This window comes from Pseudoalteromonas sp. S3785 (assembly GCF_005887365.1).
Classification (GTDB): domain Bacteria; phylum Pseudomonadota; class Gammaproteobacteria; order Enterobacterales; family Alteromonadaceae; genus Pseudoalteromonas.
Genome location: NZ_PNCT01000090.1, coordinates 1 through 57671 on the forward strand (window position 1 = coordinate 1; position 57671 = coordinate 57671).

55 protein-coding genes, 1 tRNA gene and 1 pseudogene (1 of these 57 running past the window's edge) are annotated in these 57671 nt (G+C 41.4%); 24 read left to right on the forward strand and 33 right to left on the reverse strand.

From position 1 onward, the window contains the following. Positions 1-74: 74 nt before the first annotated feature. Both CWC17_RS17730 and CWC17_RS19400 read right to left on the reverse strand, forming a co-directional pair. Positions 75-165: transfer RNA gene (locus tag CWC17_RS17730), tRNA-Ser, on the reverse strand. Between the two features lie 220 nt (positions 166-385). Beyond that, a complete protein-coding gene (locus CWC17_RS19400; protein ID WP_004589025.1) occupies positions 386-526 on the reverse strand; it encodes a hypothetical protein in 141 nt (46 codons plus the stop codon). 327 nt (positions 527-853) lie between these two features. Between CWC17_RS19400 and CWC17_RS17735 the strand changes: the two genes are divergently transcribed. Then, entirely contained in the window at positions 854-1726 is an 873-nt protein-coding gene (locus tag CWC17_RS17735) for a diacylglycerol/lipid kinase family protein (RefSeq protein WP_138614383.1), read from the forward strand. 36 nt (positions 1727-1762) lie between these two features. Here CWC17_RS17735 and CWC17_RS17740 read toward each other — a convergent pair whose 3' ends face one another. Then, positions 1763-2692, reverse strand: a complete 930-nt coding sequence (locus CWC17_RS17740) for a DMT family transporter (RefSeq protein ID WP_138542540.1) — start codon at positions 2690-2692, stop codon at positions 1763-1765. 104 nt (positions 2693-2796) lie between these two features. Here CWC17_RS17740 and CWC17_RS17745 point away from each other — a divergent pair, with 104 nt between their 5' ends. Next, on the forward strand, positions 2797-4239 hold the full coding sequence (locus CWC17_RS17745; RefSeq protein ID WP_138614385.1) for an aminotransferase-like domain-containing protein: 1443 nt from the start codon (positions 2797-2799) through the stop codon (positions 4237-4239). A gap of 59 nt (positions 4240-4298) precedes the next feature. On the opposite strand, the gene CWC17_RS17750 is transcribed toward CWC17_RS17745, so the two are convergent. After that, complete coding sequence (locus CWC17_RS17750) at positions 4299-5093, reverse strand: YggN family protein (protein ID WP_138614387.1); 795 nt, start codon at positions 5091-5093, stop codon at positions 4299-4301. A 380-nt stretch (positions 5094-5473) separates the two neighbouring features. Here CWC17_RS17750 and CWC17_RS17755 point away from each other — a divergent pair, with 380 nt between their 5' ends. Further along, complete coding sequence (locus tag CWC17_RS17755; RefSeq protein ID WP_004589020.1) at positions 5474-5659, forward strand: PA3496 family putative envelope integrity protein; 186 nt, start codon at positions 5474-5476, stop codon at positions 5657-5659. 109 nt (positions 5660-5768) lie between these two features. Here the strand turns inward: CWC17_RS17755 and CWC17_RS17760 are convergent, their stop codons facing one another. The 3 genes from CWC17_RS17760 to CWC17_RS17770 form a co-directional block, all read right to left on the reverse strand. Then, a complete protein-coding gene (locus CWC17_RS17760) occupies positions 5769-6260 on the reverse strand; it encodes a glutathione peroxidase (protein ID WP_138614389.1) in 492 nt (163 codons plus the stop codon). A gap of 479 nt (positions 6261-6739) precedes the next feature. Next, positions 6740-7039 carry an AzlD domain-containing protein gene (locus tag CWC17_RS17765; RefSeq protein WP_055015848.1) on the reverse strand — a complete coding sequence of 100 codons (300 nt, stop codon included), beginning with the start codon at positions 7037-7039 and terminating at the stop codon, positions 6740-6742. Continuing rightward, positions 7036-7740, reverse strand: a complete 705-nt coding sequence (locus CWC17_RS17770; protein ID WP_138614391.1) for an AzlC family ABC transporter permease — start codon at positions 7738-7740, stop codon at positions 7036-7038. Before CWC17_RS17770 ends, CWC17_RS17765 begins: the two co-directional genes overlap by 4 nt. A 149-nt stretch (positions 7741-7889) precedes the next feature. On the opposite strand from CWC17_RS17770, the gene CWC17_RS17775 reads away from it, so the two are divergent. Next, entirely contained in the window at positions 7890-8552 is a 663-nt protein-coding gene (locus tag CWC17_RS17775) for a cytochrome b/b6 domain-containing protein (RefSeq protein WP_138614393.1), read from the forward strand. Between the two features lie 63 nt (positions 8553-8615). On the opposite strand, the gene CWC17_RS17780 is transcribed toward CWC17_RS17775, so the two are convergent. Beyond that, a complete protein-coding gene (locus tag CWC17_RS17780; RefSeq protein ID WP_055015851.1) occupies positions 8616-9068 on the reverse strand; it encodes a c-type cytochrome in 453 nt (150 codons plus the stop codon). A gap of 213 nt (positions 9069-9281) precedes the next feature. Here CWC17_RS17780 and CWC17_RS17785 point away from each other — a divergent pair, with 213 nt between their 5' ends. Together CWC17_RS17785 and CWC17_RS17790 are read left to right on the forward strand one after the other, a co-directional pair. Next, positions 9282-11615, forward strand: a complete 2334-nt coding sequence (locus tag CWC17_RS17785) for a S8 family serine peptidase (protein WP_138540565.1) — start codon at positions 9282-9284, stop codon at positions 11613-11615. An 11-nt stretch (positions 11616-11626) separates the two neighbouring features. Continuing rightward, positions 11627-12160 (forward strand): serine protease external chaperone, encoded by a 534-nt coding sequence (locus CWC17_RS17790; RefSeq protein WP_138614395.1) that lies wholly within the window; start codon positions 11627-11629, stop codon positions 12158-12160. 51 nt (positions 12161-12211) lie between these two features. Here the strand turns inward: CWC17_RS17790 and CWC17_RS17795 are convergent, their stop codons facing one another. Continuing rightward, positions 12212-12676, reverse strand: coding sequence for a DUF2721 domain-containing protein (locus CWC17_RS17795; protein ID WP_055015854.1), 465 nt, complete (start codon positions 12674-12676; stop codon positions 12212-12214). Positions 12677-12914: 238 nt separating this feature from the next. Between CWC17_RS17795 and CWC17_RS17800 the strand changes: the two genes are divergently transcribed. Further along, positions 12915-16622 carry a S8 family serine peptidase gene (locus tag CWC17_RS17800; RefSeq protein WP_138540563.1) on the forward strand — a complete coding sequence of 1236 codons (3708 nt, stop codon included), beginning with the start codon at positions 12915-12917 and terminating at the stop codon, positions 16620-16622. A gap of 133 nt (positions 16623-16755) precedes the next feature. Beyond that, positions 16756-18942: a S9 family peptidase gene (locus CWC17_RS17805; protein ID WP_138614397.1), complete on the forward strand. Its 2187-nt coding sequence runs from the start codon at positions 16756-16758 to the stop codon at positions 18940-18942. Positions 18943-19000: 58 nt separating this feature from the next. Here the strand turns inward: CWC17_RS17805 and CWC17_RS17810 are convergent, their stop codons facing one another. From CWC17_RS17810 to CWC17_RS17825, 4 genes are all read right to left on the reverse strand, one after another. Further along, positions 19001-20488 carry a sensor histidine kinase gene (locus CWC17_RS17810; protein ID WP_138614399.1) on the reverse strand — a complete coding sequence of 496 codons (1488 nt, stop codon included), beginning with the start codon at positions 20486-20488 and terminating at the stop codon, positions 19001-19003. A gap of 5 nt (positions 20489-20493) precedes the next feature. Beyond that, the gene (locus CWC17_RS17815) at positions 20494-21219 is read right to left on the reverse strand and encodes a response regulator transcription factor (protein WP_138540560.1); all 726 of its coding nucleotides are present in this window, start codon (positions 21217-21219) and stop codon (positions 20494-20496) included. A gap of 62 nt (positions 21220-21281) precedes the next feature. Next, on the reverse strand, positions 21282-22016 hold the full coding sequence (locus CWC17_RS17820) for a spondin domain-containing protein (RefSeq protein WP_138540559.1): 735 nt from the start codon (positions 22014-22016) through the stop codon (positions 21282-21284). A gap of 11 nt (positions 22017-22027) precedes the next feature. After that, the gene (locus CWC17_RS17825; protein WP_138540558.1) at positions 22028-22729 is read right to left on the reverse strand and encodes a spondin domain-containing protein; all 702 of its coding nucleotides are present in this window, start codon (positions 22727-22729) and stop codon (positions 22028-22030) included. Positions 22730-22909: 180 nt separating this feature from the next. On the opposite strand from CWC17_RS17825, the gene CWC17_RS17830 reads away from it, so the two are divergent. Together CWC17_RS17830 and CWC17_RS17835 are read left to right on the forward strand one after the other, a co-directional pair. Further along, entirely contained in the window at positions 22910-23275 is a 366-nt protein-coding gene (locus tag CWC17_RS17830; RefSeq protein ID WP_055019953.1) for a DUF4870 domain-containing protein, read from the forward strand. Positions 23276-23330: 55 nt separating this feature from the next. Continuing rightward, a complete protein-coding gene (locus CWC17_RS17835) occupies positions 23331-23765 on the forward strand; it encodes a YqaA family protein (protein ID WP_138614401.1) in 435 nt (144 codons plus the stop codon). A gap of 2 nt (positions 23766-23767) precedes the next feature. Here the strand turns inward: CWC17_RS17835 and folX are convergent, their stop codons facing one another. The 7 genes from folX to ycaO form a co-directional block, all read right to left on the reverse strand. Next, positions 23768-24124, reverse strand: coding sequence for a dihydroneopterin triphosphate 2'-epimerase (folX, locus tag CWC17_RS17840; RefSeq protein ID WP_055015862.1), 357 nt, complete (start codon positions 24122-24124; stop codon positions 23768-23770). A 2-nt stretch (positions 24125-24126) separates the two neighbouring features. After that, on the reverse strand, positions 24127-24681 hold the full coding sequence (folE, locus tag CWC17_RS17845; RefSeq protein ID WP_055015863.1) for a GTP cyclohydrolase I FolE: 555 nt from the start codon (positions 24679-24681) through the stop codon (positions 24127-24129). A gap of 25 nt (positions 24682-24706) precedes the next feature. Continuing rightward, positions 24707-25426 (reverse strand): dihydromonapterin reductase, encoded by a 720-nt coding sequence (folM, locus tag CWC17_RS17850; RefSeq protein ID WP_138614403.1) that lies wholly within the window; start codon positions 25424-25426, stop codon positions 24707-24709. 117 nt (positions 25427-25543) lie between these two features. Continuing rightward, positions 25544-26380: an NAD(+) synthase gene (gene nadE, locus CWC17_RS17855; protein ID WP_138614405.1), complete on the reverse strand. Its 837-nt coding sequence runs from the start codon at positions 26378-26380 to the stop codon at positions 25544-25546. Between the two features lie 69 nt (positions 26381-26449). Further along, complete coding sequence (locus CWC17_RS17860) at positions 26450-27076, reverse strand: YceH family protein (RefSeq protein ID WP_138614407.1); 627 nt, start codon at positions 27074-27076, stop codon at positions 26450-26452. A 41-nt stretch (positions 27077-27117) separates the two neighbouring features. Next, entirely contained in the window at positions 27118-30480 is a 3363-nt protein-coding gene (locus CWC17_RS17865) for an ATP-binding protein (protein WP_138614409.1), read from the reverse strand. Positions 30481-30594: 114 nt separating this feature from the next. Beyond that, on the reverse strand, positions 30595-32355 hold the full coding sequence (gene ycaO, locus CWC17_RS17870; RefSeq protein WP_138614411.1) for a 30S ribosomal protein S12 methylthiotransferase accessory factor YcaO: 1761 nt from the start codon (positions 32353-32355) through the stop codon (positions 30595-30597). A 146-nt stretch (positions 32356-32501) separates the two neighbouring features. Here ycaO and CWC17_RS17875 point away from each other — a divergent pair, with 146 nt between their 5' ends. The 4 genes from CWC17_RS17875 (at position 32502) to CWC17_RS17890 (ending at position 37632) form a co-directional block, all read left to right on the forward strand. Further along, complete coding sequence (locus CWC17_RS17875) at positions 32502-34787, forward strand: penicillin acylase family protein (RefSeq protein ID WP_138614413.1); 2286 nt, start codon at positions 32502-32504, stop codon at positions 34785-34787. Positions 34788-34845: 58 nt separating this feature from the next. Continuing rightward, on the forward strand, positions 34846-35694 hold the full coding sequence (locus tag CWC17_RS17880; RefSeq protein WP_138614415.1) for an MBL fold metallo-hydrolase: 849 nt from the start codon (positions 34846-34848) through the stop codon (positions 35692-35694). An 88-nt stretch (positions 35695-35782) separates the two neighbouring features. After that, on the forward strand, positions 35783-37315 hold the full coding sequence (locus tag CWC17_RS17885; protein ID WP_055015871.1) for a bifunctional GNAT family N-acetyltransferase/carbon-nitrogen hydrolase family protein: 1533 nt from the start codon (positions 35783-35785) through the stop codon (positions 37313-37315). After that, positions 37315-37632, forward strand: coding sequence for a DMT family transporter (locus CWC17_RS17890; protein WP_055015872.1), 318 nt, complete (start codon positions 37315-37317; stop codon positions 37630-37632). The genes CWC17_RS17885 and CWC17_RS17890 overlap by 1 nt, the downstream gene beginning before the upstream one ends. 82 nt (positions 37633-37714) lie before the next feature. Here the strand turns inward: CWC17_RS17890 and CWC17_RS17895 are convergent, their stop codons facing one another. After that, on the reverse strand, positions 37715-38593 hold the full coding sequence (locus tag CWC17_RS17895; protein ID WP_171042109.1) for an EamA family transporter: 879 nt from the start codon (positions 38591-38593) through the stop codon (positions 37715-37717). 255 nt (positions 38594-38848) lie between these two features. Here CWC17_RS17895 and CWC17_RS17900 point away from each other — a divergent pair. Continuing rightward, a pseudogene (locus CWC17_RS17900) lies at positions 38849-39233 on the forward strand (MAPEG family protein). Positions 39234-39306: 73 nt separating this feature from the next. Here the strand turns inward: CWC17_RS17900 and CWC17_RS17905 are convergent. The 3 genes from CWC17_RS17905 to CWC17_RS17915 all read right to left on the reverse strand — a co-directional run bounded on the left by CWC17_RS17905 (position 39307) and on the right by CWC17_RS17915 (position 41697). Continuing rightward, complete coding sequence (locus tag CWC17_RS17905; protein WP_138614417.1) at positions 39307-40518, reverse strand: TonB family protein; 1212 nt, start codon at positions 40516-40518, stop codon at positions 39307-39309. Positions 40519-40527: 9 nt separating this feature from the next. Next, on the reverse strand, positions 40528-40902 hold the full coding sequence (locus CWC17_RS17910; protein ID WP_138614419.1) for a BlaI/MecI/CopY family transcriptional regulator: 375 nt from the start codon (positions 40900-40902) through the stop codon (positions 40528-40530). A 102-nt stretch (positions 40903-41004) separates the two neighbouring features. After that, the gene (locus CWC17_RS17915; protein WP_138614421.1) at positions 41005-41697 is read right to left on the reverse strand and encodes a pseudouridine synthase; all 693 of its coding nucleotides are present in this window, start codon (positions 41695-41697) and stop codon (positions 41005-41007) included. Positions 41698-41787: 90 nt separating this feature from the next. Between CWC17_RS17915 and CWC17_RS17920 the strand changes: the two genes are divergently transcribed. Together CWC17_RS17920 and CWC17_RS17925 are read left to right on the forward strand one after the other, a co-directional pair. After that, positions 41788-42093 (forward strand): DUF6482 family protein, encoded by a 306-nt coding sequence (locus tag CWC17_RS17920; protein ID WP_138614423.1) that lies wholly within the window; start codon positions 41788-41790, stop codon positions 42091-42093. A 41-nt stretch (positions 42094-42134) separates the two neighbouring features. Beyond that, positions 42135-42542: a GNAT family N-acetyltransferase gene (locus CWC17_RS17925; protein ID WP_138614425.1), complete on the forward strand. Its 408-nt coding sequence runs from the start codon at positions 42135-42137 to the stop codon at positions 42540-42542. Between the two features lie 14 nt (positions 42543-42556). Here CWC17_RS17925 and CWC17_RS17930 read toward each other — a convergent pair whose 3' ends face one another. The 9 genes from CWC17_RS17930 to lptM all read right to left on the reverse strand — a co-directional run bounded on the left by CWC17_RS17930 (position 42557) and on the right by lptM (position 49997). Then, a complete protein-coding gene (locus CWC17_RS17930) occupies positions 42557-42913 on the reverse strand; it encodes a HopJ type III effector protein (RefSeq protein WP_055019962.1) in 357 nt (118 codons plus the stop codon). A gap of 37 nt (positions 42914-42950) precedes the next feature. Continuing rightward, a complete protein-coding gene (locus CWC17_RS17935; protein WP_138614427.1) occupies positions 42951-44252 on the reverse strand; it encodes a hypothetical protein in 1302 nt (433 codons plus the stop codon). 24 nt (positions 44253-44276) lie between these two features. After that, on the reverse strand, positions 44277-45377 hold the full coding sequence (locus tag CWC17_RS17940; protein ID WP_138614429.1) for a retroviral-like aspartic protease family protein: 1101 nt from the start codon (positions 45375-45377) through the stop codon (positions 44277-44279). A 12-nt stretch (positions 45378-45389) separates the two neighbouring features. After that, positions 45390-46097, reverse strand: a complete 708-nt coding sequence (locus CWC17_RS17945) for an HAD-IA family hydrolase (RefSeq protein ID WP_138614431.1) — start codon at positions 46095-46097, stop codon at positions 45390-45392. Between the two features lie 10 nt (positions 46098-46107). Next, complete coding sequence (locus CWC17_RS17950; protein ID WP_138614433.1) at positions 46108-47052, reverse strand: tyrosine recombinase XerC; 945 nt, start codon at positions 47050-47052, stop codon at positions 46108-46110. Continuing rightward, entirely contained in the window at positions 47049-47660 is a 612-nt protein-coding gene (locus tag CWC17_RS17955; RefSeq protein ID WP_138614435.1) for a DUF484 family protein, read from the reverse strand. Before CWC17_RS17955 ends, CWC17_RS17950 begins: the two co-directional genes overlap by 4 nt. After that, positions 47657-48487 carry a diaminopimelate epimerase gene (dapF, locus tag CWC17_RS17960; RefSeq protein WP_004588980.1) on the reverse strand — a complete coding sequence of 277 codons (831 nt, stop codon included), beginning with the start codon at positions 48485-48487 and terminating at the stop codon, positions 47657-47659. Before dapF ends, CWC17_RS17955 begins: the two co-directional genes overlap by 4 nt. 64 nt (positions 48488-48551) lie before the next feature. Then, the gene (gene lysA, locus CWC17_RS17965) at positions 48552-49805 is read right to left on the reverse strand and encodes a diaminopimelate decarboxylase (RefSeq protein WP_055018208.1); all 1254 of its coding nucleotides are present in this window, start codon (positions 49803-49805) and stop codon (positions 48552-48554) included. Then, complete coding sequence (gene lptM, locus CWC17_RS17970) at positions 49806-49997, reverse strand: LPS translocon maturation chaperone LptM (protein ID WP_138540541.1); 192 nt, start codon at positions 49995-49997, stop codon at positions 49806-49808. It lies immediately after the preceding gene. Between the two features lie 148 nt (positions 49998-50145). Here lptM and cyaY point away from each other — a divergent pair, with 148 nt between their 5' ends. The 7 genes in view from cyaY to CWC17_RS18005 are tightly spaced (at most 46 nt apart) and all read left to right on the forward strand, a layout consistent with a single transcriptional unit that may run on beyond the window. Further along, entirely contained in the window at positions 50146-50469 is a 324-nt protein-coding gene (gene cyaY / locus CWC17_RS17975) for an iron donor protein CyaY (RefSeq protein ID WP_055015887.1), read from the forward strand. Continuing rightward, positions 50466-51122, forward strand: a complete 657-nt coding sequence (locus CWC17_RS17980) for an alpha/beta hydrolase (RefSeq protein WP_138614463.1) — start codon at positions 50466-50468, stop codon at positions 51120-51122. Before cyaY ends, CWC17_RS17980 begins: the two co-directional genes overlap by 4 nt. 21 nt (positions 51123-51143) lie before the next feature. Beyond that, positions 51144-52088 carry a DUF2914 domain-containing protein gene (locus CWC17_RS17985; protein ID WP_138614437.1) on the forward strand — a complete coding sequence of 315 codons (945 nt, stop codon included), beginning with the start codon at positions 51144-51146 and terminating at the stop codon, positions 52086-52088. 35 nt (positions 52089-52123) lie between these two features. After that, positions 52124-53062 carry a hydroxymethylbilane synthase gene (hemC, locus tag CWC17_RS17990; protein WP_138540539.1) on the forward strand — a complete coding sequence of 313 codons (939 nt, stop codon included), beginning with the start codon at positions 52124-52126 and terminating at the stop codon, positions 53060-53062. After that, on the forward strand, positions 53063-54892 hold the full coding sequence (locus CWC17_RS17995) for a uroporphyrinogen-III synthase (RefSeq protein ID WP_138614439.1): 1830 nt from the start codon (positions 53063-53065) through the stop codon (positions 54890-54892). Then, positions 54889-55998, forward strand: coding sequence for a heme biosynthesis HemY N-terminal domain-containing protein (locus tag CWC17_RS18000; protein ID WP_138540537.1), 1110 nt, complete (start codon positions 54889-54891; stop codon positions 55996-55998). Before CWC17_RS17995 ends, CWC17_RS18000 begins: the two co-directional genes overlap by 4 nt. Positions 55999-56044: 46 nt before the next feature. After that, positions 56045-57671, forward strand: partial view of a CHASE domain-containing protein gene (locus CWC17_RS18005; protein ID WP_138614441.1) — the 5' portion only. 1064 nt of this gene lie beyond the right edge of the window; 1627 of the gene's 2691 nt are visible here — the first part of the coding sequence; the start codon lies at positions 56045-56047; its stop codon lies beyond the right edge, outside the window.

The following is a 57671-nucleotide window of genomic DNA, read 5'->3' on the forward strand; positions in this document are numbered from 1 at the left end:
CGGCCACTCGGACACCTCTCCAACGCATAACAGATTGTATTAACGGTAGTTTATTCATACCATTAATTAAATAGTGGTGGAGAGATAGGGATTTGAACCCTAGATAGGCTACAAACCTATGCCGGTTTTCAAGACCGGTGCATTCGACCACTCTGCCATCTCTCCGTGACGCAGAATAATACTTAGGTGATACCGTCGTGTAAATAGCAAATAAACTGTTTGCTTAAAAAGTAGACGTAATTGCGGTTTTTTTTGTAAATAGAGGGAAATTAGAAGGATTTAAACTAAAAATTAAAGGGTGGCAGTAAACTAAGGGAGCTAAAGAAGTGCTTTCAATAGTGGTTAGTTGTTTACTGCCCCTGCTTAATAAGCATAACAAGGTTGATTATTTGTATTGCGCGGCACTGTTTAATGCTAATTTTTTGCCCATACGGTTTAATTTAGCAAGCATTTTAGCTTTACGGTTAGTTGGTTTTACGCCAACGTGGGCTGCTGCATTTTGGTTTAGGGTGTTTATTGGGTTCATGTCTTTGCTCCAAGGTGTATGTGTTTAAATCGCGAGCATTTTGACTCTTTTTTGTTTAAAAATACAACAATATAAACTAAGGCTTAGCTATTAGTTATTTTTATCTGAAATTGTTTTGTTTTGTTTTTATTTGAAGCTAATAAGAGGCGGGTTTGCATAGTTATTTAACTGCGGTGTTTAAGTTAAAGGTTGTTTTATAAGTATTTTTTGTTTTTATAAAATTTTGTAATAAATTTTTACTCACTATTGTGGTTAATTATTCAGATAAATTAATTTTAACTTAATTTTTGTTTATGCTGGCGTGCCGACTAAAAGGGGATAAATTACTTGCAGTTGTTAATAATAGTTAAACCGAGCGTAAAAAAAGCGGTGTTAGAACACCTCGATTGGCTTAAAAAAACATGTGAGAAGAAAAATATTCTTTATATTACGGTCAAAACAACAGGTAATTATGAGTATGACTTAGCAAGCATTAAAGCGAATGCACAAAAAAGCCAAATAGCAGTGGCTATTGGTGGCGACGGTACGCTTAACTTGGCACTTAATGGCGTGATTAACAGTACATGCAGTTTGGCAATATTACCTTGTGGTACGGGTAACGATTTTGCGCGAAGCTTTCATTGCACGGCTAAACAGTGGCAAAACGCTATTTTTAATGCCCCTACACACTTAATTGATATAGGTAAAATTAATACCCGTTACTTTATTAATGTGGCTGGTGTTGGTTTTGATGCTCATGTAATTAAGCAGTTAGGTCATTTACAAAGCATGCCTGCTTGGCGCTATAAGTGGACGAGTTTTAAGTCGCTCTTTACTTATAGAGCAAGCACACTACAGGGAGTATTTTTAAATAAACAAAGTGAGTACCCAAATTTAATAACTGTATTTGCGAACTCTCAGTATTTTGGCGGCGGAATTAAAATAGCACCTAGAGCTGAAATTGATGATGGCCTGCTTGATTGCTACCAAATGCAAGCGAGTAGTGTTGTTAATCACTTATTTAGCTTTATTAAACTTCTTTTTAAGCGCCATCACACTTTAAAAAGGCTCACTTATAGCCAATTAAAAGAAGCGTATATTACAACTAAAAATTTACTCGTTGAGGCGGATGGCGAGCTGGTAGGCGTCACGCCCGCGGTTATTGCTATACATAAGCAGGCCATTAATTTTCATATACCAATAAAAAAGCGCCTACAGTAAAGTAGGCGCTTTTGTGTTAGTGCGTTAAAAACGCCTCTAACTGGGGACGGAACCATTTTTAGCAACGCAGCGGCTTGCTAAAAAGGCGTTAATTCTTTTTGTGGGGGTAAGTACAATTGCATTACCCAGTAGTACTAAACTAAAACCGGCAAAGGTGTTTGCATGCCATTCAAAGCCTTCAAAAAAGCTACTTAATGTGACAGCCACCAACGGAAACAAAACGATGGCGTAACTTGCTTTTTCGGGGCCAATGTTTTTTAACAAAGCAAAATAGCAGCCAAACGCAATCACAGTGCCAAAAACTGATAAATACAACAGCGACAGCCAATAGCTGGTAGGGGCACTAAAACTGACCGTTATACCATTTATTAATACATAAATGGCTAAACCAACTGCGCTATATAACATGCCCCATGCGTTACCCTGCAATACACCTATTTGCCGATTAGAATTGCGTACACTGATCATATTGCCCAATGAAGCCACAAAGGTGCCCCCAAGGGCAAGTAGTAACCCGACCAACGCCCCATTACTCAAGTCGAATTGCTGTAAATGCGGCCAAAATAGACAAATAATACCTATCACACCGATTAGCGCGCCGCAGTAAATTCGTTTGGCTATAGGTTTTGCAAAAAATAAACGGGTGTTGATTATGTTCATTATTAATAGCATCGAAAAAGCAATAGAGGCCATTGCCGAAGAGAGGTAGTTTTGAGCCCAATACAAAAGCAAATAATTTAAGCCAAAGTTGCAAATGGCCAATAAAGCAAAAAAACCATGATCGACTAATGAAAATCGCATATTAGGCTTTTTGTAGGCCACAAATAGCCACATACATACAGCTGCTATGGCAAAGCGATAAAGCAAAGAAAGCTCCACAGCGATATCGCCTAGCTGAAATGAAATCGCCAGCCAGGTAGAGCCCCAAATTAACACTGTTGTGAGATATAGCGCTGCGCTTTTCATGGCACACCTCTAAAAAACTGATTGAGTGGTTATTTTAAGGTCTATCTGTATACTTACCATATACAGAAAAGTATAAATGTAACCTCTACAGATTTGAGCGAGATATGCAGCCAACAGCCAGTAAGCAAAAAGCCGAGTTTTTATATCAACAAGTTATTGAGCTAATCAAGGATATGCAAACGCAGAAGGTATTATTACCAGGGGAAAAACTTCCATCACTTCGTAAAATGGCCAATAACTTAAATATTAGCGTTCCAACTGTTAAGCAAGCGTATCAAGCGTTAGAAGATCAAGGAGTAGTAGAGGCGCGTGAAAAATCGGGCTACTTTTTAACGGTGCTTAATACGGTTTACAGTTTACCTAAGCGCGTAAAATTAAGCCGTGAACCTGTCACTGTAAATAAACAAGCGTTAATAGAGCAAGTATATAGTGCTATTCATCAGCCTAATATCATAGCTTTTGGTATCGCCAATCCCGTTGCTGCTGCCCCTACCGATAAAGCACTTGCGAGAAATATGCGCCGAGTTATGACAATTGCTGGACCGAGTGTTATAAATTATGGCCCTCTTGATGGTTTTGCTGCGCTTAAAAAGCAATTAGTGCATAGATACTTAGGCTTTGGTATTGGCGTAAATATAGATGAACTGGTGATCACCAATGGTGCGCAAGAGGCGCTGGCTATCGCACTTAAGTGTGTTACTAAGCCCGGCGATGTAGTGGCTATTGAAACCCCGTGCTATCACGGCATTATTGAATTAATAGAGAGCTTAGGCTTAAAAGCGCTTGAAATCCCGCTATGCCCCGACAACGGTATTTGGCTTAATGACCTAGCTCAAGCGCTTGAGCAACATGATATAAAAGCATGCTTATTTTCGACCGCAATCAATAATCCGGTTGGCAGCTTTATGAGCGATGAAAGCCGTAAGCAAATGGTGGATTTAATAGAGTCACATAATGTTGTTCTTATAGAAGATGATGTGTACGGCGATTTGCACTTTACTGCCAAGCGCGGCACGCCCGCTTTAGCGTATTCAAAAAAGGGGCTTGTGATCAGCTGCGCCTCGTTTTCAAAAACGGCGGCACCCAGTTATCGAGTAGGTTGGTTAATAGCAGGCAAGTTTGCTGGTCAAGCGCGCCGGCATAAGCGTGCATTAAGTTGCTCTGCCTCACTTATAAATCAGTGGACGCTTTCTGAGTTTATAGCCAGTGGTGAGTATGACCGTAATTTAAAAGTACTTAGGCAGCGCTTACGTAATAACAAAGAGCGCATGCGGTGGTGCTTATTAAACGCAATGCCCAAAAATACACGTATTAGTGACCCTAAAGGTGGGTGTGTTATTTGGCTTGATTTAGGCCAAGGGGTAGACAGTCAAAAGTTATTTTTACTGGCTTTAGAAGCTGGTATTAGCATAACCCCTGGTCTTATTTTTTCAGCAAGTAATAAATATAAAAGCTGTATTAGGTTAAGCTACGGGGTGCAGTGGAGCGAAAAAATTGAACAGGCTATTACCACGTTAGGTGCGCTGGCTCACACGCTAAAAGAATGAAAAAAGCAGCACCTAATATACAAGTGCTGCTAAAGGGATGTTAAATACGGCTTTGCGTATTAGTTTTGTTTAATGGTAAATAACTCGTAACCTTTTAGTTGCGGTAACTGCGCTACTAATTGCTCTTCTTGCTGTGCTATGTTGGCAAAGCCGTCGCATAAAGAGTTAGCACGCTTTTCAAGTGCACTGGCATGCAGCTCTACTTTTTCTTCTATTTGCGCGCCCATATTTTCCATGCGTTGTTCAAATGCATCCATATCACCACCCGAACCAAGTAGCTCAGAGCCTAAAGCAACTAAAATACTGCCCATTGATTGCATAACGGCAGACTCAACCACGGTTTCTATTTGCTCCTCAAACTGGTGTTCAAAGTTTTCACCAAATTGATTAAAGCTTTGCTGGCCCATTACAAACGTACCTTGTTGGTAAAAGGTGTTTTCTACTTCCAGTTTTATATCGTCCATTAGGCCAGATAAGTCGTCAAGCCCATCAATATTAAATGCGTTGGCTACTTCCTCTAGTGCTACACCGGCTATTTTCACTCCGTCTAGGGCTATATTAGCAACCTCCGGTAGCTGCGTACGTAAGTTATCCGAATATTGGGTAAGCGCTTGGCGCTGCTCGCTGCTAATGGATACTTGTTCGCCATTTATAGTTAATTTGCCATTGCTGTTAAAGCGCATGAATTGATTAGATGCGGTAAAAATTTCTAATTCGCTAGGCTTAATGCGTACATCGTTTTTAAACTCTACATTGCACTGTTCGTTGCTAAACGAAATACCCGCATTGTTATCGTTATGTGCCATTGCTGCGGGTGTACAAATTAAAGCACTTACTAATAGTAAATTTTTCATGTTTATTCTCTAATAATTGTTGATGACAGTTAGGTATTAACAAGTTTGATGCCATTATTTATTTTTATTTTAAAACAACTGGTTATGAAAATTTGTGTATTTTTAATGATTTTTAATTTTGATAAATAAACTACTTTTTAGTCAAAAATACTAAAAATAAATAAGTGATAAATTTTATTTGTCGAAACGATAAAAAACTCTCACTTTCCACTTTCTTAATTTAGCGCTATTTATTCACAATATTGACATGAAGGCTATTTACGATAGTCACGTGGCTTTATTTTGGTGCTAATTTGTTCGTATTTTAGCGCTAAACATTTTTAATTTACCAAGTGCAGGAATAAACCTGAGTTGGTCTTAAGCACTTTATGGAGTGGGTTGTGGGTAAGACATTTAGTTACGATGCGCTAGATGATGATTTTGTTGAAGACGAGTACGAAATGGTCGGGCGTAATCAGCATGATAAAAAAAAGCAAAAGGTAAAAAAGAAGTTGGAAGATTACCTTGAGCAAAAACGTTTGCGTAAAAACCTAGGTGAAGACGACTTAAACGATTACATAGACTAAATTGTGCTAGTTAAAATAATGCGCCTGTTTTAAGGTTTGAATGTGCGTATACTCATGTTTGAAAGCTAAATACTGGCAATAAAGAGGCTTTATGCCTCTTTATTACTTATTATGTATTTAATTTAGCGAGTGCTTGTTGAATGGTGCTCTCTAACTTTTCTGGTTTTGTAAAAGGGGCATAGCGTTTGATAGGTGTGCCATCGGGTGCGATTAAAAACTTAGTGAAGTTCCACTTTATTTTTCGTGTTAAAAAGCCGGGCAAGGCCGATTTTAAATACCTAAATACAGGGTGTGCGTGACGGCCGTTTACATCCACCTTTGCGGCCATTAAAAAGCTTACCCCATAGTTAATTAAACAGTCTTGTTGTATTTGCGTCGCGTCGCCTGGTTCTTGCTGACCAAATTGATTACATGGAAAACCAATTATAACCAAGCCAGCTTGCGCGTATTTAGTATGTAGCGCTTGTAGTGATTCATATTGCTTTGTAAATCCACACTCACTCGCGGTATTAACAATAAGTACAACCTTTCCTTCAAAGTCGCTAAAGTTAATTGTTTTACCGTTTAACGCAGTAGCCGTTAATTGATGAAATTCATGCATGATGGGCGCTTTTTATTGTTGTTAGCTACATTCTACCCGCTGTAGCGCGTTACTAAAAGTATAAAATTTAGGCTTGTTAATACCGCGTTCACCTCTTTGCTAATGGGTTGGCTGCTATTTAGGGCGTGTTGAACTTTGCGGATTGAAATTTGTTCAACCTAGGGGCGATCAAATCGCGGCGCGAGGTTTGTAACCTAGTGGGCTCGATAACTGCTCCTGCGTTATTCTAATGACTTACATCCATGTAAGAATAAGTAAAAACCGAGCAAAGCTTCCGCGTCCTGCTCACGCCCCTTACCTACATCCATGTAGGCAACAAAGAGTTTATCGCCCCTAGGCAGAACCCGAAGGGCAGCGCATGTTTGGCATTTATGCTGCGTTATCGCCTATTTATGGGGAATAACCACACTTCATAGGCTCTGCCTTGCCTAAGAACCAAACATACTGCTGCAAATTCAAACGCCAAAGGTCAACACGCCCTAATTTAAAATTAAAAATAACCCCATACTGGCAAGCGTTGTGTAATAAATATTATGTGTTTTATAGGCAACAATAATGGCAACGATAGCTGCGCTTAAATATGGGTTGTGCCAGTTTAGGTTGATCCCCTCTTCATTTATAAAAATAATGGGTACCCAAATAGCGGTTAGTACAGCGGGTGCGCTAAAGCTTAAAAACTGCTGCATTTTAGGGCCCACTTTAAAACCAAGGCGTTGATGTAAAAATAAGTAACGAGTAAAAAAGGTAATACACGCCATTAATAATATAGTGAGCATCATAATGGGCTGTCCTTTTTTTGTGTAAGCCTTGCAGTAAAGTAGCCTGCACTCATTGCTAGTAGAGCAGCACAAACTAACCACAATTCAAATCCCGTGCTTTTTAAAAGTGTGGCGCTAATACCCGCAACAATCACTGTAACCAGCGAGGCTAAATTTTTTATGCCCGGTACCACAAGTGCAATAAATGTAGCTGCAATAGCAAAGTCGAGCCCTAAATTTGTTAAATCAGGGAGCACACTTCCTGCAACTATGCCTATGAGTGTCCAAAGGTTCCATGCAATATAAAAACTAAAACCCGCACTTAAAGCGTATATTAGGCGCGCTTTTGTTTTATAGGCTTTGCGGTGATGCGAAAAGGCAAACAGCTCGTCGGTTAGTACAAAACTGATTGGTAAGCGCCACCGTAATGGTTGTGAAATAACTTTATGGCGTACGGCTAAACCGTATAAAAAATGCCGAGAGCTAATAATAAATGTGGTAAATAGAATAGTCAGTAAAGGGGTGTTACCGGCCATTAGTTCAATGGCAACTAATTGTGCAGAACCCGCGAATACAAGTAGTGACATTGCTTGTGTTTCTAAGGGGCTAAAGCCATTTTGAATCGCTAAAGAGCCACATAATATCCCCCAAGGAACAACCGCTAAGCAAAGCGGGAGCATGTCAAAAAAACCTTTTAATACTGCGCGTTTAGTTATATTCATTAATACAAGTAGGTAATATATGTGTGCGTTTAGTGTGCCATAAATAGGGCTTTATGTAATATCATTAATGCAGCACTAGTAAAACTTTGGAATAATAGTTTTAGTATCAAAATAATGTGCCAAAGACTGGCAACAAGTTGAGGATTTATATGCAAAGTATAAAAGTATGGGATGGCTTTATAAGAAGCTTTCATTGGTTATTAGTGATTAATATTGCTGTGCTTTACTTTAGCATTGACGAGGGCATGATTGAGCTACATTTTGTGGCTGGCTTTTTTGCAATCGCATTAATAGTGACTCGTTTAGTGTGGGGGCTGGTGGGCAGTAAAACGGCAAAATTAAGCGCGCTACTGCACTCGCCAATAGCAGTACTTAAAGAGTTTAAAAATCCTAGTAAAAGGGTGGGTCATTCGGCGCCAGGTAGCTACATGGTTTTGTTGTTTTTTGTGCTTATTATAGTGCAGTTAGTAACTGGGCTAATGAGCAGTGATGGCATTTTGACTGATGGACCTTTGGTGGAGTACGTGTCGAGCTCAACAGTTGATTTTGCAAATTGGCTGCACCGCCTTAATTTCGATATTTTATTTTATGCTATATGCCTGCATGTTACTGCCATAGTTGTGTATAAAATAAAAGGAAAGCCACTTGTCAAAGCAATGATCACCGGTAAACAGGCTAACATCGAGCAAGCCACTCAAACTAATATAGATAACACCCAGGCACCTTGGTTAGCGTGGGCTATTTTTGTTGGATTGCTCGTGCTACTGGCTGTTACATGGGGCAAAGAACCACTTAATTACTTGCTAAGTTAATAGCTAACAAAAAACAAAACGGCGCATAAAGCGCCGTTTTAGTGTGTGTTGTTTTAATTGTAATTAGTCTTTAAATTGCTTGTGGCAATCTTTACAGCCTTTGGCCCAAGCGCCAAATGCTTTACCAATTACCGCCTTATCGCCAGATTGAGCTGCTAAAGCTAACTTATCTGCATTGGCAGCAAAGGCATTGGCTTTTTTAACAAAGGTTGCATTGTCTGACCATACATCAGCTAAGGCTGCTGTATCACCTTTATCTGTGCCTTCGTAAAACGCTTCCCATGGCATTTTAGAAAGGGCGGCTGCGTTATTGGCGCGCATTTTAAATTGTTCTGCATCAAAAGGAATTTTACCTTTTAGCATTGCGCCCATATCGCTAATTTGCACTGAAATCATAGAAAATGCAGCTTGACGGTATTCAATAGCATCACTTGGTTCTTTAAATGCAGTATTTGCAGATACGCTAAGTGTACATGTTGCTAAAGCAACCCCTGCTAAAAATTGTTTAAATTTCATGTTTTGCCCCTGTAAGAAATTATATCTACTAATTAGACATCTTGAATCGATTACTTATTTTATTCAAGTGAAACTTTAATTCTCATAGCTTGTTTTCTGAATATATCATTACACCTTGTCATTTTATTGTTAACGACTGTAAACAGTGCGTTGTTATTAAGTGCCCTGTTGTGTACCTTGAGTCATCATAAAAATAAATAACGAAGGAAGTTTATGAAGCATAATATCTTTAAAATGTCGGCGCTTTCTGCCGCAGTAGTTATGACGCTAGCAGGGTGTGGTGGCAGCGACAATGACAATAATAGCCAAGTTGCTGTAGTAACTGATGTTGCACCAAAAGCAAGCGATGTAGCCGTTGCCGGTTTAAAGCAATGGGTACCTGTAACAGCTGAGTTTAATGCAAGTGATAACGATGGCGATACACTAAGTTATACATTTACTGAAAATGGTGAAGCGGTTGAAGCACAAGATGGCGTATATACTTTTAGCCACGGCTTACTCACTGTTGAAGGCGATACCTTTACCTATGTGTCTGTTACCGGTGAAGATGCCGTAATTGATTACACCGCTAATGCAAATGGTAAAACAGCGTCTGCACAGCTAAATATTACAGAAATAGCATCAGATCCATTAGCTAATCAGCAGTGGCACCTGCGTAACACAGGTCAAAAATCATATGCTTTAAGCGATGATATGAAGCAAGGTTTAGTAGATTTTTACGTTAATCAGGATGGCGATACTGAGGAAGAAGCGCAAGAAAGGGTTAATGCTAGTTTTGCAGAGTCAGAAGCAGAAGAGTTGGTTGCTGGCGAAGATATGAACGTAGCAGCAGCTTATGCTCAAGGTGTTACAGGTGCTGGCGTAACAGCGGTTGTTGTTGACTCTGGTATGGAAATTCGTCACGAAGATTTAGTTGATAACGTTTTACCTAATCGCTCTCTAAACTTAGATGCAGAGGCGCTTGACCGTACCGACCCTACAAGTTTGTCAAACAGTGGTGACCACGGTACTAGTGTTGCAGGCTTAATTGCAGCAAAAGGCTGGAATGGTAAAGGCGGGCGCGGTGTTGCACCAGATGCTGGTCTCATTGGCATGAACTACCTAGGTGGCGATAAAATTGAGCAAACCGAATTACTCGCTCATGGTTTCCCTGGTAGCGGCATTAGCACATCAGAAAACATTTCTGCTTTTAACCGCAGCTACGGTATTACCTTCCCAACGTTTATTGGTTACTCAGAGCTAGATGAAGCTATCGAGTCTTACCCTAACCTTAGCCTTCGTGATGGTAAAGGTGCGCTAAACATGAAATCAAGCGGTAACTCGTTTGTCGATGGTAGCGGTGAAGGGTCATTATGTGCTGATAACGGTGCAAATGAGTTAGGCCTTACTTGTTATAACGGCGCGTTTGAGCCAAGCCAAGGTCACCCATATTACTTAAGCGTTGCAGCTGTAAACGCTGATGGTACACATACAAGCTACTCAAGCGGTGGTGCTAACCTAATGGTTTCAGCCCCTGCAGGTGAATACGGGCGTTGGGCGCCTGCCATGGTAACAACTGACCAAATGACCTGTATTAACGGGTACTCAGGCTTTAATGGTAGCTCGATTACGGCATGGGCTGCAGCATATGGCGAAGACTTTGCGGCATCGCAATACTCATTCAACTATCCAGGCCATGAAGATAACGCTAGCTGTAACTATACCTCAACGTTTAATGGTACTTCTTCAGCAGCACCTAATGCGTCAGGTGTAGTATCACTGATCTTATCAGCTAATCCAGAGCTAACATGGCGCGACGTTCGTCATATCTTAGCTACTACCAGCACAGTCAACGATGCAGAAGATGAAGTTGTAACCCTTAGCGTTGGTGAAGGTGAATTTGTAGCGCATGACGGCTGGGTTGAAAATGCAGCAGGTTATAACTTTAATAACTTATATGGTTTTGGACGTGTAGATGCTGGTGCTGCCGTTGAGATGGCAAAAGAGTACGACGTAGCATTAGGCGAGCAAGTTATCACACAATGGAATGGTGTTGGTTCTGTTGTTGAAGAAGATGCCCTTACGCTAGAAATTCCAGACAACAGTGCTGCAGGTGTTACACAGCAAATCATTGTTGAAGAAGAGTTAAACATTGAAGCAATGCAGTTTAAGTTTGACGTAAGCAATGCTGAAATGGGCTTTGGGCTAGCTGATGGAACTCAAACCTCTGCTGGTACCGATTTAGCTATTGAAGTAACGTCTCCATCAGGCACCCGCAGTGTATTACTTGCGTCTAAACAAGCTCTATTCTACCCGGCTTATAGCTTTACTAACGGTTGGAGCACAGGCTATGTTTTAAAGGATGCGGTACTTATGTCTAATGCTTTTTATGGCGAGACAACAAAAGGTACGTGGACTATTCGCGTTCTTGATGCCGCAGCGGATAGCTTTGCTTTCACTGATGGTATTAAAAATGGTCTTGAAGTTACTGGTATTTCAAATAACCGTGCTGCAAGCGTTTTAGAAGGTGTTTCGTTAAGAGCATTTGGTCACGCAGGTCAAGAGTAAGGAATATAGATATGAAAATGAATAAATTAGTTATTTTAGGTGCTGCTGCGTGTATTTCTCTAAGTGCAACAGCGAGTTCAGTAGCAAATAAAGAACTGCAACTTTCAAAAAAGCCGGTAAATAGTGTGAAATACAGCAAAACCGACTTTGGCTCTTACGTTGTAGAAAAAAACTTACGTTTAGTACCAGCAAGTGTTGCTGCTGATGAGTATGTTGTTTCTACTAAAGGTGAGATGGCGATTGTTGAATCTTCTGAGGCTTCATCGTTAGTAACAAAAGGGACGCTGGTACGTAATGTACTAACAAATAACTTAACGTCGCTTTCTGGCAATATCACTATTTTGCTTAAAGATGACATGAACGCAACAGAGGTAGCTCAGCTATCTGGCTTGAAGGTAGTGTCTGTTTTCCCAGGCACTAAAATAGCGGTATTAGCTGTTAATGATGGTCAAGATATTTTAGCTGCTGCAGAACAGTTAAAGTCATCTGACTATACAAAAGAAGCACGAATTGAAGTGTTAGAGACTATTTATACTGCACAATAAAATTAAAATGTTGTGATAAAAGCCCGAGCAAAGCCTCGGGCTTTTTTATTGCTAATCATTAATATCAGCAAAAATCATCCCTCGGCGCATACTACGTGTGGCCAAAAATACTTCACCAAGTAACGACATAAAACCACATATTAATAAGGCCATTGCAGCAACAAAGCAGCTTGCAATGGTTACCCCTAAATTAATAGATTGAATATGCGATAAAAACAACTGCATTACCACGGCACATACTAGCAAAGCACTTAAAACGCTCATACTAAAAGCAATGTGAATACATCGCGAGCGCTTTAACAGGGCGCGTAGCTCTGTGGCCAAGGTTTTATTAAAGTCTTCATCGGTGCTTACTTTAAGTTTTCGCTCAAGTTGCCTCGCACGATCAGTAATGCGCGCTAAACGATTAGATAAAACTCCGAGTGTGGCTGCAATTCCCGTAATTAAAAAGACAGGGGCGACGGCAGTCTGAATTACTTTAGCCATGGTTAAAATATTTATAACATCGTTACTCATTCATTTTCCATAGAGAAGTTAGGGTTTGTTTACAGTGATTTACAAATGCCGGTTAGCTAAAAACTTGTTTTTTATTATTCACTTATGATTTTTGTGAAGGGCTTTTTTTGCACCTTTGTAATCTAGTTGTAATTGAGTTGTTGCTAGCTTAGGGGCTGAAGTTCTATATTAAAATCACAATTCTAATAATATCGAATTGAGTAAATACAATAATATAAAACACACTCCAGGGGAAATAATGTCTAATATAACACTGAAAAGAACCGCTATTTCATCAGCTATAGGTTTAGCTATGATGTCATACGGCGTAGCGGCTACACCTGATTTATCTAAAGGATACGTCCCAGAAACATCAAGTGTAAAAACATACTCTCAAGATAAAACCATCTCTACTAAAGCACGCTATATTATCCAGCTTGAAGATGAGCCGCTAGCAACCTACAAAGGCGGTATCGCAGGGCTTGAAGCAACCTCTGCCGCCGTTACTGGTGATAGTAAAATTAAACTTAGTTCAGCACCCGCTTTAAAATACAGCAGTTACTTAAAAGCCAAGCAAAAAAGTGTAGCACAAGTAGCTGCGTCTGTTAGTGGGGGCGCTGTATCACACTCATTCAGCACCCTTTTTAATGGCATCGTAGTAGAGGGTGAGCAAGGACAGCGTGAAAAACTCGCTAAACTTGCGGGTGTTAAAAAAGTATTTTTAGATACTGAGTACCACACATTAATGGATGCTTCTATTGATGTAATTAGAGGCGTAGAGGCTTGGCAGGCGCTTGGTGGCCAATCTGAAGCGGGTAAAGGCGTTAAAGTTGCGATCATTGACTCGGGTATTCGCCCAGAAAACCCAATGTTTTCAGATGTGGGTTTCGCAGCTGCAGAGTTTAGTGAAGAAGAGGCTGCTTACATCGCAGAAAACCCTGATTACTGTCGTATAGAGGGCGGTGAAGCAAATTTTTGTAATAATAAACTAATTGTGGCGCGTGCATTTGGCCCAACACCAAGTGATGTTCACCCTGATGAATATATTGGCTCTCCACTAGGATACGACGGTCACGGAACGCATGTTGCGGGTACCGCTGTAGGTAACCCAATTGAAATTACTTACCAAGACAATAACGTGTCAATCTCAGGTGTAGCACCAGCAGCACAATTAATGGCTTACAAAGCGCTTTGGCACACAGCCGATGGGCGAGGCAGCGGTACAACTGTAGCGCTCATGGCTGCATTAGAAGCAGCCATTAAAGATGGCGCAGACGTAATTAACAACTCGTGGGGCGGTGGTCCAGGTGGCAACCCTTCTGGTAGTGCGTACAGTGATTTATTCACCGCTGCAGAAGAAGCCGGTGTAGTGGTTGTAACCGCAGCAGGTAACGATGGTAACGGCGCACAAACTATTGGTTGTCCTAGCTGTATAGAATCGGGTCTCACAGTGGCCAATACGCAAACAGGGCGTTTTTTCTCTCAGCAAGTTGAAGTGGCAGGCGAAACTTATTTAAGTATTGAAGGAAGCAACGGTTTATTAACAGACCCAATCTCGCTCCCTATAATTTCTGCGCAGGTTGTAGCGCCTGATAACTTTGAAGGGTGTGAAGAGTTCGCTGAGGATATCTCATTTGCGGATTCTGTTGCACTTATCTCTCGTGGTAGCTGTGCATTTTCAGCTAAAGCTGAAAATGCGGCAAAAGCAGGTGCAACAGCGGTAATTATCCACAACAATGTTGCAGGCGGTGCAATGGGCATGTCTATGGATGATGCTACAATTCCAGCCTCAGCAATCAGCCAAGAAGATGGTTTAAGCTTAGTTGAGCTTTTAACAGCAGCTGAAGAGCCAGTTATTGCATCACTCGATCCTAGTGTTAAAAGAACAATTCAAGAGAAATTTACTGATGCAGTCAATTCTTCAAGTTCGCGTGGCCCTAATGGTGAGCCTAGCTTCTTAAAACCTGATATTGCAGCACCAGGTACTGATATTTTATCTGCGTATTCGCCAGATGAAGGAAATGGCATTACCTTTAACGCTATTTCAGGTACAAGTATGGCGAGCCCACATGTTGCAGGTGCAGCAGCGCTGATGAAGCAAGCTCACCCAGAATGGAATGCGGTACAGATTAAAACCGCACTTATGAGTTCATCTAAAATGGATGGTCTACATAAAGAAGACTTAGTGACAAAAGCTGATGCCTTTGATGTAGGTGCTGGTCGATTAGATGTACCTAATGCGCTAGAGGCAGCGCTTACGTTTGAACATGGCTCTTACGCCGATCCGAGCTGTTTAAGCGTTTGTAGTTTCTCAAATACCGTGCAAAACATGACAGATACAGCTGGCGAGTGGACGGCAAAAGTAGTAACAGATATGCAAGGCGCAGAAATCTCTGTGTCTCCTAATACAGTTACACTGGGTGCACATGGTTCTACTTCTACTGATTCAGAGGGTGCTGAAACAAGCACAGACATGGCTGAGTTTAACCTAGATATTGATTCAACGTTTAATGATGTTAAAGGTTGGAACTTTGGTCACGTTGTATGGACTCATACTGAAACAGGCCAAGTCGCGCATTTACCATTTGCTATTTATGATAACGAAGCAACCAATAGCAGTGTGTTTAGCGCAACAGTCGATGCCGATTCTTTAAACTCTTCTACTCCAGCAAAAATAGGGGTGCAATTCAACAATACTCTATTTACTGAAGAGCTATCTGTAAATGTAAAACTTGATGAGAATGCGGAGCTTCTAAAAGGTGCAGCGCCTGTTGTTGAAGTGACTAATGGTGCAGGTGAAGTAACATTAAGTGAAGACAACAAAGAGCTTACCTGGACGGGTACATTAGGGCCAAAAGAGTTTGCTATTAACAGCAGTGATTTCTTAGGTACCTTCTCATTGGCTGATGATGACTTTGAGCCTCAAGCGTGTCCTGACGGGTGTGATGAAATAACCATTACGGTTGAAGCTGACTTTATTTTTGATGGGAAAGAGTACTCAGCATTTACCATCTCAGATAATGGCTTTATTGCTGTTGGTGCAGATGTAAACACCACTAACTCTTGGAGCCCTCAAGCAATGCCTAATGCACGTACACCTAACGGTGTTATAGCGCCGCTTTGGGCTGACTTTGATTTAGCGGGTGGTACGTCTGGTGGCGGTGAGATCTATGTTGCTAAATTTGATAGCGGTTATGTTGTTGTAGAATGGCATGATGTTGAGCTTTGGGGTAGCGCTTCAGGTGATAAGTACACGTTCCAAGTGATCTTAAAAGAAGGCACTGATGAAATACGTATGAATTACATTGATGTACCCACATTGCCTGCTCCTTACTCTGCGGGTGTAGAGTCTGCCGATGGTAACGTAGGAGCTATGCTAGACACCGTTCCAACGGGTAATGGTATTGGTAGTGGCTACTTAGTCGATCAAATTAAAGGCGGTGTGGTTGATATTCAATACCAAGCTTTTGCAAAAGATCGCAGCCATTACACAGCAGCAGATTCTGTAGAAGTTGATGAAGAGCAAACAGTGACTATTGATGTATTAGCTAATGATATGGCTGAGTCGCGTTTTGTATTTGACGCAGTAGCTTCTTCAGAAACAGAAAATGCAGAATTCTCTGCCCATAAAGGCGTAAGAATTAAAGGTAGCCTAGTCGCATCAACTGTTGAGGTGGCTTCTGCACCTGCAAATGGTTCAACTACAGTGAATGAAGATGGCACAATTGATTATACGCCAAATGCGCAGTTCTCTGGTGAAGATAGCTTCACATACACAGTGCGTGAAGCATCAGGCACGACTGCTGAAGAAACCATGGTATCAATTGTTGTTAACGATACCATTGCAGACCCTCAGCCTGTGACCCCAACTCCAGAGCCTGAAAGCAATGGTTCATCGGGCTCACTCGCTTGGTTAACGTTACTTGCTGCGCCGTTTGCATTTATGCGCCGTCGTAAACAAAAGTAATTTTATAACTACTTAGTTATTTTAAAGGGAGCCTCGGCTCCCTTTTTACATAGCTTCACAAACTAAATTACATCACGCTTTATTATTAGGTATATTTAATATCATCAATAATAAAAAACATAGAGATTTAATAATGATTCGTTCTTCATTTACGCTAGCGGCGTTATCACTCGCGGTGCTAGCAGGGTGTGATAATGCGCCAAAAAGTACACCTTCAGAGACAGCAACAACGATGCAAACTCAACAAACAGAAAAACCAGTGAGCGCCGTGGCGCCGATTGCTAAAAAAGTACCGCATGAAATGACGATTCATGGCGATACGCGTATTGATGATTACTACTGGCTACGTGATGACGAGCGTAAAGCGCCAGAGGTTATAAGTTACTTAAATGCAGAAAACGCCTATACCGATGCAATGCTTGCGCATACTAAAACGCTGCAAGATTCGTTATTTGAAGAGCTAAAAGGGCGTATTAAAAAAGACGATGACTCGGTGCCAGTAAAAAGAGGTGATTATTTTTATTCATCGCAAACCCGTGGCGAAAACGAATACCCTACTTATGTTCGCAGTAGCGACTTTAAAGGCAGTGATCAGCAAGTTATTTTAGATGTAAATGCGTTGGCCAAAGATCACGACTACTTTGCTGTCAGTGGCTTATCTTTAAGCACTAACGGAAATTTAATGGCGTACGGGGAAGATACTGTTAGCCGTAGAATTTACACCATAAAGGTAAAAGATCTAACCACAGGACAGTTGCTCGAAGACACGCTTGAGGGAACAAATGGCGGCGTTATTTGGGCAAACGATAATAAAACCTTTTATTACATTAAAAAAGATGCACAAACCTTACTTGGCTATCAAGTTTACCGCCATACATTAGGCACACCACAAAGTGATGATGAACTAATTTACGAAGAAACTGATACAAGCTATTACACAGGTATTAGTAAGAGCAAAGATGGCTCAGAAATATATATTTGGCACAGCAGCACCAATGCCTCTGGTATGTCGGTACTCAGTGCAGATGATATTAAAGCAAAACCTAAGCGCTTAATTGAGCGTGAGGACGACCTTGAATACAGTATTTCAAAGCTTGGCAATACGTACTACATTGTTACTAACTTAAATGCGGTTAACTTTCAGCTTATGAAAGTGGATGTAGATAAAGCGCATGATAAAGCAAATTGGCAAACGGTGATTGCCCCGCGCGATGATATTAAGCTTGAAGGCGTTGATTTATTTAAAGACTACCTTGTGTACCAAGAACGAGAGCAGGGTCAGTCGCGCCTTATTGTACGCCATTTAACTACTGGAGATGAGCATACGCTAAGCTTTAACGACAGTGCGTATACCATTGCAAGCTATGGCAATAACGATATAAACAGCGACAAATTACGTGTTTACTATACGAGTATGACTACGCCGGGCACCTCGTATGATATTGACCTTAAATCGGGCGATAAAACGCAACTTAAACAGCAAACTGTGTTAGGTGATTTTAACGCAGATAACTATGCCTCTGAGCGTATTTTTGTAAAGGCTCGCGACGGTATTAAAGTGCCGGTAAGCTTAGTGTACCGTAAAGATGCATTTAAAAAGGATGGCACAAATCCATTACTTCAATACGGCTATGGCTCGTACGGCGCAACAATGGACCCTACTTTTTCAAGCTCCCGCTTAAGCTTATTAGACCGTGGGTTTGTGTTTGCTATAGCGCATGTGCGTGGCTCGCAAATGTTAGGTCGCCCATGGTATGAAGATGGCAAATTATTAACTAAAAAGAACACGTTTAACGACTTTGTTGATGTAACTAAGTCACTAGTGTCACAAGGTTATGGTGCAAAAGACGAAATATTTGCTTACGGAGGGAGTGCTGGTGGTTTATTAATGGGCGCGGTGGTTAACCAAGCACCTGAGTTGTATAAAGGGGTGGTTGCAGCAGTGCCTTTTGTTGATGTGGTTACCACCATGCTTGATGAAAGCATACCGCTTACAACCAATGAGTATGGCGAGTGGGGTAACCCAAATGAAAAAGAGTACTATGACTATATGCTGTCGTACTCACCGTATGACCAAGTGGCTAAACAAGCGTACCCAAATATGCTAGTGACTACGGGCTTACATGACTCGCAAGTTCAATACTTTGAACCAGCTAAGTGGGTTGCAAAGCTACGTGACTATAAGACAGATGATAATAAACTGCTATTTAAAATAGATATGGAAGCCGGCCACGGCGGTGCGTCTGGTCGCTTTAAGCGCCTAGAAGATACAGCGCTTAATTACGCCTTTATGCTGGATTTAGCTGGTATTAAAAACTAAGTCAGCATGCCCTAATGGGAATAAAAATTAAGTAATGTTTTAAAGGTATAGCCAATGGCTATACCTTTATTTTTTGTGGCAAGTTAAAGCTAAACATGGTGCCTTTACCTAATTCGCTCTGCACGTTTATTTCGCTATCCATCAAGGCAAGTAAACCTTTACAAATAGCCAGCCCTAAACCACCTTGTTGGCGGCCTTCGTTATTAGAATTAGATGCTTGGTAGTGTGGATTAAAAATAGCATCTAGCTCATCATGTTTTATACCTACACCTGTATCAGAAACCTGCACAAATAACTGTGCATTATCTATATGCTTAACGTGGACAGCTATATTGCCGCCGTTAGGTGTATGCCTAATGGCGTTATCAATTAAATTACTCAGCACACGCTCAAGCTTTGCAATATCCGCTACAACAGGAAAATCGCAAATAGCAGGCTCCACGCTTAACTTAATGCCTTTGCTGTCAGCAGCCAGACTAAATTTGGCAATACAATCGTAAATTAACTCCCCTAAATTAAAGGTTTCTTTGTGTATGCTTATTTCGCCGTTTTCTAAGTGAGCGAGTTCAAAAATTTGCTCAATAAGTTGTTTAAGTTGTGCGCAATTGTTGAGCGAAACGTGTAAGTACTCTTGTTGCTCATTAGCGCTTAGTTGCGAACCTGATTGATTAAGTACCTCTAAAAATCCTTGTAAAGAAGCAAGCGGTGTACGTAAGTCGTGTGATAAATGAGTCAGTAGCTCTTTGCGTTGTTTATCGCTTTGCTCAAGTGCTTTAAATTGCTCATTAATACGGGTCACCATGGCCTGTATGCTTCTTCCTAGGCTATGCACCTCGTTACTTTTTTGGGTCGAAAAGTTACTCAGTTTTGTGTCTGTTAAGCTGTAATTGGCCGCTTCTATATTACTCACATCTTGAGCTAAACGTTGAATTGGGTTGGTAAAAAAGCGCAGTAAAATAAGCATTGCAATCAGTAAAAATGCCAAGGCCGATGTTAGCCATAATGCTGCAAGCCATAGTCGGTCGTTACTTTTTATATTATTAAGTGAAGTGTCGTAAGCTTCTCCACCAATTATGACGTACAGGTATCCTTGCAATGTGTCGTTATTAAACACAGGAGCGACAGAAAATATTTTTTGTTGAGTTTGGTCGCGCGGGTTATCTCCATATATAGGGGCTGCATCAGGGTTATTAATTAATGTTTTAAGGGGCGCTAAATTAATGTGTGTACGTTTTACCTTGCCGGGATCAGCTGAATAAGTAAGGATTTTGCCGTTTTCATCAACAAAATAAAACTCAAATGCGGGACCTAATAACATTAAAGTATGAAACAGGTTTTCAAGGGCTTTGTAATCGTAAACACCTTCTTTAATAAGTGGGTTATCTTGAACTAAGTGTTCGGCCAGTGCTAGATGTAGGTTTTGCTCGCCATGGTGTTTGGAATTCAGTTCTAGCTGTTTACTCCAGCTATAAACAAGTGCACAAATAAAACAAAAAATAATTACCAAAGAGATAGCTAGTTTTTGATATAAAGACAAATTGAACATAAAAGTTACCCAAGTTGGCTAGGGTTGAGTTTATAGCCTACACCCCATACGGTTTCAATAAAGGGTGCTTGATGATGCTGCTCAAGCTTGGCGCGTAAACGGTTGATATGTGAGTTAACCGTGTGCTCGTAGCCACTATGTTGGTATCCCCACACTTTATCTAATAGTTGCTGGCGACTAAATACGTGGTTAGGGTGACGAGCAAAATACACCAATAAATCAAATTCAGTGGCGGTGAGGTTAAGGGCTTGTTCGTCTAAATAAACTTGATGTGAGCTAAATTCAATGTTGAGCGAGCCTATATTTAGTGTTTGTTCGTTGCACGGGATGTCGTTTTCATTATTTTGAATCGCCAGAAGTTGAGAGCGGTGGCGTAACTGTGTTTTTACGCGCGCTTGTAATTCGCGAGCAAAAAAGGGTTTACAAATATAATCATCTGCGCCCATTTCAAGCCCAATTACACGGTCCATATCGCTACTTAGCGCAGTAAGTAAAATAACGGAAATGGTAGGGTAGTGCTCTTTAATTTTACGGCATAGGCTTAAACCATCCATTTGTGGCAGGTTTATATCCAGTAAAATAAGCCCGTAAGGTTGTTTTGCTATTCTTTTAAGTGCAAGCTCAGCGCTTATAACATGATCAACATGTAGATTTAGCGTAGTAAGTTGAGTTGTTATTAATTGACCGATTTCTCTGTCGTCTTCTACTACCAGTATTTTTTCGTGACGCATGTATTAACCTCGTAAAAAAAGGGACCTCCATGTCTCCTCACATCCCCATTACAAGCTGGTTATTACTGTGTGCGCTCAATCATTATTTTAGAGACAGGGTTATCAAATTTTTGCCCTGCACCGAGTGCAGAAGTTGATAGCCCATCTTGATTAGACACAATACCTGGATGCATTGTTATTAAATCAATAATGTCGTCGCGTATTTCGTTAAACCCTTCGCCATTTGCAGCCGGGCCAGGCACAGTTTCAGCCGTTTCGGTATTTGCCTCTGTACCTGCATCATAAGCTAAGGTGGTGCGCGTTAGCGTATCGCCTACTGCGAATGTAGATACATCTACAGAACTAAGACCGGTAAAAGCATCATTTGTATTCCCAAGCATGGCAGCAAAAGACAAATTAAGTACATCTTGCGCTTCAACAGATAGCGTTACAGTCGTTGTTTCTCCAGGGCCAATAGGGCCTTCTGCAGAGGCCGAAGCGAGTGCATTTTCGTCACTAAGGTACGCTTCGTTAGCGCCGCTTTCTGCAATCATTTCTAAGCCTATGGAGGCTGTTTCACCAAATTGCCATGGTGCGGTTTCATCAAATGCAATAACAGAAAGTGGCGATAGGGGCTGTCCAGCCGTTAAGTTACTAAAGGTAATAGTAAACTCATACACTACAGGTTCCGGCTCAACCACCACCACAGGTTCTTGATCTTCAATAGGGTCGTTATTATCGTTATCGCCACATGCGGCTAGTGAGCTGGCTAACAGTAAAATAAGCGCACTTTTTTTAAAATTAGAAAGAGATGACATAATTAACTCTCCTATTTAACCGTCACAGTTAATTTTGCAACGGGGTTTAACCATCTGTGTACGGTGTTACTTAAATCACTGCTACCGGCATTTAAGTCGTCGTCACCTAAATTACCCGGATGAATATGTACATTCACATTGCTATCTGTACTGGTTAAACCTGCGCCACCTGTACCTGCATCACCCCCTGGTGCTGCTGGGATCCCCGGCGTACCAGGCGCACCTGAACCTTCAACTACTAACTCATTGTTCTGCTCAGTACCTGCATCGTAGGCATTAAGATACACTGTATAGGTACCTGCTTCGGTTGGGATTTTCCAGCTATTAAGTCCAACAAAGCCATCATTGGTAGGTAATAACATGGCAGTAAGTGAAAGGTATTCGTTAGTGTCTGCCGTCATAAGGGTGGCAGAGGCAGAAGCCGTTGGGGCAAGTAACCCTTCAGCTGGGTTTGCTACCATATCACTTCCTGCCGCACTTGCTTGAGCCATTAGCTCGGCAATATTGCCGCCTTCAGCCATTGTTTGTAGCGCTGTTGAAGCCTCTGTCGCTACTTCAAACAATTTATCTTCAGCGTCGTGCGCTGTTATTAACACAGGTGTAAAGTGAATACCTTGGGTTAAATTTGTCAATTCTAAATCAAGCTCTGCAGCTTGTGTTGTTTGGCTTGCTACGGCTAAAAGAGTGGCAAGTGTAAGTGCTGATGTTTTCATTATTATTTCCTGTAAGTGATGATTCAGGTTAAGTATTGAATAACCACCTCAAGAAACTCTCACAAAGTTATCACTTTTTTATCACAGCGGGTTAGGATGTGATATTTAACAATACAGTTATGATTTATGGACACCTGCTCAATAAAAAGGCAGTATGTATTAACTAATAAGGAGAGCGTAATGGAAGAAAATCAACAGCTTGAGCCGTTATCAAAAGACGAAAAAACATGGGCAATGCTTTGTCACTTAAGTGCTGTAGCCGGTTTTGTTATTCCGTTTGGGTCGATACTTGGGCCATTAGTGGTATGGCTTATTAAAAAAGATGAAATGCCAATTGTCGATTTACACGGTAAAAAATCGTTAAACTTTCAAATCACTATGGCTATTGCCTACTTTGTGTGTTTTTTACTTGTGTTTGCTGTAATAGGCTTGGTTTTGTTGCCTCTTGTGGCTATTTTTTCGTTTGTCATGGTGGTTTTAGCCAGTATTAAAGCCAACGAAGGCAAAGAGTTTAATTACCCGCTGAGTTTAAATTTGATAAAATAAACAGCCACATTTTAATAAACCCAGCTTTATGCTGGGTTTTTACTTTAAGTACTTAATGCTTTATATCACCTTATTTTTTAGTGCGTTTGTGTCCGCTACTTTATTGCCAAGCTCTTCAGAGGTGGTACTTGCGACGATGATAAGCCAAGCAAAAGCTAATCTATGGCTGCTGTGGTTAGCCGCTACGTCAGGCAATGTACTAGGAAGTTGTATTAATTATTGGCTGGGTACCCATGTGCTGCGCTTTAAGCACAAAAAGTGGTTTCCTGTCTCTGAGCAGGGAATTGTTAAAGCACAATCTCAGTTTAAAAAATATGGCGTGTACAGCTTACTGTTTGCTTGGCTACCGATTATTGGCGATCCGCTAACGGTTATTGGTGGCATATTTAAAGTACGTTTTAGTGTATTTTTATTGCTAGTAACACTTGGCAAAGGCGTGCGGTATTTAGTCGTTATTGCCCTTGCCATAGGCTTAGATAAAATAATTTAATATTATTTAACCCAATCAAGCGTGAGTGATACCGAGTCGGCAAAGCGCAGTGCATGTGGTTTATCCACACGTGCTTTGGCGTAATGCACGCTGGGGTGTTTATGGCATACAGCAAGTATTTCGGCAACCAGCTTTTCAAGTAACAAAAAGTGACCCTGTTCTACTAGGTTTATCACCTCTTTGGTGATCACTTTATAATTAAGTGCTTGTTCTACTTCGTCTGTTTTACAGGCTTCATCAGCAGGATAGTGAATTTCTAAATTAATCACTACATCTTGCTTTTTTTCCCGCTCTTCAGGGTTAAAGCCAATAAACGTACGTAAGCGTAAGTTGGTTACGTTAATAATTGCGTTGGCCATTATTACCCCTTAATAAGTTGTAAAAACTCGTTACGCGTTTTAGAGTCTGATCTAAAGTTACCTAGCATTACCGAGGTACGCATGCTTGAATTTTGCTTTTCTACACCGCGCATCATCATACACATGTGTTTAGCTTCAACAATAACACCCACGCCTTTAGCTCCGGTCACTTCTTCAACGGCTTTTGCAATTTGATGTGTTAATTGCTCTTGTATCTGAAAACGGCGTGCAAACATATCAACAATACGTGCAAATTTAGATAAGCCCAGTACTTTACCATCGGGAATATAGGCAATATGACAACGACCAATAAAAGGTAATAGGTGATGCTCACACATAGAGTAAAGCTCTATATCTTGCACAAGAACCATATCGTCTGCGTCTGAGGTAAATACTGCATTATTGGTAATTTCATCGAGCGTTTGACGATACCCTTTTGTTAAATACTCCATGGCTTTAGCTGCACGTTTTGGCGTGTCGAGCAGACCTTCACGATTAGCATCTTCACCTACAGCAGTAATTATATTTTGATAACTTTGTTTTAATTCGTCATGCATAAATTTCTCAGTTTTAATGTGTGTTTTACTTTAAATGGCGACCACCATCCACAGGCAAAGCGCGGCCTGTGATGTAGTGGCTGCGCAGCAATAAATCAATACTATTAATAATTTCTTGGCAACCAGGCTCTATACCCATCAATGATTTTTTAAGGGTTTTAGCACGATAAGCCTCGTCATCATGTTCGTTAAAAATAATCAACGATGGCGCTACCGAATTCACCTTTATATTTGGTGCGTACTTAGCGCTAAATGACTTGGTTAAGTTATCAAGCGCAGCCTTACTTGCGGCATAGGCAATGTGTTTTGGGCTACCTGTTTCAACAACATAATCGGTAAGGTGAATAATGTCTGCAGGAGTGCAAGCCTCGGCTTGGTACGTCATTAATAACTCTGCACAGGCATTATTAATTAAATACGGCGTTTTGGCATGAATGCGCATCATATTGTCAAACAAACTCGAAAAATCAGGGTTACTGGCTTCGCAGTCCCAACTGGAGGCATTGTGCACTATGGCACGTAAGGAGTGCGTATGCTGTTTAAGTATTTCAATAAAACTGGCAATACCAGCATCGCTGCTAAAGTCGGCGTGTAAGCATACTGCGCCTTGTTGTTCTAACTCATCGACCGCATTGTGGCGCGTACGATAGGTAATAATAATAGCTTGGCCTTGCGATAAAAAGTGCTTAGCAAGTGCAAGGCCAATACGTTGACCAGCACCTGTTATTAAAATAGGAGATGTCATGTAATGCAGTTTTCTCTTTGGCAGGCGTTAAAATTAACTATAAATTAGCTTTTTTTCTACGTAACATTACGGCAAATAGATCAGCTAGTGCTTATGCAGCACTAGCTGTTTGAGCCGTTACAACTCATCGTAAATAGTCGGAATGGGTTGGCGCTTATGCTGAGTGCGTACATAAATCTCAGTTAGCTTTTGCTCAACCTCTGCAGCCACTGGCTTACCTTCTAAAAAGTCGTCAATTTGCTCATAGCTTAGCCCTAACGCTTCTTCATCAGTGAGGCCTGGGCGGTCACTTTCTAAATCAGCAGTAGGGGCTTTTGTCACTAATAGCTCTGGCGCACCTAAGGCAGTTGCAAGTGCACGAACTTGACGTTTTGATAAGCCAAATAATGGGGCTAAATCGCATGCGCCGTCACCAAATTTGGTGTAAAAACCAGTAATGTTTTCAGCGCTGTGATCGGTACCTACCACTAAGCCTTGGCAAAAACCTGCAATTTCGTATTGCGCTACCATGCGTTGGCGTGCTTTTACATTACCCTTAACAAAATCAATTTTAGCTTGGTCGGGCAAGCTTTCGCCACTACCAACAACCGCCGCCATAGCTTGTTCGTGTAATGCGTCGGCAGCAGGCTTTACGTTTACGGTCATACGTTTGCTTGGCTTAATGAAATCAACGGCCATTTGCGCTTCGTCTTCATCTGCTTGTACACCGTATGGCAAACGAACTGCAATAAATTGGTACTTATCCGTGTTTTGCTCAGCGTTTAGTTCATCTACGGCTAATTGACATAAACGTCCACAGGTCGATGAGTCAACACCACCGCTAATGCCAAGTACTAGCGATACACTGTGGGCTGCCACCAAGCGTGCTTTTATAAAGTTAACTCGACGGGTAATTTCGGCATTTACATCAATAGTTGGCTGAACTTTCATTTCAGCCATAATTTCGGCGCGCATGGCCAGCTCCTTGTCATTTAATAAGTCGTTTTTAAATAGGCTTACATTATCTGGTTTAGTGGTGATTAATTAAAGTCCTAAATGTGCTTTTATACGGCTAAGCTCGGCTTTTAGTTCCTCAATTTCTGCAAGTAACTCGTTAATTTCATCGTTTTTAACTTCTGCGACTTCTGCAGCTGGCGCTGGGCTTGGCACTAGTGCTGGGTCAGCAAAAAGGTGCATGTAGCGATTTTCTCGTTTGCCGGGCTCACGCTTAAGCTTTGTAACGTAGTCATCTTTTGCCAGCGCGCTCAGAGCTATTTCTACTTCGCTCACGTTTGTAAACTCAGCTAGACGCGCGCTGCGCGTTCTCAGCTCACCGGGTGTTTGTGCGCCGCGCAGTAACAGTAAGCATAGTATTGCCCGTTGCTGCGTGCTTAGCTGTAAACTACTAAATTCTGTATTACAAAAACGGTGGTCGTATTTATTAACTCGCCCCGACAGCCCTTCGTCTAGCGTTACAAGGCGCTGGCTTATAAGCTCATCAAGTGTTTGTTGAACCTCACTTTCGCTCAAGTTTACAACCGGATCTCGGTTGGATTTTTGGTTACACGCATTCGTTAGTGCGTTCAACGACAGTGGATAATGCTCGGGTGTAGTGCTTTGCTTTTCTAAAAGGCAGCCAATAACGCGCTGCTGATTTGCTGATAAATGCATGGCTTTTCTTTATTAGTAAACAGTATTTTTAGCTTACACCTTTATTGTGTACCAAGCCATTGTTGCAATTTAGGTTCTAGTGCAGCAGAGTCTAAAGGTTTGGTTAAATAATCATTCATTCCGGCATCTAGGCACTTTTCTTTGTCGCCCTGCATTGCATTTGCCGTTAACGCAATGATTGTAATATGTTTATTATGCAGGCCCGCTTTACCTTCGCGTATAGCTTGCGTGGCTTGGTAGCCATCCATCACGGGCATTTGGCAATCCATTAAAACTAACTGGTATTTTTTGTCTTGGCTGCTGTTTAGCTTATCTAATGCATCTTGGCCGTTTTGTGCAATATCAAAGGTAAGGCCAATTTGTTTTAACAAAGCAGAGGCAACCACCTGATTTACTTTGTTATCTTCTACTAGAAGCACTTGTGCGTGCGCTGATATTTCTTTAGGTTTTTCGGTCAACTCATTTTGCAGTTGCGCTTGTCGCTGTTGTTGCTCTATGAATTTATCGTTAGTCAGAGAATCAAATAAATCTGACGGGGTGAGCGGTTTAAATATCAGGCAATCTATATTTATACCAATGTTGTTATGCTCTTGGGAGTAACTCATCGGTGCCATAACGACCAGCTTACTTTGCTTGGTTGTTACCCTGTTTTTTAATGCGTTGATTTGTAAGTGTGCAGCGTGCTCAAAAAAATAATAATCGACTAGCAGTGCATCTGGCTGGGTATCGCAGTTATCAAAATAATTAATAATGTCGCTATAGTCATTTAAAATAGTAACGTGTGCGCCCCATACGCGTAATTGTTTAGCGGCAATATTGGCGTTAAGTGTACAGGTATCAACAATTAAAATATGTTTGTTATTAATTAAGTGGCTGGGTAAATCTTGCGCTTTCGTTAAACGGGGCTGTATTTTTATAGAAAACGAAAAAGTACTGCCCTCATTAAGCATGCTGGTTACGTTTACTTCGCCTTCCATTAGTTCACAAAGTTGCTTAACGATAGCTAGGCCAAGGCCTGTGCCACCAAATTGACGAGTAGTTGAAGCATCGGCTTGGGTAAATGAGTCAAATAAGGTCTTTTGCTTTTCTGCGTCTATGCCTATGCCGGTATCAATAATAGAGCAGTGTAAAAAGCTGCCATCAGTGGTATCTTCTATCTGCGCAGTTACCAAAATTTGCCCATCAATCGTAAACTTAACGGCATTGCCAATCAGGTTATTTAAAATTTGTCGCAATCTATTTGGATCGCTAATTATTTCGCTAATTGTAATTTGGGTGGCATCTAAAATAAGGTGGGTATTATTTTGCTCCACTTTAAGCGCAAACGACTCAACCACTTCGCCCAGTAGTTTAGGTAAGTTAAATTGCACGTTTTCTATGTCGAGCTTGCCCGCTTCAATTTTAGAAAAGTCTAAAATATCGTTAATGATATTTAAAAGCGATTGTGCCGAAGATTGAGCAAGCTCAATATGGTGCTCTTGCTGCTGGTTAAGTTGGGTACGCTTAATAATATTTAGCATGCCCAATACGCCGTTCATTGGGGTTCTTATTTCGTGGCTCATACTGGCTAAAAATTCGCTTTTAGCCATAACAGCTTGCTCTGCGGCCTCTTTGGCGGTGACTAGCTGTTGTTCGGTTTCAATGCGTTGCTGGCTTGAGTGTAGGCTGCCTACTAGTGCGGCTATAGCTATTAAAAAGCTTTCTTCGTTACGCGACCACGGACGCATTGAGGCGCATTGCTCAGCGCAAACTATGCCAATGGTGCCATTTCCCGCGGGTATGATTACGCACAGCATGGCATTAATATTGAGCGGCGCTAGGTAATGTTTTTTAAGCGGTTTTAATAGCGGGTGTTTTTGAGCATCACTAGTACTAAAAACAGCGTGTTTTTCGATGGCTTCAAAAAAATCAGGGGCCTCACTTTTAAGCCACACTGCATTATTATTGCCCATTCTGTTTTCAATATTGTGAGAGGCGATAGGGCTTAACGAGGTCTTTGAGCTATTAAAAAACCAGATACTGGCTTGCTCAATGTTTAATGCATGGCAAATAGATTCAGTAATGACTTGTTTGGACTGGCTTAGCTGGCCACTTAAAATAAGCTCGTTAGCAGTAAGCGATGCTAAAATTTCGTTATGTAGAGCTATTTTGCTGTTCTCAAGTTCAATACGTTTACGGGTATCAATATTTTGTAGTGAGCCAAATATTCTCACGCAACGTTCATTTTTTCGCTCGGCCTCACCATGAATAAGCACCCACATTTCACGCCCTTGTGAGTCGATAACTTCAAGCTCGGCTTCGTAACTTTTGCCTTCTTTAATTGCAGATTCAACCAGCTGAGTAATGCGTTCTCTGCTTTCACCGGCTTTAAAATAATTTAAGTTTGTTGGCCATGAGGGCTCTTTATTTAGGGGGTATTTAAATATTTTTTTGGTCATATCTGACCAATACACTTGTTTGGTTTCTAAATTAAATGACCACGCACCAATTTGCGCAAGGTCACTCATTGCCTCCAGCATTTTTTCGTTTTGTTGTTGGCGGTTTAGCATTTTTAAAAAGAATAAAAATGCCCATATTAGTAATCCGCAAATAATTATAATGGCAATTCTAAGCGGCCATATAGTTGAAGGAGCAGGGCTCCACCCCTCTTTAGGCGCTACGTATAATTGCCAGCTTCCCCCTTGAAAATTAAGCGTAAAATCCAGCGGATCTTGTGTGGTTATATTGCTATTACCGTAAAAAAACTCGCCTTTTTTGCCTAAACCATGACGCCCTTGAATGGCAATGTTGTAGTTTTTTTCAAGCTCCTTTATACCTGAGTTTTTATAGACTTTTTCAATGTCGAGCACCACTGATAACAGCCCCCAAAAGCGGTTTTCGGGCGGAATATAAACCGGCACTCTGGCAATAAGGGCAATGTCGCCTTGAACAAGCTTAAGTGGTCCCGCCATAACAATTGTATTGGTATCACGGGCTCTAATGGCATCTTGGCGTTGGTTTTTTTGTTCTAAAAAGTTTAAGCCAATGGCTTTTTCGTTACCTTTTAGTGGGTAAGACATACGAATTATCATGTCGGGTGCGCCACCAATATGGCGTAGCTCACTGGAGGTTTTAAATAAAGGCGCGGCAATTTGCTCAAACCGTGCTTGCTGTAATTCAGGTTCAGCCGATACTGCAACCGCTAAACCACGAACTAGCTGAATGTTTGATACTAACGTTGCTTCTAGCTGTGCACGATATGTACTTACCTGAGATAAAATTTGTAAGCGGTGGGCGTCTTTTGCGCGATTATAGTTAATTCTATCAAGTACAATGCTCACTACTACAATTAGCGTAAGCGATAACCAAAAGGTCAGCTTATAGTTGCTGGTAGTGTTTTTTTTGTTGTTATTTTTTGGCGGCATTGGCTAAGTCATGCTGTTATTTTAGGCAATTTAACTATAGCTAATTTATTGCATAAATAAAAACGGCGCTGATAAATAAGCGCCGTTTTATTTTTATAATTAGTAGTTTAACTATTAAGCATCCGTTACTTCACGCGCCCAATGGTTTTGCTTAGCGACATGTAATTTACGGTAGCCGTCAAGTAGAGCTGCATGCTTTTTAAAGCCTTCAAGCGATAAACCAGGGAAGGTTAAACCATTGAATAATTTACGGCCTTCTGCAATTTCAATAGCAAGCGTTACGTTGTCGTTGCCAAACATTAAACCAAGAGCTTCTTGGTAGTCAGCGTACTCACGTTCGTCATCGTACTTAATTTCAAGAATGGCTTTCAAACAACGGAAATGGCGCATTGCCTCTTCGCTTACTTGGCCTGTGTGCAGTATCCAGTCTACCCAATCAATGGCTTCTTCGTTGCCTGCAGCTAAGCATAGGTGCGCTTTAAGCTCACCAATACGCAGTGTATGCCATGGTGTGTCGGCGTCGGTGGCAAGGCCAATAAATTCTGCAGCACGAATAATATCGCTGTGGCCTGCTTCTTCTAGGCTGTCGTAAATGTCCATCCACTGCTGCGTATCGTACTGATCAAGCGATAAGAATGCATCACGGAATTTAGCGCCTTCGTTGTTATTACGCCAAATTAGTTCATCAACTGGGTAAATGTCTGACATCCCTGGCACTAAAATACGACACGCATACACGTTTAAGTGTGTGTAATCCATGATGTAAATATCGTGGCCCATGCTGTGAATTAAGTCAGTACAGAAGTTGTATTCTTGCTCTGTTGTACCGCTAAAGTCCCAATGCACAAAATCAAAATCAGGTGTTGCGCGGAAAAAATCATGCGAGATTAAACCGCTTGAATCGATAAAGTGCAGTTCAATGTTTTCAGGTGTTGCAACTTCATCGTTATCAAACGTAGCCGGTTGGAACACATCAAGTTGGTCAAGGCGACGACCTTGCAGTAGCTCGGTAACCGTACGCTCAAGGGCAACTTCAAATGACGGGTGAGCACCAAACGAGGCAAACACAGAGCCATCAACAGGGTTAATAAGCGTTACGCTCATTACAGGGTATTTACCGCCAAGTGATGCATCGGCAATACGTAAATGAAAACCATGACTGCGAAGCTCCTCACACGCTTCATGAATTTTAGGGTATTGCTTTACAACGTCTTCAGGGACAATTGGCAAACAAAGACCTTCTGCGATAATACGATTTTTAATAGCGCGCTCAAATACTTCTGATAGCCCTTGTACGCGAGCTTCAAATTTAGTATTGCCTGCGCTCATGCCGTTAGAAACAAAAATATTACCAATCACGTTTACCGGAATGTATACGTCTTGGTTATCGCGTTGGCGTGTGTATGGCAGTGCACAAATGCCGCGCTCGTTATTACCTGAGTTAAAATCAAATAGGTGTGAGGCATTAAGCTCGCGCTCTGGGTCAAAGTAATCCCACAGGCTTTCGTCCATTATGCCCTCTGGCACTTCATTGCCTTCAACTTTAAACCACTTCTCATTTGGATAATGAGTAAAGTCGCCGTTTGCAAATTCTTCACCTAAATAAAAGTCGGCAAAAAAGTAATTGCAGCTTAATCGTTCAAAGTATTCACCGAGCGCAGAGGCGATAGACGCTTTATCGGTTGCGCCTTTACCGTTGGTAAACATAACACCGCAGTCGCTGTCTTTTATATGAACTGAATAACAGTTAGCTACAGGGTTAAGCCAAAGTGCTTCTTCAATATTGATGTTTAGCGCTTTAAGCTTGTTTTGCATGGTAGAGATAGACGATTCTAGGTCGCGGTCTTTACCTTTGATAAATGTTTTTTCAGTCATATGAGTCTCAACTAGATCTGCACAAAATGTGGAATAGCTATTATCGTGGATTTTGATGTTTATTTCACCCTTTGCGAGTAAGAACATTATTATTTAATAAAACTATGGTTATTATATGTGCAACAAATAGTGTAAAGGACATATTAATGTTTAAAGTAATCAAATGGCTAGTATTGCTCATTGTGGTTTTAGGATTAGCAGGTACGGCGCTGGTTTACGGCGTATTAAGTTTAAGTATGCCCGCACTTGATGGTAAAGGGCAAAGTACAGCAATTAATAAACCGGTTACTATTTCGCGTGATGCACTAGGCCAAGCGGTTATAAATGCGCAAAGCCGCAATAACGCCGCATATGGATTAGGCTATGCGCATGGGCAAGACCGCTTTTTTCAAATGGACTTATTAAGACGTAACGCCGCAGGCGAGCTCAGTGAGTTATTTGGTAAAGCGGCCCTTGGGCTTGATAAAAAAATGCGCTTTCATCAATTACGCAAACGCAGCCGCGCTATATTAAACACCTTACCCGAAAGCGATAAACAACTATTAAACAGCTACGCCCAAGGTGTAAACGAAGGGTTGGCACAAGTTGGCTTTGCAAGCTTTGAGTATTTACTAACAGGCGCAGCGCAAAAACCATGGCAAAGTGAAGACAGCCTATTAGTTATATTTAGCATGTACCTTGATTTACAAAGTGCCACCTTTGAGCGCGATAAAGCACTTATACACATTGAGCAAGCATACGGACAACACATGGTTGATTTTTTAACACAACCTAGCCAATACCAAGCAGCGCTTGATGGCAGTAAGCTCGCCCCGTTTACAGGCACCATTCCTCAGCTACCAGTGCAAGCACAGCACACGGTTAAAAATATTCAGGTAAATCAAGAGCGCGGTAGTAATAACTGGGCAGTAACCGGTGCACATACACAAACAGGCGCAGCTATGCTCTCGGATGATATGCATTTATCGATGGCGGTGCCTGTTATTTGGTACAAGGCGCAACTTAACTACCAACAAAATGGCGAGCAAGCTCAGGTAACTGGCGTGTCACTGCCTGGCGCACCCGCTATTGTGGTGGGTAGCAATAATAAAATAGCGTGGGGCTTTACTAACGGCTACATAGATACCGCCGATTGGATAGCACTAAATGATGACAGTAAAACATGGCAAGTCAATGAGCCTATTGTAATGGCTGATGGCGAACGGGAAGATTACTCACTCACTTTAAGTGAATACGGCCCAGTAAAATATATTAATAAAAAGCCTTATGCACTTAGTTGGGCTGCGCATCAGCCTTATGCCGTTGATATGGAATTGGTAAAGCTTGAACAAGCAAATACGGTTGATGATGCATTAGCAATAGCGAGTAATGTGGGTATTCCGGTACAAAATTTAATGGTGGTAGATAGCCAAGGCAGTGCTGCATGGCAACATATTGGCGCTATACCGGCACGTAAAACACCGAGTGAGCTAAGCGTGAATGAAAATGAGTACTCACCCGACTGGCAGCAAAATGAGCATCAGCGCCCTCATGTTAAAAACCCGCAAAATGGACGATTATGGACAGGTAATTCGCGCGTTGTGTCAGCCACTGATAATACCCGTTTTGGCAATGGCGGGTACGCGCTAGGGGCTCGCTCGAGCCAAATACGCGATAGATTATTTGAAAAACAAAGCTTTGCTGAGAGCGACTTTTACGCGTTACAGCTTGATAACCAAGCCCGCTTTTTAACGCCATGGCACACATTGCTACTTAATCAGCTTAAAAAAGACAAAGCCAAAAACGCACAGTACATAAGTGCACTTGAAAACTGGCAGCAATGCGCATGTGCAAGCTCGGTAGGTTACACCTTAGTTAAACACTACCGCAGCACATTAATAAATACTGTTTTTGCAAACATGGAGCACACACTCAATGAGCAAGACGCCACGCTTAAATATGTAAAACGCGACTTAGAACCGGCTATATGGCAGCTTATTAAAGATAGGCCGGGCTCATGGGTAAACCCTGAGTATAAAAATTGGGACGAGCAGTTATTAGGTGCATTTAGCCAAACAGTGACAGCACTTGGGGCTGAGTATGGGGATAACTTACAAAATTGGCAGTGGGGTAAAGTAAATGCACTTAATATTGAGCACCCGTTTGCTAAACAAATGCCCATACTGGCTAAGCTTTTAAATATGCCTGTAGCGCCAGGTTTTGGTGATAGCTACATGCCCGCCGTACAAGGCAAAAGCTTTGGTGCATCGCAGCGCTTTATTGCCCAACCTGGGCATTTAGAAAACGCCATTATGGCAGTGCCTGGTGGGCAGTCGGGGCATCCACTATCCGCGTTTTATCGTGCAGGCTTTAGTGACTACATTGAAGGTAAGCACACGCCTTTACTACCACAAACGCTAATACATCAAATAGTGATAGAGCCAGCACGATGAACTAAATGACAGTTAATCACGTTCTATATAATCATTAATAAATCAACAGAGAACTAAAATGAAAAAAATACTACCCGCATTAATAACAGGCTTATTACTTAGCAGTGCAACACATGCAGATGAAAATCCGGTAACGGCAGAAAAACTAAGCGACAGTGTGTATGTACTGTTTGGCCAAGGCGGTAACATTGCCGCAAGTGTAGGGGAAGATGGCATTTACATTATTGATGATCAGTTTGCTAAGCTTTCAAACGACATTAAAAAAACCATTAGCGATTTAAAACCCGGTAGTGCAGAGTTTGTAATTAATACGCATCATCATGGTGACCACACTGGCGGCAACGAAAACTTTGCCAAAGCCGGTGCGCATGTCATTGCGCACCACAACGTACATAAGCGATTAGAAGAAAAACACGGTGCAAACTCAGATTACCTGCCACGCATTAGCTTTGGCCACGATTTAAAACTGCATTTTAATAACGAACACGCGCATGTAGTGCATTACGCCCATGCACATACTGATGGTGATGCGGTGATATTTTTTAATAACGATAACATAGTGCACATGGGCGACATTTACTTTAACTTTGGTAGCTTACCGTTTGTTGATGTAGATAGTGGCGGCAGTGTTGATGGAATATTAGCGGCCGTAGATGACGTTATTAAACAAATAGATGAACGCACCATAGTGATACCTGGGCATGGGCCGGTAAGTGACCGTTCAGGGCTGGTAACGTATGCTAAACTTGTTAAAAAAGCCAAAGATTTAATGCTAAAAGCAATGCAAAATGGCGCAAGCTTAGAGCAAGTACTAAAAGCCGATCCGTTAGCCACGCTTAATCTTAAGTACGCAGGTTGGCTGCCAAAAGAGAAAGTGACTACACTTTTTTATCGCAGTTTAAAGTAGTACGTGTAACGTAAAAAACATGATACAAAGCTGAGTGTACTTAAGCCTACATTCGGCTTTTATTTTCTTATGCCCAAAGGAGTTGTGTATGTCGGCAGAAAAAACCCACCTAGAAATTTGTAACTTAACAAAAGAGCAGTATCCGCAAATTAAGACCTTAATGGATCAGGCTTACCCTGATTTAGGTGGCGCGTGGCCAAGCCATACTATTTTTAGATTGATAGATCAGTTTCCTGAAGGGCAAATAGGCATAGTGGATGATGGCGTGCTGGTGGGCATAGCACTGAGCGTGCAAGTTGATTACACGCGTTTTTCAAACCCGCATACGTACGAAGACATAGCCGATGGCCACGACCGTGTATTTAGTGACTCCGACGGCGATGCGCTATATGGTTTAGATGTAGCCATTAGCGAAACCCACCGAGGCATGCGCTTAGGACGCAGGCTATACGATGCTCGTAAAGAATTGTGCCGCCAATATAACCTACGGGCAATTTTAGCCGGTGGGCGTATTCCGCGTTATTACAATCACAGCAGTGAAATGACGCCAATGGAATACATTGAAAAAGTTGACCAAAAAGAGCTTTACGACCCAATTTTAAGTTTTCAACTCTCTAACGACTTTCAGGTAAAGCGGTTACTTAAAAAATACCTGCCAGAGGATCAAGAGTCTGTAGGTTACGCCACATTACTTGAGTGGAATAACATAATGTATGAGCCAACCGATACAGTACTCGAATCGACTAAATCGATTGTGCGGGTAGGTGCGGTGCAATGGCAAATGCGTTGTGTTGAGTCGGTTGAAGAGCTACTTAAACAAGTGGAATACTTTGTCGATACAGTCTCTGATTATAAAAGTGACTTTATTTTATTTCCGGAATTTTTTAATGCGCCACTTATGGGGCTTACCGAACAAAGTAATCAAACTGAGGCTATTCGCTATTTAGCTGAGTACACCGAAACGTTTAAAAACGCCATGTCGCGTATGGCAATAGAGTACAACGCTAATATTATTACTGGCTCTATGCCCCTTGCCGAAGATGATAAAATTTATAACGTCAGTTATTTGTGCCACCGAAGCGGTAAAATAGACGAGCAGCGCAAAATACACATCACCCCGCATGAGCAAAATGACTGGGTGATTCAAGGCGGCGACAAAATTGCCGTGTTCGATACCGATGCAGGGCGTGTGGGTATTCAAATTTGTTATGATGTAGAGTTTCCTGAGCTTTCGCGTATTTTAGCCAAGCAGGGGCTTGATATACTTTTTGTACCATTTTGGACCGATACTAAGAATAGTTATTTACGGGTTCGCCATTGTGCGCAAGCGCGCGCAATCGAAAACGAATGTTACGTGGTTATTGCAGGTTCAGTGGGTAACTTACCTGAGGTAGAAAGCTTAGACGTACAGTACTCACAATCAGCTGTACTAACGCCATCAGACTTTTCGTTTCCGCACGATGCAACATTAAATGAAGCCACACCTAATACCGAAATGTTATTATTTAGCGACCTTGATATGGATAAGCTAAAAATTCTTCATAGCGAAGGTACGGTGCGCAATTTAAAAGATCGCCGCGAAGATTTATACGACGTAATTTTGAAAAAGAGAGATGTTTAATGGCATGGGTTTATTTAGTCATTGCAGGCCTGCTTGAAATAGGCTGGCCAATTGGTTTAAAGGTATCGCAAAACCCGGATACTCGTTGGCAAGGTATTGCAATGGCAATTGCATTTATGGTGGCTAGTGGCTTTATGTTATGGCTTGCACAAAAGCAAATATCAATGGGGACGTCTTATGCCGTATGGACAGGAATAGGTGCTGCGGGGACGTTTTTAGTGGGTATATTATTTTACGGTGATGCAGCCACGTTTGGCCGTATTGCTGGAGTGCTGATGATCATTTGCGGTGTGATAACGCTAAAAATCAGCTCTTAAAAAGAGCGCTTAACACTTGCTTTAAAAGTTATAAGCAGCTTTACAGTAGCGCAGGTTTAAAAGCCTGCGCTTTTTTATGTTCTTAATTTGGTAGCATCACCAAAATAGCGGCAATGGCTATTAAAATTAAGCCCGCGGTATCTTGTTTTTTAAGTGGTTGTTTTAACCAAAGTACGGCGATTAGCATGGTAAAAAATACCTCTACCTGACCAAGCGTTTTAACATACGCCACGTGCTGTAAACTCATTGCGCTAAACCAGCCAATAGAGCCTACACAACTAAAAATACTAATTGCTGTTGTAATGCCTTTATATTGCCAAAGTTTGCCAAGCGTATGTGGCTCTTTAAGTAATAAATAGCCAAGTAATATAAGTGTTTGTAGGCTTATTACAAACAGTAAAACCCATGCAGCCGAGTGCGGAAATAACAATCCTGAATTTAAGCTCGCTTCACGTACCCACAGCGATGTAAGGGCAAAGCTTGTGCCGCAGGCAAGGCCAAGTAATGCAGTTTTTGCATCAAAATGTTTTACGCTGGTTATACCGCTAAGTAATAGCACTGCTATGGCGCCTAAAAATACACCCAGCCAACCAAGCAGGCTAAGCGCAGAGCCAAAAAACAATACCCCTAAAATAGCGGCTACTAAGGCTTCGCTTTTAGCAAGGCCTGCACCTATGGCGTAATTATTCATTTTAAACAGTTTTACCATTAAGCCAGTGGCAAGTATTTGCATAACGCTTGCGCCAATAATAAAACCCCAAAAGGCATGATTAAAGGTAGGCATGGTCGTGTCTTGATATTGATATAAGCCATACAAATACACTGCAGCAATAGGGCCGGCTAAAATAAAACGCGAAAGGGTTACGCCAGCTACACTTGCATGTGTGCTTAATTTACTTTGCAGGGCATTTCGCCATGCTTGCATAAAGGCGGCTAAAAAAGTGAAAAAGATCCAGGTCATGGGGGTCGTCGGTAAAAAAATAAGGTCTATAAATTAACAATCTTTAGTTATTAAAGCGATGCATTAAGGGTGATAGTGAATATTCCTCACCTGCGACATTATGCCGCACTGCTTTATAGGTAAACTTAGCTATAGTAAGCGTGATGTTATTGTTTAGCCGCCTGCGTATGTCATAAAACGTATAGGCGGCTTTTTTGTGTATGTGTGTTATATGTATTGGTCAAATAACTAAATTTATAAATAAGAGAATACATTATGACGACATTAGTAGTATGTGCATTACTTGCTGTATTAATGCCTTATTTTGCAAAAGTACCTGTCGCCGTAGCGATGGCAAAGCTCGGTCGGTACGACAATAAACATCCGCGTTCGCAACAAGCAAAATTAACGGGCTTTGGTGCGCGGGCGCTCGCTGCCCATCAAAATTGTTTTGAATCACTTGCAGTGTTTGCCGTTGCTATTGCGGTGGTATTGGGAACTAACTCGGTAAATGCAGTAACCGAAACCTTGGCGGTGACCCATATAGTTTCGCGTACTTTAATATTGCATTTTTTATTGGCTGAACTTAGATATTTTACGTTCACTCGTATGGTTTATTGGTTTAGGCACTGCCATTGCCATGATTGTAGTGAGTATCTAATTTTATTGTTAAAACCACAAAGCAAGCGGCCTAAAAGGGCGCTTGCTTTGTGCTCTTGTATTACTCAATAGCATTAATGGGATACTTTAATTCGCTCTATTAAATCGGTATTAGCAACCTCGCTGTTTATAGCAAAATCAAGCTGTACAAGTACATCATTAAACCCTGCCTCAGAGATTTTATATTCCCACTTCGCCAGCGCTTCTTTCGCTGATTTATCAAAAATGCCCGATGGCTTTGATTGAATGACACTAATATTTTTTGTTCTGCCATTGGCAGCAATATCGTATTTTAACACCACTGAGCCACTAATACCTTGTTGGGCGGCTTTAGTAGGGTAGCGTGGCTCAATGCGAATTATAGGGGAAATATGATCTTGTTTGACACCTTGTGCTTGCGGTTGCTTTGCTATAGCGAGGGTACTTAACATACTTGCGGCAACAAGCAGTAAGCCACCTTTGGCAAGGGATGAGTGATTGCCACTGTGCTTTATATTGGTAAGACGTTGTAACATGGTTTTTTTATCTCCGTAGTGTGAATAAGCCATTAGCCCTGCGGGCGTTGCTGCCGCGCAGTTAACTAAGGCTTTGCTGTATAAAATGTGTTGGTGTGTGGTTTTATTGGCAAGTACCCGTTCATCACAAGTCAGCTCTTGTAAGCGCCTACAACTTGCGTACGCCATCCAAGCGAGCGGATTAAACCATAATAAAATAGTAGCCAGTAACAGCAGGGCATTTATTAGGTTATCTTTGCGTTTTATGTGCACAGTTTCATGCTCTAAAATAAGCGCTAAAGAGGCTTTATCAAACTGGGTCTTGTAATTGCTGGGCAGTACAAGCCTACTTTTAAATATACCCACCACCATTGGTGTGGCTGCATATTGACTGGCATAGGTTTTAATACCAGTGGCAAGAGTGTGCTCTAGGTGCGTTAGTTCAGTTAGCTGCAGGCTTTTAACAAAACGTGTATGTGTAATAAAACTGGCTATTAATAACCCCATAGTAATAAGTACATACATGAGTGCCCAGCTAATCCCCATTTCATGAGAAAAGGGCTGGTTAGGGGTAATTAAGTAATGGCTAATATTGCTATTTTGCAGTGGTTTTATCGCATTGGGTAAATTAGCAATAACTAATGCTGCAGGTACTAACCACGCTAACTTGTATACAAACCGCGCGCCAAGGGTTTTTAAACCAAATCGCTCGAGTAAAATAAATCCACAAAACAAAATACTTAATAATAGTTGCTGTTCAATTAACCAATTAAATCCAGTTTGAATAACCATGTTAATCCCTTACTTTTGTTTTTTTTCCCACTCATCAATGACTTTTTTAAGCTCATTTATATCTTGCTGAGAAAGCTGCTCCGATTTAGCAAAACCGCTTACCAGCGGCGCTATGCGGCCACTAAAAAAGCGTTCTATAAAGTTTTGGCTTTCTTTTAGGGTGTAGTCAGCGCGCTCCATACAGGGAGTATAGATATATTGGCGACCGTCCTTTTCAAAGGTCAGTGCGCCTTTTTTAACTAATCGACCTAGTAGGGTTTTAATGGTTTTTTCGTGCCATTGTTTGTCATCGCTTAAACGCTCAATAATTTGGCTGGCGGTTGCCGGGTAATTAATCCAAAGTGCATCAAGCACGTCGAATTCTGCTTTTGATAACTCAATCATTTTCATTGCCTACAAATGTAATCTTTAAATCAAGACTACACCTGTAATCTATTTTTGCAAGGTTATTTTTTAACTTTTTAAGGGTAATTAAGTGACTTGGTATTAGGTTTTTGAAATATCTGTTTTATTAATTTGTATGTAGTGGTTTTCAGGTAGGTTTAGTTGCGAGAGGGAGAGTTCGCTAAATTGCACTCTAAATAAATCAATCACTTTAAAGCCGCAGTAATGCGCCATTTTACGTATTTGCCTGTTAAGTCCTTGTTTTAAAATAATACTAAATTGGTTGTCAGCTATTTTAGTGACTTCACACGGTAAGGTTACTTGTTTATCGACAGGGATTCCTGCGGCCATTTTTTCACAAAACGCGTTATCAATAGGCTTATCTACCGTGACTAAATAACGTTTAGGCTGGTGGAAGTCTGGGTGGATAAGTTGATTACAAAAATCACCGTCGTTGGTCAAAATAAGTAAGCCGCGAGAGTCTTTATCTAATCGGCCAATAGGGTAAACCCGGGTGAGGGTAGGTAAATGGTGAATTAGGCTGGCAGGGTCATTTTCATTTAATTTGCAGTCAATACCTACAGGTTTGTGGTACGCAAAATAAACCAAATCGGCTGGCCCTTTAACTGCTTGGCCATTAACTACTACGTCGTCTTGCTCATTAACGTGATCTATGTGATTAGCAGAGCGATTATTGACCATTACTACCCCATCATCTATTAAGCGAGATGCTTGTTTTCGTGAGCACACACCAGCGTGAGCAATGTATCTAGCGAGTCGAATTTTATTGCTCATAAGTTTAAAAGGCAGTGATGTAATAATTTGATCGCGATTATAGCAAAGGTGCGTATCTATAAGGTTACTTTTTATTAAAAGGCGATTGTTATGGGTATGAAATTTTCTGAGCTAAAAAAGCACGAACCATTACAAAAAGTGGTGGCGCACTCCCTTGAAATGGCGCTCTATCAGGTGTCTGTCATTGTAAATAACGTAGAGTATTACGTTACTGAAGAGAATGGCGAATTTGTAAAAGCGCTCAGTCCGCTGCATATTCAAAAGCGGTTTGAAAACATAGCTTACGCCGAAATGGTGCTGCGACACACTAGTGCCTACGACGAAATGTGCGGCCAACCCGAAAAAACATGCACTAATTTGCTTGAAGTACCCTATGGAAAAAACAACCTGTTTTAATAGTACGAGTTTGCTAGTATCTGCTCTTTTAAGGGCGGCACATGTATCAATTAACAGCAGATAATACCGATGCGTTAAATTCAGCGCTTCGCACAAAAATAGTTGAGTTTAACGGGCAACATTTTGACGCCCCTAAAGTGCCGCTAGGCTATAAATTTTTAGATGAAAAAGGCTGTTTAATTGCCGGCGTGAGTGGTTCCGTGTTTGGTAATTGGCTAATGATTAACTGGCTTTGGTGTAGCGATACTGCTCGGGGCAAGGGGTTAGCTGGCAAGCTTTTAAATGCGCTTGAACTTGCAGCTATTGAGCTTGGTGCCAACATTGCACAGCTCGACACGCTTGATTTTCAGGCCAAGCCATTTTATGAAAAACGCGGATATGTGGTTAAGTATCAGCTTAACAACTACCCGCATTCTGGTACGCGTTATTTTATGGAAAAAACGCTTTAATTGAGCTGTTTATATTACTTTGCTTTTAGCGGCTCACCATCAAAGCTCAGGCCTAAAAATGGCGTCGTTTCTGGCGCTAACATAAATGTACGAATGTTCATGTGGTCATCGCCTTTAGGGTTTTGTAGTACGTCTTCGCGGTAAAACTTACCAAAACAATCTAAGGTATTTTGTTTGCTTAAATCGTTTAATTTAGCAAACGCAAAAATTTTGCAAGACCCGTTGTTTTCACTTGCTGAGCTAAGTAAGCCGTGGTTATTAAATCCACACGCAGTAAAATCGTAATTAGCTTCTATCACCGCCATGGTATCGCTAAATTGTATGCTTTTAGGGTTGCCTGCAAGTTGCTGTAAAAAGTCGTTTAATAACATGATTGCCCTTTTTTAACAGAAGATTCAAGGAGAAAAATTAATAGTCGTTGCTTGTAAGCTCTGCGCTTAAAAGCTTTCCGTCATAAATATAAAAATAACCGTCCCAGTGTTCAGAGGTAAACTCTGCTGAGTCAAAAAACTCGTCGTAATCGCCTAACTTAGCAAGGTTTGAAACGGGGTCGTTGTAATTTATGCCTGTTAGGCTCCACTGTTTACTTTGGTTAATATAGCCAGCTAATGCAGCGAGTTTAATATTTGCGGTTGAAAAAGGCTCTACAAGCTTTAATTTGGAAATGTAGTCGTTGCCTTCATATATAAACTCATAACAAGGAGTAATAATTATATTGTCATGATCTTCATTAACCACTTTAAGCGTTTTACTATTTTCGTGTTTTTTTAAGTATTTATCGGCCAACATGGAGCCGTTATAGCATTGGGTCGTGTTCTCTATGTTCTTAATTATCTCGCCGTGAGATATACCGACAACTCTTTGCTCTGACTTGTCAATTGACACTTTATAAGATGCAGTTTCTATTTCATCAAAACTGTTTTTTAATTTATTTATGGCCTGTTGAGTTAAATTTGTATCAAGAGAAATAGTCTGCTCTGTGCCGGTACTTATTTGTAGCTTTTCATTTGCTAGGGAAAGCTCATTATTTATCACCATAGGTAGTAGCATTTCATGGAACTGGTAACCTATAAATACATTATTTTTAAAGTGAAAAGCATGATTTCTTCCATATACAAGTATTGCATTATTTTTATCGCTTAGCGATAAACTAGCGAGTCCCAGAGTCGCTAATACTTGCTCATAACTACTGCCAAGTTGAAGTCCAAAAAAGTTGGTTGGGGTGATAAGGGGGTTGTTAAATTGAGTAAACTTTGGGGCGTTGTTTATGTCTAAAGTGACTTCCATTGCATTCCCCTCAATGGTAGTTGATAAGCTGCGCTTGTGCATGCCTGAAATAAATAGCTCGCTAGTCATAGCGACTTGCTGATTACAGTTTTTTGAAGGGGTGAGCTTAATAAGGTAGTGTAATTTTTTTTTGGCTCTACTTATTGTGGGGGTTTCAGCAGAGTGGCTGCTTTGGGTAGTAAAGTGCTCCTCTACATATAGTTGTTCATATTGTTGTTTATACTGTGCGGTATATTTATTGAGTGCTTTTTGTCTAAGGTTTTGTCTTTTTCTTTGATGATTATCTAAATCTCTCAGTGTAGCGCTAAGGCTTATTTCTATTTCGGGTGAAATAGCCTCACAACTTTTGTCTTGTACAAAATAATTTGTTGCCTGAGCAGTACATTGCCAAAAACAAAGTAGTGCAAATAGTAAAGTACGCATAAACTTCCTTTTATTATTTTTTGTTTATTTAGCACTCAACTCTAACTCATCTGTTTGCTGATTTATATTAAATTTATATCTAGATAAAAAGTTCATTCCTAACAAACCTTGGCCGCGGATGTTTTCAATACCGAGCACTTCAAAACCGTAAATAATTTGCATCCCTACTTTAAACGACTCAATTTGGTAGCGCTTTACGCTAATTTGCCCATTCGCCGTGTTTACGGTTACATCGCCTAAATAAAGTGGCCTGGGTGAAAGCTGCTCGATTATGTCGCTTGATAGCGAGGTAACACTTGCACCAGTATCTACCATTAGTTCTGTTTGGATTGATTCATTTAGCTCGGCGCTAATTGTGTAATGTGCGCCGTAGGGGGTAAGCGCAATAAAGTCATCTTGTGATTGAGCTTTATCTATCATCGCTTGTAAATCAGCGACTTCGTTTTGTAAAGGGTGTTGTGATGGCATACGCTCAATAGTTGTTAAGGCGCTAATAAAGTCTTGGAGTTGATAATAAGCATGCGCGAGTGCGTATAAAAAATGACTGTTGTCGTTTTGATAGTCGAGCCAAATTTGAGTTTGGTCAATAATTGTTTGCCAGTTTTGTTGCTCACTTAAACTATGAAGCTCGTTTTTAGTCAGATTTTCCAACCGCGCATTTGCAGCGCTTTGCTGTTGCTCATTTAACAACGGGTATAGTTCGAATAAGGCAATAATTGCATTTTGTATTTGCCCACTATTTATTAAGTAATCGACATGCAATGTAAGTAGCTCTGTATTGTAAGGGTCTTGATCTAATAGTGCATTTAACAATGGCTCGCTAAGGAATAAGTTAGTATTTAGCCATGTTTGTAATTGCAAGAGCCACGAAGCGTAAAGAGTGCGAGCAAGTGTGGGCGAGTGTTGCTTTAGTTGCTGATATGTCTTTAGCGCATCGTCAAATTTGTGTAGCTTAAATTGCTGTTGAGCTTGATTGAGTAGATTACTTTTTGGCGTTTTAACTAGGTCTGCAGGTTTGGTATTTTGTGCGCTTACCGTGGACTGTTTTTCTGGCCACAATAAATAAGCGTTTAGGCTAATAGAGCCTATTAATAGCAAGGTGATTAGCTTGGTATAATGGCTCATTGTGTATTTAGGCTATTTGATAAAGTGCGCTAAGGCATGAATATTCGCAATTTCAATATCGGCAAGGCCTTTGTAGTTATAATTCGCGCCTTGGTCGTTTAACCAAACCGATTGGCAGCCAGCATTATTAGCACCTTGTACGTCGGTATCTAGGCTATCGCCAATATGTAAAATTTCACTTTTAGCTACGTTTAAGTGCGCGGCGGCTTTATCAAACAGTGTAGCGTGGGGCTTGGCTTTACCGTGCATGCCGGCTTGCAATACTAGCGCAAATTTATCGCGTAAATTAAAGCGTTCTATTTCCACATTACCATTGGTTATTGCAACCAGCGTAAAATGCTGGGCTAAGTTATCTAGCAGCTTTAGTACGTCGTCGGTTACCACTACTTTGCTGCGGGCATCGGCAAAGGCGTTATAGGCTGCATCGGCATGATGCTCTACTTCTTGATCGCTTAAACCTAGCTTTGAAAGGGCTAGGCGTAGCGTATGTTGGCGCCATTTAGTTACATTATCAGCAAGCTCTGGTAACTGTATTACGGCCTCGTTGCGACATTGTTGCCAGTATTTTGGGCCTTGTTTTAAGTAGCTAGGAAGCGCGTTTAAATAATCTTGCTGCGCTTTAACTGCGGCTTTTATTATTGGGTGGTTGTTATATAGGGTGTCGTCTAAATCAAAGCTCATAACAGAAAAAGGGCGAAGAGCACGATTAAATCGAATCATAATTACATTCCTAATCGGTTTGTTTTTTAGCGCGCGGATGGGTGTTGTCGTACACCTTGGCTAAATGCTGAAAATCTAAATGTGTATACACTTGCGTAGCCGACAAACTACTGTGCCCTAATAGTTCTTGTACAGCGCGTAAATCGCCAGATGATTCTAAAATATGAGAGGCAAACGAGTGGCGAAGTTTATGTGGGTGCACTTGTGAGCTAATACCTTGTTTTATTCCCCACTCTTGCATGCGTAAGCGAACTTGGCGAACCGAAATACGGTTTTTTTTACTGCTTAAAAACACCGCCATTTCGTCTGGCTTTGCAAATTGCCCCCGTATATTGAGCCAATTTTTTAACGCTTTAAGCGCTTTGCTACCTACGGGAATGAGGCGTTCTTTGTTACCTTTACCTTTAACTAATATTTCGCCATTTGCAGAGTTTATATCGCGTAAGTTGGTGCCAACTAACTCGCTGATGCGCAACCCAGATGAATACATAAGCTCCATCATGGCCTTATCTCGTATGGCTAATGGGTCATCATCGCTAATTTCCAGTAGGCTTGCCATCTGATCAACGTCGAGATTTTTAGGTAAAGGCTTTGAAAATTTAGGGCCTTTAATACCCTGCGCTGGGTTATGATAATGCGCGTGGTGCGCAACGTTTTTGGCCTTTAAAAATTTATACAAACTACGAATGCAGCTTAATTTTAAACTAATGGTGCGTCCGCTTAATTGCTTTGTGCGAAGTGCCATGCTGTAGCGGCGAATATGCTCCCCTTGTACGCCAAACCAGTCGTCACATAATTTACTAAAATACAGGGCGGCAAAGTTTAGCTGGCTAACATACTGATTTACAGTGTGCTCTGAGTACTGTCTTTCGTACTTTAAATAGTCACTAAATAAATGAATGGGGTTACGCCAATGCTCACTTAATTGTTCAGTGTTAGGCGTCTCGTCGCTCATGCCAATTCCAATAGCCTAAGTTGCAATGCATGCACAAAATCAAGCACAAACAGGTTATCTTGTGCAGGCTCAAAATGGTTTTCATCATGGCTGCCAAAGGCCAATATAGCAACGGGCTTTTCAACGCAGCCAATTAAGTAAATAGCAGAAGATTGCGTGTTTTCGCAAAATAATAGCTCACGCTCTTGCTGATTAACGCGTCCTAAGTAGTGCCCAAACTGGCTAAGGCGGTGCTCAATAAGTTCATCAAAAATGTTGTTATATTTAACCAACCTACACTCGCTAATGTGTGGGCTGGTACAAATAATATTGCGCAAATTTGCGGCAAGCGTATTAAAGTCGTAATTTGTCCACAGTTGACGATGGCACTGGCTAAACAAGTGATACACTAGCTCATTTTGCGTTGCGTGTTGGCTCATACTCTGTATTTGATTTTTTAACTGAGTATTGTGCTCGCGTAACTGGCGCTGTTGTATATGTACAAGCGAGGTAGCCCCTTGCGCTTTGTGGTGTAACTCAAGTTGTGCAAGCAGCTCTGGCTGCTCTAATAAAAAATCTGGGTGGCGCGCTAAATACTCAGCAACGCGTTCTTTTGTTAGCTCGCTCATAAAGCAACTTGCCCATCGAAGACATGCTCGGCAGGGCCGGTCATACGAACAGGGTGACCTTCGCCGCTCCAACGCACTTGTAATGTGCCACCGGGTAAATCAACTTGTACCGTGGTGTTAAGTTTGCTCTGAATGTGACCAATGACCATTGCTGCGCAGGCGCCCGTACCACACGCTAAGGTTTCACTAACGCCGCGCTCCCAGACTCTTAACTTAATATGATCTTGCGAGACCACCTGCATAAAGCCAATATTGGCACGATTTGGAAAGCGCTCGTGGTTTTCAAGTAGTGGGCCAAGCACCTCAACTTGTGCGGTTGCTATATCGTCAACTTCTAGCACGCAATGTGGGTTACCCATAGACACGGCGCCACTAAACACAGTGTGTTCTTGCGCTCTTATTATATAAGTGAGTTCTCGCTTGCTGGCTTTAAGCGGGATTTTAGCAGGCTCAAAATTAGGGTGGCCCATGTTAACCGTTACTTGGCCGTCTTTTTCTATGTATAGCGTAAGGTTGCCTGACTTGGTCGAAACACTAATTTTGTGCTTGTTAGTTAAGCCTTTCATACGCACAAAACGGGCAAAACAGCGTGCGCCATTTCCGCATTGTTCTACTTCATTGCCATCGGCATTAAATATACGGTAATGGAAGTCGAGATCAGGGGAATAAGGGGCTTCAACCATAAGTAATTGGTCAAAGCCAATACCAAAGTGGCGATCAGCCAGTTTTTTTATTTGATCGCGAGACAAAAATACATTTTGTGTAATGTTATCAATTACAACAAAGTCGTTGCCTAAGCCGTGCATTTTGGAAAAATTAACTAACATAGCGCTCTAATTCGGGTTTGCTCTGCGCTAATCATGCCACAGAGCAGCGCCTTAACAAAAACGTTTATGGTAAAATTTTCTCACCTTGATAAAGGCTCTCGATGGTTTCGCGTTGGCGAATAAGGTGGTGTTGCTCACCATCTACCATTATTTCGGCCACACGTGGGCGAGAGTTGTAGTTTGAACTCATGGTAAAACCATAGGCACCGGCACTTCGTTGTGCTAATAAGTCGCCTTGTTTGAGCGCTAAGTCACGATTTTTCCCTAAAAAGTCGCCGGTTTCGCACACAGGACCCACAATATCAAAGTTGCGTGTTGGGGTATCGTCGTTGCGCACTGAGATAGGAATAATTTTTTGCCATGCCTGATAAAGCGAAGGGCGAAGCATGTCGTTCATACCCGCATCGACAATAGCGAAAAACTTATCTTGGTTTTGTTTAATAAACTCAACCTGCGTTACTAAAATTCCAGCGTTAGCGGCTATAGCGCGTCCTGGCTCAAAAATAAGTTCAAGGTGTTTGTAATTGGCTAGACGCTCGGTAACTTGCGCTGCATATTCGCTAGGGTGAGGCGGTTGCTCATTATTATAAGGCACGCCCAATCCGCCACCAATATCTAAATGGGTAAGCTCAATTCCTTTTTCCTTGAGTTCATCTATTAAAGCGATTAGTTTATCAAGTGCTTCTAAAAAAGGTTTAACCTCAGTTAATTGCGACCCTATGTGGCAATCAACGCCGGTTACCTTTAAACCAGGTAAAGACGCCGCATGCTGATAAACGCTCACAGCCGTTTGTATATCAATCCCAAACTTGTTTTCTTTCAAACCGGTAGAAATATACGGGTGTGTTTTTGCATCTATATCGGGGTTTACGCGAATAGAAATAGGTGCTTCCAAATTTAATTCGCACGCAACTTCTGAAATACGCTCAAGCTCTGAGACCGACTCGACATTAAAACATTTAATACCTAATTTTAGTGCATAAGCAATTTCGTCGGCGGTTTTAGCTACACCAGAAAACACCACTTTACTGGCATCACCGCCAGCTTTTATTACACGTGCCAGTTCGCCTTTCGATACGATGTCAAACCCTGAGCCTAAACGCGCTAATATATTTAATACTGCAATATTAGAATTGGCTTTGACTGCATAGCACACTAGGCTTTTATGGTTTTTAGTGGCATTTGCAAAAGCTAAAAAATGGCGCTCAAATGTAGCACGCGAGTAAACATAACAAGGCGTACCGTATTGCTGAGCAATAGCGGCGACACTGACGTCTTCTGCAAATAATTGGTTGTTTTGGTAGTTAAAGTAATCCATTTATTGCTCCTGCGCTTGCTCTGTATTGGTTTTTTTTACAGGCGTTGACTGTGCCGTATTAGGGGGTGTGTTTTGCTCAGTTTGCTGCTCTGGTAAATACAAAGGCCCACTTTGGCCGCAGCCAGCTAATGCACCTAGCAGTAAAGTACTTATAAATAGTCGTTTTAATTGTAAGGTATGTGTCGCTTTCATTAGATTAATACGGTTGCTGGCTTTATAATCGCAGAGTAACAGAATATCTAAAAAATGCAGCTATTCGCGGATGATTTTATTCCTGTTACACTAGCTGTATATAAACCGTACCCAATATTACGCAGCTCGCCTGCAAAGGAAAATTACAATGACTGAAAGTGAATATCACCAATTAGCCGAAGCGCTTATGTACACAATTGAAGAGCAAGTTGATGATTGTGAAGCAGATTTAGATTATGAGTCGGCAGAAGGTATTTTAGAAATAATTTTCCCTGATAAAAGTAAAATTGTAATTAATAAACAGGCGCCTTTGCATCAAGTATGGGTTGCAACTAAATTTAATGGCCACCATTTTGAAATGCGTGATGGGCAATGGATTGATAACCGCTCAGGTGCAGAGTTCTGGGAGTTTATGAATCAAGCGTCTACTCGCCAAGCTGGCCAAGAGATTAAGTGGCAATCAAGCTTATGAGTTTAGAGTTTGCACAATACCCAGCGCAAGGTGAGCACAAAGCCACTGTGATTTGGTTACATGGTTTAGGTGACTCTGGCAATGGCTTTGCTCCGGTTGCACCGCAGCTTAATTTACCTAGTGAGCTTGGCATACGATTTATTTTTCCGCATGCGCCTATTCAACCGGTCACCATAAATGGTGGCATGGAAATGCGCTCGTGGTACGACATTAAATCTATAGAATTAGACAAACGTGCCGATGAACAAGGCGTGAGAGATTCAGCCGAAAAAGTGCAAGCCCTGATCAATCAAGAAATAGAAAATGGTATACCTGCCAATAAAATTATTTTGGCGGGCTTTTCGCAAGGGGGCGTGGTGTCTTTACATTTAGCGCCGCGATTAGAGCATAAATTGGCAGGTGTTATGGCGCTGTCTACTTATATGTGCGTGCCTGAAAAGCTAGCGCAAGAAGCAAAGCATACTGATTTAAATGTATTTATGGCGCATGGTAGCCAAGATAATGTAGTGCCGCATAGTGCGGGTAGAAGTGCGTTTGAAGTATTAACAGCACATAACATGGATGTAAGCTGGCAAGAATATCCTATGGCTCATCAGGTTTGCGCAGAAGAACTGCAAGCTATTCGCCAATGGTTAATTGCCCGTTTAAGCTAATTTGGAACCGCTGAGGTCAATATGAGTCAAAAAATAGTTATTAAAGCAAATGTAAAACGCGAACCACAAAATAGTGTACCTAATGTAAGCTACGAGTGGCATTGGCGTCGTATTGCGAGTGTTTCTATGTTGGTAGCAATGACCTCGGCAGCGGTTGTGTATGGCTTAACGAGTTCGGTAAATGCCGATCAGGGCGAGCAGCCGAATGATCAATCGCCTTATTTACATTTAAGCGAAGGCGCCGCAGATAATGTTGAGCCTGCTGTGCGTGTAAATGATGAGCAAATGCACCCAAACGAGCCTACATTAGCGAATGATATAGCAGATGTTGCGCCAGCGGTGCTTGAAGATGAAAGCGTTAATAATGATACTTTATTAGCGCAAAGCAATAACGAGCAAACGGATATAGAGCCAATTGCTAACGTTCAAAGCAATCAAGTTTCTGTTATTGAGCAATCAGATACCGAACTCGCTGAGCCTATCGCTAATCAGCCGCTTACAAACACCCAGTTAAGCGCATCACCCAATGAACAGCTCCCAGATATTGAAAACGACGACGGCTCGCTAACTAGCAGTGAAGGTTTTTCATCTACGGCGCATATTGCAAGCGTTGCGTTAGGTGCACAAATTGATACAGGTAAAATTAGCCGTGCAGTACTTACTCGCAAAGTAAGTAAGCGCGAGCCCACTAATGTATTTGCTGCAGATATCCGTTTAAATCAGTTTGAAGAGTCGCTCTCGTTTTTTAGTGAGCTTAAAAACCTACAAGGCCAACAAGTAAAGCATGTATGGTCTTATGAGGGTGAAACCATGGCTGAGATTTCGCTTAATGTTACCTCGCCGCGCTACAGAACGTACTCGACCAAAAATATTATGAATACACAAACAGGCCATTGGCGTGTAGATGTTGTTGATGAGCAAGGTAATTTAATTGCTCAAAAAGAATTTAGAATTTTAGCTAATTAAGCGTGGCTATTAGCTGTAACTATTTGGATACCCCTATGACAGAAAAAACAAAGTTAGTACGCATTGCAACTCGTAAAAGTGCTTTAGCGCTTTGGCAGGCTGAATTTGTAAAAGCACAGCTTGAGCATTTTCATGCTGATGTACGCGTAGAATTAGTCCCTATGTCTACCCAAGGGGATATTATTTTAGATACACCGCTTGCTAAGATTGGTGGTAAAGGCTTGTTTGTTAAAGAGCTTGAGCAAGCCATGTTAGATGGCCGTGCCGATATTGCTGTCCATTCAATGAAAGATGTACCCGTTGAGTTTCCAGAAGGTTTAGCGCTGCACACAATTTGTGAGCGTGAAGACCCGCGCGACGCGTTTGTATCAAATAACTATACTAATTTAAGCGAATTACCCCAAGGTGCTGTGGTGGGGACTTCTAGCCTTCGTCGCCAGTGCCAAATTAGAGCTCTGCGCCCTGATTTAGTCATTAAAGACTTACGTGGTAATGTAAATACCCGTTTAGCAAAACTAGATGATGGCCAGTATGATGCAATTATTTTAGCCGCAGCGGGGCTGCTTCGCTTAAAAATGGATGACCGTATTGCTGATTATATTGAGCCTGAGGTGTCGCTTCCTGCTAACGGACAAGGTGCTGTGGGTATTGAGTGTCGTATTGATGATGAAGTAACAAAAGCCTTACTTGCCCCGCTTGAGCATACCCAAACGCGTATACGTGTAAATGCAGAGCGCGCGATGAACCGCCATTTAGAAGGTGGCTGCCAGGTACCAATTGGCGCGTATGCATTAGTTGATGGTGATCAAGTGCATTTACGCGGACTAGTTGGTGCAGTAGATGGTAGTGAAATTTTGCATGACGAAGTAACCGGTCATATAAATGATGCAGAAGCAATTGGTGTTGAGCTTGCTAAAAAATTATTAGCGCAAGGCGCCGACAAAATATTAGCAGAAGTATATAGAGACGCATAAATGACACATATCCTGATAACTCGGCCCGAAGGAAAAGGCGCAGCCCTTGCTCAGCAACTTGAGCAAGCGGGTTATCAGGCGTCATTGTTTCCTGTTTTAAAAATAACCTACCTTACGCCTTCTTCTACCGAGCTAAGCCCATTAATTAATGCCGATAAAATTATTTTTATCTCTCAAGATGCCGTTACTGCACTAGCGCAATTAAAGCCTACAATAAATACTAAAGCACAATATTATGCAGTAGGGCAGCAAACTGCTGATACTGTTTATGAAGTGTTTGGTGTACGAGCTGCACTACCCAAGCAGCATGACTCTGAGGGGTTATTAGCGCTTAAGTCTTTAGCTGAGGTGGAAGGCAGTAATATTGTATTAGTAAAAGGCCAAGCAGGGCGCCCAGATATTGCCAAAACCTTAAAGGCGCGTGGGGCTTTTTTAAATAATTGTGTGGTATACAAACGTGAGCCAATAAGCGCTGAAAAAACCAACTGGACAGACCACTGGCAAAGCCTGAAAGTACAAGGTATAGTCATAACCAGTAATGCAGCAGTAGATGCAATATTTAATAACCTAACTGAACAACAATTACAGTGGTTACAACAGTGCCGATTTTATGTTGCTAGCGAGCGTATAGCCGCTTATTTACAACAGCAACAGGTAAGCTCGGCTAATATACACATTGCCGCAGGGGCAAGCGATACCGCTATGTTTTCCTGCATAAAACAGCAAGGTAGCAAGATGAGCGAACAGTCAAAGCCAGTTACGGCAGATAATAAAACCCCAGCCAAACCAGCTGCGCCTTCAAATAAAAAAGAGCCTGCACATGCAACGGGTACGACCAATAAAAAACAAAAAATAAGTAAAATAGCGGTTCTTGCGCTTGTTATTTCTCTTATTGTTGCAAGTGGCGTTGGTTACGAGTTTTACCAAAAGTTAAACGTTGGAAAAGCCCAAGATGTAGCGGTTAACGAATTGAGTGAACAAAATAAGCGACTTACTCAAGAGCTTCAAGCGCTTAAATCTGCGCAATCAAATTTGCAACAAGCTTTATTCAACAGTGAGCAAAAAGTGGCTGCTGCACTCATCGAAAGTACAGAGAACAATCAGCAACAACTAAAAGCAGCATTGCAACAGGCTAAGCAGCAAGGCGCTTCGCTCAACCCGCAAGAGGTGACCAGCTTACAACGTATGGCTGAGTTTAAATTGTGGGCTGAAAAAGATTACCAAGGTGCCAGCGCTGTACTTAAGCGCTTAGATGCCTTATTGAGTGAACACCCAGGTACAGTTTCGGTTCGCCAGGCAATAACACAAGACATTCAAACATTAGATAGCTTAAAGCCGATTCCTACAGAAGCCATTTACTTAAAGCTCAATAGTGTTTTAACAAATATTGATAATTTAGCGTTTAATGCAGTAAATATTCCTGAAGAAGCGAGTCAAGTTGACGATAATGCGTTAAGCGAAGATGTAAGCGATTGGCAGCAAAACCTAAGTAATAGCTGGAATAAGCTAGTTGACAGCTTTATTACTATTCGTCAGCACGAAGGGGTTGCTATAGAGCCACTGTTAACCGATCAGGAGCGTCACTTAATTAATCAACGTATTAAATTAAATGTGACGCAAGCCCAAGATGCATTAATGAGCAAACAAGCGAGCATTTATTTTAGTGCCATAAGTGAGGCAAAGCGTCTTGTTAATGAGTATTTTAAGCAAGATGACGAAGCCACTAAAGTAGTTATAAATGCACTAACTAGCCTAGAAAAAGAGCCATTAAACTTTAACCCTGAAGTAGACTTACAAAGTACACAGCAGGTTAAGGAGTGGGCGCAATGATAGGGCTTATAGTATTAATTGTTGCGATTGTTTTAGTTTTAGCCGTTACGCCATTTGTGCTGGATGAAAAAGGCTATGTACTGATCTCGTTTAATAACACCACAATTGAAGGCACGATTGTATCGTTTTGTATTATGGCGGCAATTATCGCAGCTGTTTTATATTTAACTTACAAATTAGTGCGCTATTTATTGTCGATTTACCATAATACTAAGCATGGTTTTTTTGCACGCAGTGAAGAGCGTAAACACGCCGCTATAGAGCAAGCCTTATGGAGTGCAATAAACGATGATTACGAGCTTGTAGAGCAAACGTTATCAGGTAATAGTGTACCGAGTAAATTTGAAGATATTCGCTTAGCGCTATTAGCAAAGGCGGCGCTTGCTAATAACCAAACTGACAAAGCACTAGAGCGCTTATTTGAAATTAGCCCAGAGCAGCAGCTTAACGTAGCTAAACTTTGGATAGCCAGTGGCGATAGCAGTGCAATAGAATCGCAAATGCGCGCTAACGCAAATTCAAAAAAAGCGACACCACTTGAGCTTAAACTATACGCCGAAATACTTGTGCAGCAACAACACTTTAGCGCGCTTGAAGACTTTTTACCGCGTTTACTTCGCAAAAAAGTCCTTAACGATACGCAGTGGACGCAGCTGTTTAATGCCTATTTTAATGCACAAGCTAACGATAAAATCACTGAAAAATATAAACAACTTCCTAAAAAGCTACAAGCTCATGCTAATACAGCTTACTTAATGCAAATGGCTAAAGTAGGCCAGTTAAGTGTGATTGAAAGCGACTTAATTAAAATGGTGAAGCATGAAGAGCAGCATGCCTTACTTGCCAATATATTAAGTAACGCTACTTCGGCAGAGGCTGTAAAGCTTCAAAGTAGTATTCAAGAGCGCCTGAAAAAAGATGATGCGAACAACGCATTATTACTCTCGCTTGCATGTTTAGCCAATGTCCAAGGTGATTATGAGTTAGCTGCAAAGGTTTTTGATAAAGCCTTAAATATCAAAAACAAAAAGCAATTTGCTCAGCAAGCAGCGCTAAGCTATAAAAATACTGCACAAGCCGATAAAGCACTCGTTTTGTATCAATAAAGGCTACACTTATACTTTTGCAGCTTTGATATTCGGGAGCATTGGGTTGAAACACTTTTTCATTGTCACTGTAAGTTTAGCGTGCGCTTACTTTTTTACCGGATATTTTAGCAACTTATTATTGGCAATCGATGGTTATGCCGTAGCTGTGTGGCCGCCTTCGGGAATTGCGCTTGCTGGCTTTTTAATTTGGGGCAGAAAGAGCTTACTAGGTATTGTTTTAGGGGCTTTTTTTACTAACATAATTCATTTAGAAAACGCCTCAGCGATATTTCAATTAAGTGTATTTATGCATGCTGCGGCTGTTACCTTGGCTGCTACTTTACAAGCATGGGTAGGTAGCCAATTGGTCACTAAAGTGATTAAAGCACCACTGGACTTATCTTCTTTAAAACACTGTATTCAAAGCCTCGTTGTTGCCGGCCCGTTGTGCTGTTTTATAGCTGCAGGTGTAGGCACCAGCTTATTAATTTTTAATGGCGTTATTGTGTCTCAAGCGGGTTGGGATACGTTTATAGCGTGGTGGATAGGCGACAGTATTGGGGTGCTTGTTTTTACTCCGCTTATGCTAGCTGCATTTAACTATTCACAGGTAAATTATCGCCTACAAGTTATACTACCCTCACTGTTAATTTATATGGTTATAAGTATTAGCTTTTATGGCGCGGCCAGTGTAAAAAAAGAAAAAAACATTCAAAAAGAAGAGCTTAAAATATTAGCCACGCAAGATGCTATCAACAATAAAATTAACGAAATAACAGCACACCTCGCCTTACTGGCAACCTTTTTTTCTAGTAGTGACGATGTGAGCTTTACTGAATTTAAGCAATTTACGTCTAAGCAGCTTAGTTACAGCGAAGAAATTTTAGCATTTGAGTGGGTGCCCTACTTACCAAGTGAAAACTTAGCTCAGTATATAGAGGCTAATAACAACACAGAGCTTGCTAAATATAACTTAAAAGAAAGAGCAAAAGATGGCAGTTGGCAGGCCGCTCTCCCACGAGATTTTTACTACCCCGTACAATACGCACACCCTTTATCGGGAAATGAAGATGTAATTGGCTTTGATCTTGCCTCAAATGAGGTAAGGCGATCTGCATTAATAAAAGCAAAAGTGTTAAATGAGTTGGTGATTAGTGAGCCAATAAATTTAGTGCAAAACGAAGCTGAGCGCGGCGTGTTGTTTTTTCATCCGGTGTTTGGCAACAATATTACCGAAGACGATTTTAAAGGTTTTGTGGTCGCCGTGGTTAGTTTAGAGAGACTATCAAACGCGGTGTTATTTGATCAAAACAACGGTGTTGCAGTGAGCTTTACAGACACCACAACAGAGAATAATGCACAACCTATATTTATTGCTGAACACCAGCAACTATTGCCATTAAAAGACTACAAGTTATTGGTAGGTAAGCGAGTATGGCAGGTGGAACTGCATCAGCCAATGCAACGAGAGTCATGGCTAGTTTACTGGCTTGCGCAAATAGCCGGCATGTTATTTGTTTGGCTGCTTATTACCTTTTTAATATCGGTAACGGGTACCAATATTCGTATACGTGAGCAAGTAGCGAAGCAAACTAAAATTTTACGCTTAGAAAAGCAAAAGGCCGATGAAGCCAATGAAATAAAAAGCCAGTTTTTAGCGAATATGAGCCACGAAGTTCGCACGCCTATTA

Coding starts and splice junctions, on each gene's coding strand:
- CWC17_RS19400 (WP_004589025.1), bottom strand. CDS start 526: ATGAACCCAATAAACACCCTAAACCAAAATGCAGCAGCCCACGTTGGC.
- CWC17_RS17740 (WP_138542540.1), bottom strand. CDS start 2,692: ATGAAAAGCGCAGCGCTATATCTCACAACAGTGTTAATTTGGGGCTCT.
- CWC17_RS17745 (WP_138614385.1), top strand. CDS start 2,797: ATGCAGCCAACAGCCAGTAAGCAAAAAGCCGAGTTTTTATATCAACAA.
- CWC17_RS17750 (WP_138614387.1), bottom strand. CDS start 5,093: ATGAAAAATTTACTATTAGTAAGTGCTTTAATTTGTACACCCGCAGCA.
- CWC17_RS17760 (WP_138614389.1), bottom strand. CDS start 6,260: ATGCATGAATTTCATCAATTAACGGCTACTGCGTTAAACGGTAAAACA.
- CWC17_RS17765 (WP_055015848.1), bottom strand. CDS start 7,039: ATGATGCTCACTATATTATTAATGGCGTGTATTACCTTTTTTACTCGT.
- CWC17_RS17770 (WP_138614391.1), bottom strand. CDS start 7,740: ATGAATATAACTAAACGCGCAGTATTAAAAGGTTTTTTTGACATGCTC.
- CWC17_RS17775 (WP_138614393.1), top strand. CDS start 7,890: ATGCAAAGTATAAAAGTATGGGATGGCTTTATAAGAAGCTTTCATTGG.
- CWC17_RS17780 (WP_055015851.1), bottom strand. CDS start 9,068: ATGAAATTTAAACAATTTTTAGCAGGGGTTGCTTTAGCAACATGTACA.
- CWC17_RS17785 (WP_138540565.1), top strand. CDS start 9,282: ATGAAGCATAATATCTTTAAAATGTCGGCGCTTTCTGCCGCAGTAGTT.
- CWC17_RS17790 (WP_138614395.1), top strand. CDS start 11,627: ATGAAAATGAATAAATTAGTTATTTTAGGTGCTGCTGCGTGTATTTCT.
- CWC17_RS17795 (WP_055015854.1), bottom strand. CDS start 12,676: ATGAGTAACGATGTTATAAATATTTTAACCATGGCTAAAGTAATTCAG.
- CWC17_RS17800 (WP_138540563.1), top strand. CDS start 12,915: ATGTCTAATATAACACTGAAAAGAACCGCTATTTCATCAGCTATAGGT.
- CWC17_RS17805 (WP_138614397.1), top strand. CDS start 16,756: ATGATTCGTTCTTCATTTACGCTAGCGGCGTTATCACTCGCGGTGCTA.
- CWC17_RS17810 (WP_138614399.1), bottom strand. CDS start 20,488: ATGTTCAATTTGTCTTTATATCAAAAACTAGCTATCTCTTTGGTAATT.
- CWC17_RS17815 (WP_138540560.1), bottom strand. CDS start 21,219: ATGCGTCACGAAAAAATACTGGTAGTAGAAGACGACAGAGAAATCGGT.
- CWC17_RS17820 (WP_138540559.1), bottom strand. CDS start 22,016: ATGTCATCTCTTTCTAATTTTAAAAAAAGTGCGCTTATTTTACTGTTA.
- CWC17_RS17825 (WP_138540558.1), bottom strand. CDS start 22,729: ATGAAAACATCAGCACTTACACTTGCCACTCTTTTAGCCGTAGCAAGC.
- CWC17_RS17830 (WP_055019953.1), top strand. CDS start 22,910: ATGGAAGAAAATCAACAGCTTGAGCCGTTATCAAAAGACGAAAAAACA.
- CWC17_RS17835 (WP_138614401.1), top strand. CDS start 23,331: ATGCTTTATATCACCTTATTTTTTAGTGCGTTTGTGTCCGCTACTTTA.
- folX (WP_055015862.1), bottom strand. CDS start 24,124: ATGGCCAACGCAATTATTAACGTAACCAACTTACGCTTACGTACGTTT.
- folE (WP_055015863.1), bottom strand. CDS start 24,681: ATGCATGACGAATTAAAACAAAGTTATCAAAATATAATTACTGCTGTA.
- folM (WP_138614403.1), bottom strand. CDS start 25,426: ATGACATCTCCTATTTTAATAACAGGTGCTGGTCAACGTATTGGCCTT.
- nadE (WP_138614405.1), bottom strand. CDS start 26,380: ATGCGCGCCGAAATTATGGCTGAAATGAAAGTTCAGCCAACTATTGAT.
- CWC17_RS17860 (WP_138614407.1), bottom strand. CDS start 27,076: ATGCATTTATCAGCAAATCAGCAGCGCGTTATTGGCTGCCTTTTAGAA.
- CWC17_RS17865 (WP_138614409.1), bottom strand. CDS start 30,480: ATGCCGCCAAAAAATAACAACAAAAAAAACACTACCAGCAACTATAAG.
- ycaO (WP_138614411.1), bottom strand. CDS start 32,355: ATGACTGAAAAAACATTTATCAAAGGTAAAGACCGCGACCTAGAATCG.
- CWC17_RS17875 (WP_138614413.1), top strand. CDS start 32,502: ATGTTTAAAGTAATCAAATGGCTAGTATTGCTCATTGTGGTTTTAGGA.
- CWC17_RS17880 (WP_138614415.1), top strand. CDS start 34,846: ATGAAAAAAATACTACCCGCATTAATAACAGGCTTATTACTTAGCAGT.
- CWC17_RS17885 (WP_055015871.1), top strand. CDS start 35,783: ATGTCGGCAGAAAAAACCCACCTAGAAATTTGTAACTTAACAAAAGAG.
- CWC17_RS17890 (WP_055015872.1), top strand. CDS start 37,315: ATGGCATGGGTTTATTTAGTCATTGCAGGCCTGCTTGAAATAGGCTGG.
- CWC17_RS17895 (WP_171042109.1), bottom strand. CDS start 38,593: ATGACCTGGATCTTTTTCACTTTTTTAGCCGCCTTTATGCAAGCATGG.
- CWC17_RS17905 (WP_138614417.1), bottom strand. CDS start 40,518: ATGGTTATTCAAACTGGATTTAATTGGTTAATTGAACAGCAACTATTA.
- CWC17_RS17910 (WP_138614419.1), bottom strand. CDS start 40,902: ATGATTGAGTTATCAAAAGCAGAATTCGACGTGCTTGATGCACTTTGG.
- CWC17_RS17915 (WP_138614421.1), bottom strand. CDS start 41,697: ATGAGCAATAAAATTCGACTCGCTAGATACATTGCTCACGCTGGTGTG.
- CWC17_RS17920 (WP_138614423.1), top strand. CDS start 41,788: ATGGGTATGAAATTTTCTGAGCTAAAAAAGCACGAACCATTACAAAAA.
- CWC17_RS17925 (WP_138614425.1), top strand. CDS start 42,135: ATGTATCAATTAACAGCAGATAATACCGATGCGTTAAATTCAGCGCTT.
- CWC17_RS17930 (WP_055019962.1), bottom strand. CDS start 42,913: ATGTTATTAAACGACTTTTTACAGCAACTTGCAGGCAACCCTAAAAGC.
- CWC17_RS17935 (WP_138614427.1), bottom strand. CDS start 44,252: ATGCGTACTTTACTATTTGCACTACTTTGTTTTTGGCAATGTACTGCT.
- CWC17_RS17940 (WP_138614429.1), bottom strand. CDS start 45,377: ATGAGCCATTATACCAAGCTAATCACCTTGCTATTAATAGGCTCTATT.
- CWC17_RS17945 (WP_138614431.1), bottom strand. CDS start 46,097: ATGATTCGATTTAATCGTGCTCTTCGCCCTTTTTCTGTTATGAGCTTT.
- CWC17_RS17950 (WP_138614433.1), bottom strand. CDS start 47,052: ATGAGCGACGAGACGCCTAACACTGAACAATTAAGTGAGCATTGGCGT.
- CWC17_RS17955 (WP_138614435.1), bottom strand. CDS start 47,660: ATGAGCGAGCTAACAAAAGAACGCGTTGCTGAGTATTTAGCGCGCCAC.
- dapF (WP_004588980.1), bottom strand. CDS start 48,487: ATGTTAGTTAATTTTTCCAAAATGCACGGCTTAGGCAACGACTTTGTT.
- lysA (WP_055018208.1), bottom strand. CDS start 49,805: ATGGATTACTTTAACTACCAAAACAACCAATTATTTGCAGAAGACGTC.
- lptM (WP_138540541.1), bottom strand. CDS start 49,997: ATGAAAGCGACACATACCTTACAATTAAAACGACTATTTATAAGTACT.
- cyaY (WP_055015887.1), top strand. CDS start 50,146: ATGACTGAAAGTGAATATCACCAATTAGCCGAAGCGCTTATGTACACA.
- CWC17_RS17980 (WP_138614463.1), top strand. CDS start 50,466: ATGAGTTTAGAGTTTGCACAATACCCAGCGCAAGGTGAGCACAAAGCC.
- CWC17_RS17985 (WP_138614437.1), top strand. CDS start 51,144: ATGAGTCAAAAAATAGTTATTAAAGCAAATGTAAAACGCGAACCACAA.
- hemC (WP_138540539.1), top strand. CDS start 52,124: ATGACAGAAAAAACAAAGTTAGTACGCATTGCAACTCGTAAAAGTGCT.
- CWC17_RS17995 (WP_138614439.1), top strand. CDS start 53,063: ATGACACATATCCTGATAACTCGGCCCGAAGGAAAAGGCGCAGCCCTT.
- CWC17_RS18000 (WP_138540537.1), top strand. CDS start 54,889: ATGATAGGGCTTATAGTATTAATTGTTGCGATTGTTTTAGTTTTAGCC.